This is a genomic window from Enterococcus sp. DIV0210g (genome assembly GCF_050559705.1).
Taxonomy (GTDB): Bacteria; Bacillota; Bacilli; order Lactobacillales; family Enterococcaceae; genus Enterococcus_B; species Enterococcus_B faecalis_A.
The window spans coordinates 173015-230685 of sequence record NZ_CP187903.1; the positions used below are offsets into that span (position 1 = coordinate 173015).

General features: G+C 39.5%; 52 protein-coding genes (2 of these 52 running past the window's edge). 42 read left to right on the forward strand and 10 right to left on the reverse strand.

Translation table 11 applies throughout. The annotated features are described in order from the left end of the window. From IGI64_RS00890 to IGI64_RS00900, 3 genes are all read left to right on the forward strand, one after another. Positions 1 to 579, forward strand: the 3' portion of a protein-coding gene (locus IGI64_RS00890; RefSeq protein ID WP_430596485.1) for a hemolysin family protein. It extends 723 nt beyond the left edge of the window; only the last 579 of its 1302 coding nucleotides appear in the window; its start codon lies beyond the left edge, outside the window; its stop codon occupies positions 577 to 579. A 123-nt stretch (positions 580 to 702) separates the two neighbouring features. Continuing rightward, the gene (locus IGI64_RS00895; RefSeq protein WP_016623734.1) at positions 703 to 1026 is read left to right on the forward strand and encodes a DUF960 domain-containing protein; all 324 of its coding nucleotides are present in this window, start codon (positions 703 to 705) and stop codon (positions 1024 to 1026) included. A gap of 126 nt (positions 1027 to 1152) precedes the next feature. After that, the gene (locus IGI64_RS00900; protein ID WP_034861695.1) at positions 1153 to 2514 is read left to right on the forward strand and encodes an MATE family efflux transporter; all 1362 of its coding nucleotides are present in this window, start codon (positions 1153 to 1155) and stop codon (positions 2512 to 2514) included. An 83-nt stretch (positions 2515 to 2597) separates the two neighbouring features. Here IGI64_RS00900 and IGI64_RS00905 read toward each other — a convergent pair whose 3' ends face one another. Next, positions 2598 to 3209 (reverse strand): 50S ribosomal protein L25/general stress protein Ctc, encoded by a 612-nt coding sequence (locus tag IGI64_RS00905; protein ID WP_429939177.1) that lies wholly within the window; start codon positions 3207 to 3209, stop codon positions 2598 to 2600. A 452-nt stretch (positions 3210 to 3661) separates the two neighbouring features. Here IGI64_RS00905 and IGI64_RS00910 point away from each other — a divergent pair, with 452 nt between their 5' ends. The 13 genes from IGI64_RS00910 to IGI64_RS00970 all read left to right on the forward strand — a co-directional run bounded on the left by IGI64_RS00910 (position 3662) and on the right by IGI64_RS00970 (position 16342). Continuing rightward, positions 3662 to 4378, forward strand: coding sequence for a 16S rRNA pseudouridine(516) synthase (locus IGI64_RS00910; protein ID WP_429940734.1), 717 nt, complete (start codon positions 3662 to 3664; stop codon positions 4376 to 4378). A gap of 16 nt (positions 4379 to 4394) precedes the next feature. Further along, the gene (locus IGI64_RS00915; RefSeq protein ID WP_429939178.1) at positions 4395 to 5078 is read left to right on the forward strand and encodes a YjjG family noncanonical pyrimidine nucleotidase; all 684 of its coding nucleotides are present in this window, start codon (positions 4395 to 4397) and stop codon (positions 5076 to 5078) included. A 212-nt stretch (positions 5079 to 5290) separates the two neighbouring features. Next, positions 5291 to 5920, forward strand: a complete 630-nt coding sequence (gene udk / locus IGI64_RS00920; protein ID WP_016623729.1) for a uridine kinase — start codon at positions 5291 to 5293, stop codon at positions 5918 to 5920. Between the two features lie 280 nt (positions 5921 to 6200). Further along, positions 6201 to 6800, forward strand: a complete 600-nt coding sequence (locus tag IGI64_RS00925; RefSeq protein WP_016623727.1) for a TVP38/TMEM64 family protein — start codon at positions 6201 to 6203, stop codon at positions 6798 to 6800. Between the two features lie 18 nt (positions 6801 to 6818). After that, positions 6819 to 7316 carry a GNAT family N-acetyltransferase gene (locus IGI64_RS00930; RefSeq protein ID WP_429939179.1) on the forward strand — a complete coding sequence of 166 codons (498 nt, stop codon included), beginning with the start codon at positions 6819 to 6821 and terminating at the stop codon, positions 7314 to 7316. A 327-nt stretch (positions 7317 to 7643) separates the two neighbouring features. Then, entirely contained in the window at positions 7644 to 9020 is a 1377-nt protein-coding gene (locus IGI64_RS00935) for a hypothetical protein (protein WP_429939180.1), read from the forward strand. Then, positions 9004 to 9459, forward strand: a complete 456-nt coding sequence (locus IGI64_RS00940; RefSeq protein ID WP_429939181.1) for a YaiI/YqxD family protein — start codon at positions 9004 to 9006, stop codon at positions 9457 to 9459. The genes IGI64_RS00935 and IGI64_RS00940 overlap by 17 nt, the downstream gene beginning before the upstream one ends. A 339-nt stretch (positions 9460 to 9798) precedes the next feature. Continuing rightward, positions 9799 to 10875 carry a D-alanine--D-alanine ligase gene (locus IGI64_RS00945; RefSeq protein ID WP_016623720.1) on the forward strand — a complete coding sequence of 359 codons (1077 nt, stop codon included), beginning with the start codon at positions 9799 to 9801 and terminating at the stop codon, positions 10873 to 10875. Positions 10876 to 11029: 154 nt separating this feature from the next. After that, positions 11030 to 12382 carry a UDP-N-acetylmuramoyl-tripeptide--D-alanyl-D-alanine ligase gene (locus IGI64_RS00950; RefSeq protein ID WP_429939182.1) on the forward strand — a complete coding sequence of 451 codons (1353 nt, stop codon included), beginning with the start codon at positions 11030 to 11032 and terminating at the stop codon, positions 12380 to 12382. Between the two features lie 432 nt (positions 12383 to 12814). Next, positions 12815 to 14326 (forward strand): degradosome RNA helicase CshA, encoded by a 1512-nt coding sequence (gene cshA / locus IGI64_RS00955; RefSeq protein WP_016623717.1) that lies wholly within the window; start codon positions 12815 to 12817, stop codon positions 14324 to 14326. Between the two features lie 161 nt (positions 14327 to 14487). After that, a complete protein-coding gene (acpS, locus tag IGI64_RS00960; protein ID WP_016623716.1) occupies positions 14488 to 14838 on the forward strand; it encodes a holo-ACP synthase in 351 nt (116 codons plus the stop codon). Between the two features lie 16 nt (positions 14839 to 14854). Next, positions 14855 to 15967, forward strand: a complete 1113-nt coding sequence (gene alr, locus IGI64_RS00965; RefSeq protein WP_429939183.1) for an alanine racemase — start codon at positions 14855 to 14857, stop codon at positions 15965 to 15967. A gap of 12 nt (positions 15968 to 15979) precedes the next feature. After that, positions 15980 to 16342, forward strand: coding sequence for a type II toxin-antitoxin system PemK/MazF family toxin (locus IGI64_RS00970; RefSeq protein ID WP_016623714.1), 363 nt, complete (start codon positions 15980 to 15982; stop codon positions 16340 to 16342). Between the two features lie 404 nt (positions 16343 to 16746). Here IGI64_RS00970 and rpsN read toward each other — a convergent pair whose 3' ends face one another. After that, on the reverse strand, positions 16747 to 17016 hold the full coding sequence (gene rpsN, locus IGI64_RS00975; protein ID WP_429939184.1) for a 30S ribosomal protein S14: 270 nt from the start codon (positions 17014 to 17016) through the stop codon (positions 16747 to 16749). Positions 17017 to 17207: 191 nt separating this feature from the next. Here rpsN and IGI64_RS00980 point away from each other — a divergent pair, with 191 nt between their 5' ends. The 3 genes from IGI64_RS00980 to IGI64_RS00990 all read left to right on the forward strand — a co-directional run bounded on the left by IGI64_RS00980 (position 17208) and on the right by IGI64_RS00990 (position 23571). Next, positions 17208 to 18152 (forward strand): NADP-dependent oxidoreductase, encoded by a 945-nt coding sequence (locus tag IGI64_RS00980; protein ID WP_429939185.1) that lies wholly within the window; start codon positions 17208 to 17210, stop codon positions 18150 to 18152. Positions 18153 to 18760: 608 nt separating this feature from the next. Continuing rightward, complete coding sequence (locus IGI64_RS00985) at positions 18761 to 21466, forward strand: YhgE/Pip family protein (protein WP_429939186.1); 2706 nt, start codon at positions 18761 to 18763, stop codon at positions 21464 to 21466. Between the two features lie 281 nt (positions 21467 to 21747). Beyond that, positions 21748 to 23571, forward strand: coding sequence for an APC family permease (locus IGI64_RS00990; RefSeq protein ID WP_016623709.1), 1824 nt, complete (start codon positions 21748 to 21750; stop codon positions 23569 to 23571). 74 nt (positions 23572 to 23645) lie between these two features. Here the strand turns inward: IGI64_RS00990 and IGI64_RS00995 are convergent, their stop codons facing one another. The 5 genes from IGI64_RS00995 to IGI64_RS01015 form a co-directional block, all read right to left on the reverse strand. Further along, on the reverse strand, positions 23646 to 24527 hold the full coding sequence (locus IGI64_RS00995; protein WP_429939187.1) for an SPFH domain-containing protein: 882 nt from the start codon (positions 24525 to 24527) through the stop codon (positions 23646 to 23648). A gap of 176 nt (positions 24528 to 24703) precedes the next feature. After that, on the reverse strand, positions 24704 to 25372 hold the full coding sequence (locus IGI64_RS01000; RefSeq protein WP_016623706.1) for an ABC transporter permease: 669 nt from the start codon (positions 25370 to 25372) through the stop codon (positions 24704 to 24706). Positions 25373 to 25376: 4 nt separating this feature from the next. Next, a complete protein-coding gene (locus tag IGI64_RS01005) occupies positions 25377 to 26294 on the reverse strand; it encodes an osmoprotectant ABC transporter substrate-binding protein (protein ID WP_429939188.1) in 918 nt (305 codons plus the stop codon). Beyond that, positions 26291 to 26932 (reverse strand): ABC transporter permease, encoded by a 642-nt coding sequence (locus IGI64_RS01010; RefSeq protein WP_429939189.1) that lies wholly within the window; start codon positions 26930 to 26932, stop codon positions 26291 to 26293. The genes IGI64_RS01005 and IGI64_RS01010 overlap by 4 nt, the downstream gene beginning before the upstream one ends. A gap of 3 nt (positions 26933 to 26935) precedes the next feature. Further along, positions 26936 to 28117, reverse strand: a complete 1182-nt coding sequence (locus tag IGI64_RS01015; RefSeq protein WP_429939190.1) for a betaine/proline/choline family ABC transporter ATP-binding protein — start codon at positions 28115 to 28117, stop codon at positions 26936 to 26938. Between the two features lie 232 nt (positions 28118 to 28349). Between IGI64_RS01015 and queA the strand changes: the two genes are divergently transcribed. Continuing rightward, positions 28350 to 29381, forward strand: coding sequence for a tRNA preQ1(34) S-adenosylmethionine ribosyltransferase-isomerase QueA (queA, locus tag IGI64_RS01020; RefSeq protein ID WP_016623702.1), 1032 nt, complete (start codon positions 28350 to 28352; stop codon positions 29379 to 29381). A 1134-nt stretch (positions 29382 to 30515) separates the two neighbouring features. After that, entirely contained in the window at positions 30516 to 30962 is a 447-nt protein-coding gene (locus IGI64_RS01025; RefSeq protein ID WP_430596461.1) for a GNAT family N-acetyltransferase, read from the forward strand. Between the two features lie 95 nt (positions 30963 to 31057). On the opposite strand, the gene IGI64_RS01030 is transcribed toward IGI64_RS01025, so the two are convergent. Further along, a complete protein-coding gene (locus IGI64_RS01030; RefSeq protein WP_016623698.1) occupies positions 31058 to 31759 on the reverse strand; it encodes a DUF975 family protein in 702 nt (233 codons plus the stop codon). 514 nt (positions 31760 to 32273) lie between these two features. Between IGI64_RS01030 and tgt the strand changes: the two genes are divergently transcribed. From tgt to IGI64_RS01080, 10 genes are all read left to right on the forward strand, one after another. Next, on the forward strand, positions 32274 to 33419 hold the full coding sequence (gene tgt, locus IGI64_RS01035; RefSeq protein ID WP_429939192.1) for a tRNA guanosine(34) transglycosylase Tgt: 1146 nt from the start codon (positions 32274 to 32276) through the stop codon (positions 33417 to 33419). An 81-nt stretch (positions 33420 to 33500) separates the two neighbouring features. After that, the gene (yajC, locus tag IGI64_RS01040; RefSeq protein WP_034861681.1) at positions 33501 to 33869 is read left to right on the forward strand and encodes a preprotein translocase subunit YajC; all 369 of its coding nucleotides are present in this window, start codon (positions 33501 to 33503) and stop codon (positions 33867 to 33869) included. A 397-nt stretch (positions 33870 to 34266) separates the two neighbouring features. Further along, positions 34267 to 36864: a bifunctional acetaldehyde-CoA/alcohol dehydrogenase gene (gene adhE, locus IGI64_RS01045; RefSeq protein WP_429939193.1), complete on the forward strand. Its 2598-nt coding sequence runs from the start codon at positions 34267 to 34269 to the stop codon at positions 36862 to 36864. A gap of 233 nt (positions 36865 to 37097) precedes the next feature. Continuing rightward, positions 37098 to 39821 (forward strand): leucine-rich repeat domain-containing protein, encoded by a 2724-nt coding sequence (locus tag IGI64_RS01050; RefSeq protein WP_429939194.1) that lies wholly within the window; start codon positions 37098 to 37100, stop codon positions 39819 to 39821. 222 nt (positions 39822 to 40043) lie between these two features. Continuing rightward, positions 40044 to 41150, forward strand: coding sequence for a glycoside hydrolase family 88/105 protein (locus IGI64_RS01055; protein ID WP_429939195.1), 1107 nt, complete (start codon positions 40044 to 40046; stop codon positions 41148 to 41150). A gap of 18 nt (positions 41151 to 41168) precedes the next feature. Further along, positions 41169 to 42224 (forward strand): TRAP transporter substrate-binding protein, encoded by a 1056-nt coding sequence (locus IGI64_RS01060; protein ID WP_429939196.1) that lies wholly within the window; start codon positions 41169 to 41171, stop codon positions 42222 to 42224. After that, positions 42205 to 42684: a TRAP transporter small permease gene (locus IGI64_RS01065; protein ID WP_016623689.1), complete on the forward strand. Its 480-nt coding sequence runs from the start codon at positions 42205 to 42207 to the stop codon at positions 42682 to 42684. Before IGI64_RS01060 ends, IGI64_RS01065 begins: the two co-directional genes overlap by 20 nt. A gap of 15 nt (positions 42685 to 42699) precedes the next feature. Then, entirely contained in the window at positions 42700 to 43995 is a 1296-nt protein-coding gene (locus IGI64_RS01070) for a TRAP transporter large permease (RefSeq protein WP_429940735.1), read from the forward strand. Positions 43996 to 44006: 11 nt separating this feature from the next. Then, complete coding sequence (locus tag IGI64_RS01075) at positions 44007 to 44831, forward strand: sugar phosphate isomerase/epimerase family protein (RefSeq protein WP_429939197.1); 825 nt, start codon at positions 44007 to 44009, stop codon at positions 44829 to 44831. Positions 44832 to 44965: 134 nt separating this feature from the next. Then, positions 44966 to 45886, forward strand: a complete 921-nt coding sequence (locus tag IGI64_RS01080) for an AraC family transcriptional regulator (protein ID WP_429939198.1) — start codon at positions 44966 to 44968, stop codon at positions 45884 to 45886. 63 nt (positions 45887 to 45949) lie between these two features. Here the strand turns inward: IGI64_RS01080 and IGI64_RS01085 are convergent, their stop codons facing one another. Continuing rightward, positions 45950 to 46816 carry an AraC family transcriptional regulator gene (locus tag IGI64_RS01085; protein ID WP_429939199.1) on the reverse strand — a complete coding sequence of 289 codons (867 nt, stop codon included), beginning with the start codon at positions 46814 to 46816 and terminating at the stop codon, positions 45950 to 45952. A gap of 154 nt (positions 46817 to 46970) precedes the next feature. Between IGI64_RS01085 and rhaB the strand changes: the two genes are divergently transcribed. The 10 genes from rhaB (at position 46971) to IGI64_RS01135 (ending at position 56607) form a co-directional block, all read left to right on the forward strand. Continuing rightward, on the forward strand, positions 46971 to 48431 hold the full coding sequence (gene rhaB / locus IGI64_RS01090) for a rhamnulokinase (RefSeq protein WP_429939200.1): 1461 nt from the start codon (positions 46971 to 46973) through the stop codon (positions 48429 to 48431). Further along, positions 48428 to 49684, forward strand: a complete 1257-nt coding sequence (gene rhaA / locus IGI64_RS01095) for an L-rhamnose isomerase (protein WP_429939201.1) — start codon at positions 48428 to 48430, stop codon at positions 49682 to 49684. Before rhaB ends, rhaA begins: the two co-directional genes overlap by 4 nt. A 15-nt stretch (positions 49685 to 49699) precedes the next feature. After that, a complete protein-coding gene (gene rhaD, locus IGI64_RS01100; RefSeq protein WP_429940736.1) occupies positions 49700 to 50539 on the forward strand; it encodes a rhamnulose-1-phosphate aldolase in 840 nt (279 codons plus the stop codon). Beyond that, positions 50536 to 50847 (forward strand): L-rhamnose mutarotase, encoded by a 312-nt coding sequence (gene rhaM / locus IGI64_RS01105; RefSeq protein ID WP_016623681.1) that lies wholly within the window; start codon positions 50536 to 50538, stop codon positions 50845 to 50847. The genes rhaD and rhaM overlap by 4 nt, the downstream gene beginning before the upstream one ends. Before the next feature lie 200 nt (positions 50848 to 51047). Next, positions 51048 to 52199, forward strand: coding sequence for a lactaldehyde reductase (gene fucO, locus IGI64_RS01110; protein WP_429939202.1), 1152 nt, complete (start codon positions 51048 to 51050; stop codon positions 52197 to 52199). A gap of 93 nt (positions 52200 to 52292) precedes the next feature. Beyond that, positions 52293 to 53045 (forward strand): IclR family transcriptional regulator, encoded by a 753-nt coding sequence (locus tag IGI64_RS01115; RefSeq protein WP_016623679.1) that lies wholly within the window; start codon positions 52293 to 52295, stop codon positions 53043 to 53045. A gap of 223 nt (positions 53046 to 53268) precedes the next feature. Beyond that, on the forward strand, positions 53269 to 53913 hold the full coding sequence (locus IGI64_RS01120; RefSeq protein WP_034861853.1) for a bifunctional 4-hydroxy-2-oxoglutarate aldolase/2-dehydro-3-deoxy-phosphogluconate aldolase: 645 nt from the start codon (positions 53269 to 53271) through the stop codon (positions 53911 to 53913). A 5-nt stretch (positions 53914 to 53918) separates the two neighbouring features. Then, complete coding sequence (locus IGI64_RS01125) at positions 53919 to 54926, forward strand: PfkB family carbohydrate kinase (RefSeq protein ID WP_429939203.1); 1008 nt, start codon at positions 53919 to 53921, stop codon at positions 54924 to 54926. Between the two features lie 13 nt (positions 54927 to 54939). After that, on the forward strand, positions 54940 to 55782 hold the full coding sequence (gene kduI / locus IGI64_RS01130) for a 5-dehydro-4-deoxy-D-glucuronate isomerase (protein ID WP_429939204.1): 843 nt from the start codon (positions 54940 to 54942) through the stop codon (positions 55780 to 55782). A 21-nt stretch (positions 55783 to 55803) separates the two neighbouring features. Next, positions 55804 to 56607, forward strand: coding sequence for a gluconate 5-dehydrogenase (locus IGI64_RS01135; protein ID WP_016623675.1), 804 nt, complete (start codon positions 55804 to 55806; stop codon positions 56605 to 56607). 180 nt (positions 56608 to 56787) lie between these two features. Here IGI64_RS01135 and IGI64_RS01140 read toward each other — a convergent pair whose 3' ends face one another. Beyond that, complete coding sequence (locus IGI64_RS01140) at positions 56788 to 57249, reverse strand: MerR family transcriptional regulator (RefSeq protein ID WP_034861658.1); 462 nt, start codon at positions 57247 to 57249, stop codon at positions 56788 to 56790. Positions 57250 to 57520: 271 nt separating this feature from the next. Here IGI64_RS01140 and IGI64_RS01145 point away from each other — a divergent pair, with 271 nt between their 5' ends. Beyond that, on the forward strand, positions 57521 to 57671 hold the start of the coding sequence (locus IGI64_RS01145) for a zinc-binding dehydrogenase (protein ID WP_429939205.1). Its footprint extends 896 nt past the window's final position; the window shows 151 of its 1047 coding nt (coding positions 1–151); its start codon is at positions 57521 to 57523; the stop codon falls past the right edge of the window.

Genomic DNA, 57671 nt, shown 5'->3' on the forward strand with positions numbered 1-57671 from the left:
TTGCAGCAGGGACACACAAGATATCCTGTGATTTTTGAGTCAAAAGATGTGATACTTGGTTATGTGACACTGCCAGATTTGATCAAGCAGTCTTTTAAAGATGACCAAGTAACAGTGGAAACACTGGTGGAACCGCCGATTTTTACTACAGAAAATATCCCGATCAAAAAGCTGTTGACTATCATGCGTAAAAAGGGCAATCATATCGCTATTTTGAAAGATGAATATGGCGGTACAAGCGGTCTTGTAACTATTGAGGATATTTTAGAAGAAATCGTTGGCGAGATCCGCGATGAGACAGATTTAGATGAAGCGTTGATCGCAAAACAAAATGACGGCAGTTTTATTTTGTCAGGAAAATTGACTTTGGACGATTTTCAGCGTTATTTCCATGTCACGATCGATGAATTTGAGCAATCTTCTTATGCAACTCTCGCTGGATTTATGACTGGTTACAAAAAGCCGATCGAGGTCGGCGCAGTAATCGAATTGGATGATTTCCGTTTTACGGTCCTGGTATATCAGCACGCGCACATCGATTATTTCAAAGTTGAAAAAATTGCAAAGAAATCAGAATAATTTTTGCTAGTTAGTTGCATTTTTGTTCATTCTCTATTAGAATAAACCCTCATCAAAGCAAGTTTTATAAACTGCTTATACTAGTTTAGTGAGAAACGAAGGCGAAAAAAGGAGGTTGGAAAAATGTTTGAAAGTTTTGATAGCGACCGCAGTCGATATGCTTCCGTAGGTGTTGTATCTAGTCTGCCAGGAGAATTGATCGATAGTATCTGGTTTATTATTGATCTGAATCTTAAAGGGGTGATTCCTTTAGATAATATCCTTGCATTTGATTTGTTCAATAATAACGGAAACGTAACAGTGCATTTTTCACAAGCAGGAAGCGAAGTCGAGATGGATATCGATTTGCCGTTTCGCTACTCCAGTCAATTTCCTGCGCAAGTTTATGCGTATGATGACGGAAAACGGGAAACGATTCTCTTACCTCATGAGATTCGCCAACGTTAGGATTGCACTTTGATTGATCAGAGAGTCTAATTTTAAGATTCTTTGATCTTTTCTATTTTTTAACTAGTATTTTTGATAAAAACCTCTATACTACTAATGAATAATACAGAAAAGAGGAGTTTTAACATGCGCGATTTAACAAAAGGGAGCCCAGCTAAACTGATTTTTCTGTTTACGATCCCTCTGCTGATCGGAAATATTTTTCAGCAGTTCTATAACATGGTGGATATGATCATTGTTGGACAAACGTTAGGTAAAAATGCGCTCGCTGCTGTCGGCTCAACTGGGAGTCTGACCTTTTTGATTATTGGTTTTGCTCAAGGTTTTACTTCAGGTCTTTCGATCATCACAGCCCAAAAGTTTGGGGCTCAGGATTTTCGCGGGATAAAAAGAAGTTTTGCACTCAGTATCTTGCTTAGTTTGATCGTAACGGTTGTTTTGACCGTTCTTAGTTTGATTTTTATTCGTCCGATGCTGATGTTGATGCAGACGCCAGCTGAGATCCTTGACCAAGCACAAACATTCATCTCAATCATTCTGATGGGTATTTTTGCGTCAATGGGCTTCAACTTGTTGTCAAATGTGATTCGAGCACTCGGTGACAGCCGAACACCTTTGTTCTTTTTGATTATCGCAGTTGTCATCAATGTCGTGCTGGACTTGGTCTTCATCCTTCAATTTGGAATGGGTGTAGAAGGAGCCGCTATTGCTACCGTTATCGCGCAAGTTGCCTCTAGTGTATTTTGTATCATCTATATCAAGAAAAAGATTCCTTTGCTCCAGCTTCGTAAAAAAGATTTTATCTGGGACAAAGAACATGTACGCGAACACTTGAATATTGCGCTTCCTATGGCATTCCAAGCTTCGATCATTGCGATCGGTGCGATTATTTTACAATCAGCATTGAACAGTTTAGGAACAGACGTTGTAGCAGCTCAAGCAGCAGCCGGCAGAATCGATCAGTTTGCAAATCAGCCGATGATGTCTTTTGGTATCACGATGGCTACTTTCACAGCTCAAAATTACGGGGCCAAAGAATACGGACGTATCCTGAAAGGGGTCAAACAATGTCTGCTGATGAGTGGTGCATTTAGTCTGGCTGCAGGAGCAATCGTTATTTTCTTTGGGAAAAATCTTATCCAATTGTTTGTTGATAAAGGCGAGACAGAGGTTTTTGATTTAGCACAGATCTATTTCAACATCAATGGTTCCCTTTACTGGGTCTTAGCAATCTTGTTTATTTTACGCTATACGCTTCAAGGACTAGGGCAAAGCAAGGTCCCAACGATTGCTGGGATCATGGAATTGATCATGCGTTCTTTTGCTGCGATCATTTTGACTGCCATGTGGGGCTATCCAGGTGCAGCAAGTGCTTCGCCATTGGCATGGGCTGGTTCAGTTGCCGTATTGCTTTACTCTTACTTCCGAGCAATCAAACATCTGCATGAGCTGGATGACGAACAGCGCTTGGAAGCGAGCAGAACGTAAATAAAAAAGGAAATAAGAACAGAAAAAACACCGCCAAATAACAATTTGGCGGTGTTTGCTTTTTGCATTCTTGGAACAGACGATTATTCTTTTGCTTCGCCGATCACTTCTGGTTCGCTTTCTTCTTGCGTGTCTGCTTCAGGTTCAGTTTGTGCTTCCACAACTGCAGCGATTTGTTCTTCGCCATCAGTAACGAATGTGTAATCGTCATTTTTTGGCAAATCAGCAACAGTGATCGAATCACCAAGATTCAAGTCTGTGACATCGACTTCAATACGTTCTGGTAATTTGTCCGGTGTTGCAGAAACAATAACTGTGTACAAGTTTTGTGCCAAAACACCACCTGCACGAACGCCTGCTGCATCACCAACAAGTGTGACTTCTGTTTCTACTTCAGCGTCTTCACGCATATTTACAGAAAGAAGTTCAACGTGTTCGAAGCGATTTGTAAATGTGTTTGTTTGGATTTTATGAACCAATGTGTTGACTTTTTTTCCATCGATGTCCATCGTGATAACAGCGTTTGCGCCATTGTCTCGCAACAATTTGCTGAATACTTTTTCACTGAAAAAAATCGGTGTACTTTCGATTTCATAACCGTAAACGATTGCTGGGACTTTACCTTCGTGACGCAATTTGTTTCTTAATGAACGTGGACGTACTTCTCTTTTGCTTACTTCTAATGATACTGACATAACCTGAATTCCTCCTTAAAAGTTGACTGTCTGTCCAGGAACAGATCAGTTTTATTTAAGTGAATTTTCCGGCTAATCTCCTGCACATTATAGGTAGGGACGAAAAACGCCAAAAAGACAGATGCATACACATCTATCCCCAGAAAGTCATGATTCAACTTTTCTCCACCAGGTCATTACGCTGTGTATGAGAAACCTTGTTTACTTGCTTATGCAAAATAAACATTCACTTAGTTTGCCGCTTCATCATTATGAAGGACATAATTCTATGGTAGACTCCTTCAAAAGATATTTCAAGTAATAGGCCTTATAAAATGAAATCGTTTTTTTGATTTTGCGAAAAAAGAGGCGAGATTTTGAGATGTTAGAAAGAAATCTGTCAGGTTATCCAGAAAATCTTTTTTTGCAAAACGCTTTTTTCCAGTTATAATACTTGGAGAAAGGATAAGATGATGCGAATAGATAAATTGATTGAGACCGAGTTGCAAACGACCAGAAAAGAAATGAAGCGGCTGTTTTTAGCCAAAAAAGTCAAAATCGATGGAAAAGTCGAACTGAACGGCAGTCGAAATGTCGATAGTCTTATTCATCGGATCGAAGTAGATGGAATGTATTTAAAAACAAATGAAAGTTACTTTTTGCTCCATAAACCAAAAGGCTCAGTCACCGCAGTAAAAGATCAGCATCGTGCAACAGTCATTGATCTTTTTGCTTCTGCTGACAAGCGACCAGATTTATACCCTGTAGGCAGATTGGACCGTGATACTTCTGGTCTGCTTTTGATTACTTCAAATGGGCAATTAGGCTATGAATTATTACATCCAGAGAAAAAAGTGGCGAAAACGTACCAAGTTACGGTAAACAGCGGCTTAAACCAAGAAGATGTCGCGGCATTTAAAAAAGGGATCACTTTTTTAGATGGTACGATCTGTCAGCCAGCTGAATTACAGATATTAGAAGCAAACCCAAATGAAAGTACCGCATTCGTAACGATCTGGGAAGGAAAATTCCATCAAGTGAAAAAGATGTTTTTGGCTCGCGGAGCAAAAGTCACTTCTTTAGAAAGAAAAACGATGGGGCCTCTGAAACTAGACTCGAAACTGATTCCTGGGCAGTATCGATCACTGACACTTGATGAATTAAAAAAACTCAAAGAATATTTTAAATAAGAAAAGAGGAACATACATGAGATACAAAACATTGTTATTTGATGTAGATGATACATTGCTTGATTTTCAAATGACTGAAGCCAAAGCACTAAATGCTCTTTTTGCTGAACAAGGAATCAATTTGACCCCTGAAGTAAAAACAAGTTATAAAGCATTGAACCACCATTTATGGCAAGAATACGAACAAGGAAGAATGAGCCGTGAAGAAGTGACTGGCAGCCGTTTTGGTCTATTATTCCAGCAATTCGGTAAGACTGTTGATGGACCAGAAATGGAAAAACGCTACCGTCATTATTTGAATCAAGGACACGATTTGATTGAGGGAAGCAAGGAATTGATTGAATCATTAGCAGACCAAGCGGATTTGTATATCGTGACAAATGGCGTTTCTGAAACACAATATCAACGTTTGACAGATTCGGGAATGCTTCCTTATTTCAAAAATATCTTCGTATCCGAAGACACAGGTTTCCAAAAACCAATGCCTGAATTCTTTGATTTTGTTTTTGAGCGGATTCCTGATTTGGAAAAAGAAAAAACAGTAATCATTGGTGATTCCTTGACTTCAGATATCAAGGGCGGCATCTTATCAGGGATCGATACGATTTGGTATAACAGAAACAAACTTCCTGAGATGGCAGATATCCAGCCAACTTACAGAATCGACAGTTTGGAAGAATTGCCCGCTCTTTTAAATTAAAACACTGTTTTGCGGGTCTTGGACAGCAGTTGAAATAAGTTCGTTTTTATTTTTGTTATTTATTGAAAAAGGGGAAAATCTTTCTGGAAGACCTCATCTTTGAAAAATGTAAGCATGTTCTCAGAACTATTTTCAGAAAAACGTAGCATTTTACCTATTTTTCGCTATAATAGATAAGAATGAAAAAAAGGATATGAAAGAGGTTTTAGTCAATGACGAAAAGCAAGCCAATTATCATTGGTGTGACGGGTGGTTCAGGAAGCGGGAAAACAAGTGTTAGCCGTGCGATTTTTAATAACTTTCCAGATCACTCCATCATGATGCTTGAACAAGATTCTTATTATAAAGATCAAAGCCACCTAAGCTTTGAAGAACGTTTGCATACAAATTACGATCATCCCTTTGCTTTTGATAATGAGCTGCTGATTGAGCATGTTGAAAAGCTCCTTACTTATGAAGCCATTGAAAAACCAGTCTATGACTATGTTGCGCATACAAGAAGCCAAGCAACTATCGTCCAAGAACCAAAAGAAGTAATTATTTTAGAAGGTATCTTGATTTTAGACGACCAAAAATTACGCGATTTGATGGATATCAAAGTCTATGTCGATACAGATGATGACATTCGTATTATCCGCCGTATCAAACGTGATATGGAAGAACGCGGACGTACACTAGACTCTGTGATCGAACAATATTTGACAGTCGTCAAACCAATGTACCATCAATTTATCGAGCCTACGAAACGTTACGCAGATATCATTGTTCCAGAAGGCGGCGAAAACCATGTTGCGATCGATCTTATCACAACAAAAGTGGCAAGTTTTTTGGATCATAAATAATAGTTATTGAATGAAATAGTTTACGCATTGTCTTTGCTCGTTCAGTGTAAGTCAGCTTTTGCTGCTTTACGCTGGACGAGCTTATTGCCGAGCGGAGATTTTTTCTATTCATCTTTGGCAAGCTGCTAGTTATCAAGCTTTAGTCTTGTTAAAGCTGGCGAATTGCTGCTTTTTCTTTTTGTAAGGGATTGCTGATATAGCGCGATGCGAGTCTAAAGGCTTGCGGAAGTTGGAAGTACCGTTATACTAAAAGAAATTATTTTGAAATTGGAGAACGATTATGGGAAAAAATTTGCCTGTGGCGCGAACACTTATACAGATTCTGCCGATCATCGGTTTGCTGCTGTTTTTCACGTTAGCTATTTATGCATATCATGTAGGTATTTTCAGCTCAACAGAATCTCTGCAAGCTTTTATTAAACAATTTGGCGAGTATGCTGTTGTTATTTTTATACTTTTACAAATCGTTCAGGTCATTGTTCCTATTTTGCCCGGCGGTATTTCTTCGGTCGTTGGTTTGATGATGTTCGGCGTTGGCTATGGCTTGCTGTACAGCTGTATCGGCTTGATTATCGGATCGGCTCTGGGCTTTTGCTTGGTCCGTTATTATGGTGTAGGGTTCGTACATATGATACTTTCACCGAAAAAGTTCCAGAAATTTGATCAGATATTGACTGAGCGTACGCAAAATATCAAAAAACTGCTTATCTGGACATTGCTGCTTCCTTTTGCTCCAGATGACATTGTTTGTTTGGTGGCCGGATTAACTAAATTATCATTTAAAGAATTCATGCAAGTTATTATTTTGCTCAAACCGTGGTCAGTGGGCGCATACAGCTTGCTGATGCTGTTTTTATTCAATAAAGTGCAAGGACTCTGAGTTTAAAGGAGAAGAAATATGTCATTAGAGATAAACTATGTGGATCGCCCAGAGATGTTCAAGGAACTGATGCCTGTGATCAAAGAAGTCTGGGAAGAAGCATTTACACCGATTATTGGAGCAGATCAAGTCAAATATATGCTGGAGACCTATCAGTCCGAAACGCAGATACGGGAAGAAGCGGAATCCGGAGTGAAGTATTTTTTACTAGCAGATAATGGGGAGATCGTTGGTTATACAGCTTATGAATTGTTGGAAGATGCTGTTTATTTGAGCAAGTTGTATTTACTGAAAAAAACACGTGGAAAAGGACATACTTCTGCAATTTTTTCCTGGTACGAAAATGTGGCAAAAAAAGCCGGAAAACCAGCTATCTGTCTTCGTGTGAATCAAAAAAACCAGCAAGCTATCGATGTTTACCAGCATAAAGGTTTTGTGATCGAAAAAGAGTTGATCTCTGATATTGGTCAAGGATATGTCATGGATGACTATTGGATGAAAAAAACTCTCGCATAATCTTGTCGAATGTGTTAAAGTTAACGACATGCGACGGGTCGAGAAGGCCTCTATTTGATAGAGCGCCTAATTGATTTTGGAGGCACAAAGATCATTGATCGCCTGCCGGATTGCAGGGTGTCGGGTAAAACTTTTGTGGAGAAGGGTTTATCTGCTTGATTTATCAAGTACCAACAGAAGAAGCGAGCAGGGATTTGTTTTTCAAATCTCTGCTCGCTTTTTTGTATTTTGCCTAGGACATTCCAGATTGGTTTCTTTTTCTTTTAATGATACACTTGTTTTAAAAGAATAAATAAAGAACAAAGACTCACTAAGGGGCTTTTTAATATGTTAGAAAAAATAAAAAGTTTTGGTCGCTGCTTTACCAAAACAACACCGTTTATTTTAAGTAATACGGTCATAATGATTCCTTATATCGTTTTTTTAGGGCTCAGTGATGGTTTTCAATGGGAACGAATCATGCCTTTTGTGTTATTTTATACTTTTCGGATGACAGGGATCTTCTTGATCCGAGGATTGAATGCAGGTTTAGATAGTTTTACGTTATTGATGATTTCCCTGCTGCTTGGCGGCGCAGGTTCTTTGATTGGTGTGTTCGGATTGGTCTACTTTCCTTTATACATTCTTTCAAGTATTTTGATGGGATTGAGTGCTTCATGGCTGACGCCAGCAAATATAACGGTCATTTATCATGAAAAGAAACAAAACTTTTCTGTCATGCGGCCGACATCTTATATTTATGCGTCTGTTTTACTGTTGTTTTTGCTATGGACGATCCGCGTGCCGGCACCGCTGCAATCAACAGCAGTTTTTGCTTTATACACCTTGTTTTATGTAATGGCTTATCATACCGTGAGCCATTATCCAAATTACGAACTAGATTTTAAAGATGTTAAAAAAAATCTGATTTCCGTGAAAGAATTACTGTGGTTTGGCAGTTTTTTCTTACTGTTGTTTTTATTGCGAAGCAGCCAGCTGCTTCTTGATAAGGAACGTTTTGATTTTGCAGTTTTGAGTTTTGCCGTGCTGCTCGTATTGGTTTTCAGTTTGCTGAAACGGATAAAGGAAAGCTGGCATCTTCCGCTGTGGATGAACTTGTTCAATTTTATGAATGGGATGTTCGGCAATTTCCTGATTTTATTCGGCACGTTATATGTAAGTGTTGTTCATGGAAAAGAGACTCTTGCTTGGCTGCTGTATTTCCCTTACATTGCTGGGATGGTCGCCGCGATGATCTTTGGCCCCGCTATTCTTGGGGAACGTTCAGAAAAACAATTATTGCCGTTTTTATTACTTAGTTTTTCTGGCGGATTACTGATTTCTGGTATGCCATATGGTTTCAGTATTGGTATTTTTATTTTGAGCTTCATTCGAGGGACAGCTTCAAGTTGGTTGAACCAAGTCTATTATGATGAAGAAGCGATACCTGCTGACCAGCGAATACTTGCAAAATTTGCGACACAAAATAAAGGAAGCTTGACCCATCAGTTTGGGTTGATGCTGATTTTAACTGCAGTGACCCTATTTTCGGGCAAACCGATTCAAGAACTGCTGCGTATCACAGGAAGACATTCCGTAACAGAAGCAGGCATCCAATTACTTGAGATGACTAAGTGGATCAATATAGGAATGTTATTGTTAGGATTGCTTGGCATTTATTATCTATGGAGAAAAACGGCGAAGAATGATGAAGATATTCATTGATGGAGATGGTTCTCCAGTAAAAGAAGATGCAATTTCGATTGCAAAGAAAAACCAGTTAGACGTAGTGATCGTGACAAGTGTGGATCACTATACTTCAAAAGAATACCCTGAAAATGTTTCTTTTGTATATGTAGATAAAGGGACAGACAGCGCAGATTATAAAATCGTAGCACTGATTCGAGCAGGCGATTTATTAGTGACTCAAGATTATGGTCTTGCTTCACTGGTGCTTCCAAAAGGGGTTCGGGTACTGCACCAAACAGGGAAAGAATTCAACGCTGAAAATATCGATGTATTGTTAGAGCAAAGATATCATAGCGGCAAACTAAGAAAAGCTGGAATCAGAAGCAAAGGACCGAAGCCGTTTACGAATAAGGAACATGAAGCATTTCAAGAAACACTTCAAAGAGTCATTTCGCAAGAAACAGCTTCGCAATGATTGTTTTCGCAGAATCCAAGACAAAATCAAAACATTTAATTCTTGATTTTGGAAAAACAGTTCCTCAAGACGAGCATTCTCAAGCTATACTGGAAGCAGGGGAAGCAAGAAAGCGCCACTACAAATAAATAAACAGGCAAGCAGCTGCCAGTACTTTCTGGAATGGTACTAGCGGCTGTTTTTCTGCAAGAGAAAAAACAAAAAAATATCAGCAGCTTCTTACAACATAAAATCAAGATCAGGAATTTTTTTAAAAGAAAGATGTTCGCAGGTTTTCATTTTATGCTAAAATATGGAAGTAAATCGTTGAAATGATTTAGAATACAGGAGGAGAATCTTTTGAAGATTACTTTACTATATGGCGGGCGCAGCGCGGAACACGATGTATCGATCTTGTCCACGTTTTCTGTTTTGAACGCCATCTATTACACATATTACCAAGTTCAGCTTGTATATATCAGCAGAAAAGGCCAATGGGTCAAAGGTCCATTGCTGACAGAGGCACCAGAAAGTGATGAAGTCCTTCGTTTGACATGGGATGAAAGCGGTCAAAGCACAGAAGGTTTTACCGGAAAATTGATCAATCCAGGAGAAATCAAAGAAGAAGGAACCATTGTCTTTCCAGTATTACATGGACCAAATGGTGAAGATGGAACGATCCAAGGGTTTTTAGAAACGTTGAATATGCCTTATGTAGGTGCGGGTGTTTTGACAAGTGCGTCTGCAATGGACAAAATCATGACAAAATATATCTTGCAAGCAGCAGGTGTACCGCAAGTTCCTTATGTGCCCGTATTGAAAAACCAATGGAAAGAAAATCCTAAAAAGATTTTTGACCAATGTGAAGGCTCTCTGCTTTATCCAATGTTCGTTAAACCAGCGAATATGGGCTCAAGTGTGGGGATTTCTAAAGCGGAAAATCGCGAAGAATTGCAAAATGCACTTGCAACAGCGTACAAATATGATTCAAGAGCAATTGTTGAACAAGGAATCGAAGCACGAGAAATCGAAGTTGCTGTTTTAGGAAATGAAGATGTACGTACGACATTGCCAGGAGAAGTAGTGAAAGACGTTGCGTTTTATGACTATGAAGCAAAATATATCGACAACAAGATCCAAATGCAGATCCCAGCAGAAGTGCCGGAAGAAGTCCATCAAAAAGCACAGGAGTATGCAAAATTAGCTTACACAATGCTTGGCGGCAGCGGATTAAGCCGTTGCGATTTCTTCTTAACAAACAAAAACGAATTATTCTTAAATGAATTGAACACGATGCCCGGTTTCACTGAGTTCAGCATGTATCCATTGCTATGGGAAAATATGGGCTTGAAATATGGCGATTTGATCGAAGAATTGATCCAATTAGGTATGAACCGTTTTGAAGAGCGTCAAGAATTTTTTGAGGCAAATGAATAAAACCGATTCAGCACGAATAGAAAAGTGAAAAGAAAGCTGTGATAAAGCAAATTTGCGACTATCGCAGCTTTTTCTTCACTTATGAAACCGGAAAAAATGTCTTTCTTTGATAGATGTGCTTTTTTCCGAAACTTTTCAGCAAGGAGTGAAGAAAATGAAACGAACAATCCAGCAAATCGCAGAAGCTGTTGGCCAGAAAAATGAAAGCAGCAAGCTAGTTACCCAAGTCGAATTTGACAGCCGAAAAATCACAGAGGGAAGCTTATTTATTCCTTTGGCTGGTGAAAGAGATGGCCATGAATTTATTCAGCAAGCGATTGATAACGGCGCTGTTGCTGCTTTTTGGAGTTGGGATATTGAAAAAGCACCAGAATCAATCGAGATCATCCCAGTCGAAAATACTTTAGAAGCGATGCAGCAATTGGCAAAAGCTTATCTAAAAGATGTAGGAGCTGATGTAGTCGGTGTAACGGGAAGTAACGGGAAAACAACGACAAAAGATTTAACTGCTTCTGTCCTTGCGCAAAAATTCCGTACGTATAAAACACAAGGGAACTACAACAATGATATCGGTATGCCTTATACGATCCTTCATATGCCGGAAGACACCGAAAAAATCGTGTTGGAAATGGGGATGGATCATGCCGGAGAAATCACTGTTCTTTCTTCTTTAGCTGAACCAAAAGCTGCAGCGATCACAATGATTGGCGAAGCTCATATTGAAAACCTTGGTTCGAGAGAAGGAATCGCAAAAGCAAAAATGGAGATCGCAGATGGTTTGTTAGAAGATGGACTGCTTCTTATTCCTGAAGAAGAACCGCTATTGCGTCCGTTGATTGCTCCGTTGAACCAAGAAATCAAAACGTTTGGTATCAAAACAGGAGATATTGCTGGAGAAATCCTTTCTGAAGAAAAAGAAGAAACAAGCTTTAACATTGAAGGCCAAACGTTTACGATTCCGATGCCAGGAAGTTACAATGTCACAAACGCACTGATTGCGTATGCGCTAGGGAAACATTTTGGCGTATCAGACGAAGAGATCCGTCATGGACTTGCTTCTGTTTCTATTACACAAAACCGTACACAATGGCTTTCAGCTGGAAATGGCGCATCGATTCTTAGTGATGTGTACAATGCGAATCCAACAGCTATGGGACTAGTATTAGATACATTCAAAAAATTACCAACAAATGGCAAGCGAATCGCTGTTTTAGCTGACATGCTGGAATTAGGACCAGATTCCTCTGAGATGCACGCGAAAATGAGTGAACATTTAGATGCTGAGCATTATCAAGCAGTCTTCTTGTATGGTCCGCAAATGGCTGCACTGGAAAAAGCAATTCAGAAACAGCATCCAGAGTTAGCTGTCCATTATTTTGAAGACAATAAAAACGCCTTGATCAATGAATTGAAAAATTATGTCCAGCCTGATGACAGTATTGTACTGAAAGGCAGCAATGGCATGGGATTGATCGAAGTAGTCGACGCTTTAGTGAACATGAAATAATCCAATATCAGAATTTGAACAATTAGCGAGACCTCTTCTAGTTAGCGAGCTGCAAGCTTTAGCAAGCAACAAAGAAGAGGCCGTTTTTGACGAAAGATTTTTTGCAATTTTTTATGAAACGAAAAGTGGAAACTTGCAGAAAGTTTTGAAATATGTTAGAATGACCTATTGCCGAAAGATGAAGAGAGATTGGACTATCTCTATTTGATTAGAAGATAGATGTCATATGATAATGAAGCTGAACGTGATCCGTTTGGCTTTTCTAATGCCTGACTTCGTAAAGTGATTTTTCGGTGGTGCCGCAGCGGCTAATGTGTCTACAACATGATCGGCCACTGTCAAAAATAAACTCACTTTAAACAAACGAGTCGACGGACAGGATAGCACGTAATAAGCTGCATCCTCAGTCAACAATTACTTAGGAGGATTCATTTGAAATTTAAAGAACTAGAATTATCACCAGATTTATTGAAATCGGTCGAACGTGCCGGATTCGAGGAAGCAACGCCAATTCAAGCAGAAACTATTCCTTTGGCTTTGTCAGGAAAAGACGTGATTGGACAAGCACAAACAGGAACAGGTAAAACTGCCGCTTTTGGGTTGCCAATGTTGGAAAAAATCGATCCGCAAAGACATGAACTTCAAGGTTTGGTCATCGCACCAACACGCGAACTAGCGATCCAAACACAAGAAGAACTTTATCGTCTTGGAAGAGACAAACGTGTTCGCGTGCAAGCAGTTTACGGCGGAGCAGATATTGGTCGCCAAATCAGAAGTTTGAAAGATCGTCCGCATATCGTGGTTGGAACACCAGGTCGTATGTTGGACCACATCAACCGCCACACATTGAAATTAGGTACTGTTGAAACATTAGTATTAGATGAAGCAGACGAAATGCTGAACATGGGATTCTTGGAAGATATTGAAAAAATCATCTCTCAAGTACCATCATCAAGACAAACATTGTTATTCTCAGCAACAATGCCTCCAGCAATCAAAAACATCGGCGTGAAATTCATGAAAGAACCAACACACGTGAAGATCAAAGCGAAAGAAATGACTGCTGACTTGATCGACCAATATTATGTTCGTGCAAAAGAGTACGAAAAATTTGATATCATGACACGTTTGCTTGACGTACAAACACCAGAATTGACGATTGTTTTCGGTCGTACAAAACGTCGTGTTGACGAATTAGCACGCGGACTTGAAGCACGCGGATACCGTGCAGAAGGAATCCATGGCGATTTGTCTCAACAAAAACGTATGAGCGTTCTTCGTTCATTTAAAAACGGACATTTAGATATTTTAGTAGCAACTGACGTGGCTGCTCGCGGATTAGATATCTCAGGTGTTACACATGTTTACAACTACGATATTCCTCAAGATCCAGAAAGCTATGTTCACCGTATCGGAAGAACAGGTCGTGCTGGAAAAGGCGGTATGTCAGTAACATTCGTGACACCAAACGAAATGAGCTACTTGCATGTCATCGAAAACTTAACGAAAAAACGTATGACTACATTACGTCCGCCAACCGAAAAAGAAGCGTTCAAAGGCCAATTAGGTGCTGCTGTTGAACAAATCGAAACAAAACTAGATGAAAATGGTTTAGACAAATACTTGCAAACAGCAGATCAATTGCTTGAAAATTATTCTGCGCAAGATCTAGTGGCATTATTACTGAAAACAACAGCGAAAGATCCATCTGATGCTGTTCCAGTTAAAATAACGCCAGAACGCCCATTGCCATCACAGAAAAAAGGCTTCAACAAAAACAACAAACGAAGCAACAACAACCGCAATCGCCGTGACGGAAGCAACTACCGCGGCGGAAAATCAAAAGGCGGCTATAACAAAAACAGCAATAACCGCAACGAAGGCGGAGGCAAACGCCAAAACGATAAAAAACGCGGATTCGTGATCCGTTCAAATAACGACTAATTAAATTATTCTTTATTTAAAAATAACAGTCGGGAGAGTACAACACATTGTACTTTCTCGGCTGTTTTTTTATTTTTTTTACACATATACTTTAAATGTGGTAAATTCATAATAATTTGGTAGAATGAGAGTGTTCAAAAATTGATGAAAAGAGAATCGAAATGATCAAAGGAATTGGAATAGATGTCGTTGAGCTGCCTCGAATGGCCAGACTCATTGATGAAAAACCACAATTTATCACGCGCGTACTGACACCAAATGAGTTCGAATTATTTGAAAAACTGCCGCGTCATCGGAAAATCGAATTTTTAGGCGGCCGCTTTGCATGTAAAGAAGCTTTTTCAAAGGCTTGGGGAACAGGAATCGGACAAGTGACCTTCCAAGAAATCGAGATTTTGAAAAACGATAAAGGCCAGCCAGTCGTTACCCAATCACCTCATACGGGAACTGTCTGGGTCAGCATCACGCATACGAATGAAGAAGCATTTGCTCAAATCATCCTAGAAGAATAGAAAGAAGGAAAACAAGATGGTCGTCGCTTATCATCGCCCAACAAAAGCAATTATACATAAAGAAGCTATTACTGCGAATGTCGCAAATGAATATGCCAAACTGCCGGAAGGAAAAGAACTGTTTGCTGTAGTGAAAGCAAATGGTTACGGACATGGCGCAGTTGAAACTGCAAAAGCTGCGGTAAAAGGCGGAGCAACTGGATTCTGTGTCGCTGTATTGGATGAGGGGATCGAATTGCGGGAAGCTGGATTCAAACAACCGATTTTAGTGTTGAACATGATCAATACAGCAGATCTTTCTTTAGCTGCTTCTTATGACCTCTCAGTGACGGCTGGAACGAAAGAATGGCTAGATAGAGCGGAACAGACGCTGACAGCAGAAACACCGTTAAAAATCCATTTAAAGGCAGATACGGGCATGGGGCGTATTGGTTTTTTGACACCTCAAGAAATCAAAGAAGCAGCTGAATTTTTACGCGCAAGCGATCGATTGATCTGGGAAGGGCTCTTCACTCATTTTTCTACAGCGGATCAAGAAGATGATACTTATTGGGAGATGCAAAAAGCCCGCTTTTTAGAAGTTATGGCTGTTTTGCCTGAAAAACCGCGTTATATTCATCTAAGCAACAGTGCAACAGCGCTTTGGCACGACGAAAACATCGGCAATATGATTCGGTTTGGTGTAGCGATGTACGGCTTGAATCCTTCAGGTGATGTATTAGAAGAAACCTATCCGTTGCAGCCAGCACTAGAACTTGTTTCAGAACTGATCCAAGTAAAAAGATTGACAGCTGGAGAAGGTATTGGGTATGGTGAAACATATGTGACACCAAAAGCGGAATGGATCGGGACAGTTCCCATCGGTTATGCAGATGGCTGGTTGCGGAAAATGCAAGGTTTTTCTGTTTTAGTAGAGGGAAACTACTGTGAAATCATTGGACGGGTCTGCATGGATCAGCTGATGATTCGATTGCCAAAAGAATTCCCAGCAGGAACCAAAGTAACGCTGATCGGCGAAAACCAAGGGAAAACCATCCGCATGCAAGATGTAGCAAATCAATTAGATACGATCCACTATGAAGTGGCATGTATTTTAACAGGACGTGTACCAAGAGAATATCAAGAATAAAGGGGGGATCATATGGTCAAAAGAGGAGATATCTATTTTGCTGATTTGTCTCCGGTGATTGGTTCAGAACAAGGCGGTACACGCCCTGTACTGGTCATCCAAAACAACTTAGGCAATCATTTCAGTCCAACGATCATTGTTGCGGCAATCACGGCAAAAATGGCAAAGCCGAAACTGCCCACACATATCGGGATCAAGGCGAATGGAACGGGAATAGAAAGAGATTCAGTTATCTTGCTGGAACAAATCCGGACAATCGATAAATCTCGTTTGAAAGAAAAAGTCTGCCATCTTGAAAAAGCGATCATGTGTGAAGTCGACCATGCTTTAAGAATAAGTGTGGGAATCGATGCCTTGACACCTGCTGCTAAGTAATCTTTACATAGAAGAAAAGATGAAGGAAAGAGGCTGTTTCCGAAAGAAGCGTTGATGAGGAAAAGAGTAAATAAGCGATAGCAGAGCAAATGGAAATAATACTAAGCTCTGATTATGCGGAAAATAAAGTCAAAAAACCCTGAAACGATTTGATCGTTTCAGGGTTTTTTAGGAAATGAAAATTGTTTGCTGTTTTTCAACGGAAAAACATGAGAAGCTGTTTCCCCGTTGAAAAGAGTCTTAACGCTCGGAGCAGGGCACTGAGAAAATGACCTCTCTATAAACGGTGTTCACAAATCTGACCTTCGGCATTAAGCTTATATCAGAAAAAAATGTGAAAAGCCATTTTTTCTGATATAAGAGTCTTAATGCTCAGGTCAAAACGATTTGTTCACAACCTCTTCTTACCAGCTTGCCTTCTTCACTCCTGGTATTTTACCTTGATGTGCCAATTCACGGAACTTCACACGTGACATGCCAAATTTACGCATATAGCCTCGAGGTCGTCCGTCGATCATATCACGGTTTTTTAAACGTTCAGGACGTGCGTCTAATGGAAGCTGCTTTAATCCTTCGTAATCTTTTGCCATTTTTAATTCATGACGAAGAGATGCGTAGCGTTCAATCATTTCTTGCTGTTTTTTTGCTTTTGCGATTTTTGATTTTTTAGCCATAAGTTCTCCTTTTGTTTTTATTGTTTTTTAGCCGGGTTATAAAACGTAATCATTACGCTTTGTACACATTATACTTAATTTAACACCTTTTTCTAAAAAAAACAAATGTTTTGGCTCCAGTATTTTTGCAAGTCTTTTTTTTTGAGATAAAGATGATTCCAACGTAAACTGTACAAAAAGGAGTGAAGAAAATGAAGCGATTTGCAATCAAAGATTATGGTCCCGCAGAAGCAGTTTTCGAAGAAATAGATGCCCAACAAAGAGAATTGACTGATAGTCGTATCCGTGTGGAAATCAAGGCATTTAGTGTCAATCCATACGATGTTTCACTTCGTTCTGGAGCGATGAAAGAGATGCGTACATTAAAATTTCCATATGTACCAGGAAATGATGGAGCAGGTATTGTCACAGAAATTGCGCCCGATGTGAAAGACTTTAAGGTAGGAGATCGAGTGGTCGTCCATGCTGTTGGCGGCACTTACGGGGAAGAAGTTGTTCTTCCAGCAAAAAAAGCAACGATTATCCCAGAAAAAATGTCTTGGTCTGAAGCAGCAGGAATGGTGACAACAGGAATAACTGCCTATAATCTTCTGAACCATTTGCTGACACTCAAACCTTCCGATGTGGTAATGGTGCAAGGCGCTTCTGGCGGGGTTGGGTCAATGCTGGTCCAATTATTGAATGAAAAAAATATCAAAGTATTAGCCAGCGCTTCAAAGAGAAACGAGGAAAAAGTCAAAGAACTTGGCGTTTCTGCTTTCGCTGCGTATGATGAAGTCGATCCTGGTGAGATTTTTGAAGATAAAGCGACAATCGTGATTGATGCAACGAAGGGCAGCCGTAAAGGAAAAGAAGGCATTCAAATCATGAAAGAAAACGGAAAATACATCGCATTAAATGATTTGCCAGATGAAGGATTACGGGCAGAAAAATCTGGTTATTATGCTTCCTTTACACCTAAAAAAGAATACGAAGACAAAGAAGCTTTTGAAGGATTGATCAAATCCTATGAGGCTGGAAAATTAAAAATAGCTATTGCAGAAATCTTGCCTTTTAAATTAGAGAGTGTAATCGAGGCGCATAAACAAATAGAAGGGCATCCGAGTGCTGGGAAAATCGTGATTGAGAGGTTGTGAAAAAGCTGTTCAGCCTCAAGCATTAAAGAAGAATCCGTTAAAATAGCTTTCCATATTTTAGCGGATTTTGAGTTAATGCCGTGGAGGCTAGCTTTTGAACACCGTGGATAGAGGTTGTGAATGAACCGCTTAGCTCCGAGCATTAAAGAAAAATGACGAAAAATAGCTTCTCATATTTTGCGGTATTTTGAATTAATGCCGAAGGAGTTGGTTCATGAACACCGTTTGTAAAGAGGTTATTTTCTCAGTGTTCTGATCCGAGCGTTAAGATTCTTTTCAAAGTGGAAATAGCTTTTCGTATTTCCACTTTGAAAAGCTTAATACCGAGGGGCTGCTTTTTGAACATATAAATTTCATAAACGACCGCAAAACAGCTGTTAAGTTTTGCGGATTTTTTGAGTTAACGGCTTCTCATGTGTACATATCTTTATTTCATGATAGAGTGTAGGTAAAAGAAACTTAACAAATTTTACCGTTGAAAGTGGTTACTTTTTGACACTACCATTGAATTGTCAAAATTAAAGATGTTTTTCAGTAAAGACATTTGAAATAACCTGAAAGTGCATGGTAAAGTAGTTCAGCTAAAGAAAAAGAAGAAGGGGATCAATATGCATTCAATCAAAAATACATTAAAGCTTTACATACTTGATTGGAAACGAATCTTTAAAAATCCGATAGCTACTCTATTGATCATCGCGATCATGGTTATCCCTTCCTTATATGCATGGTTCAATATCAAAGCATTATGGGATCCATATGGAAATACTGGAGATTTGCCGATAGCTGTTTATAGTGCAGACAAACCGGCTGAATTCCAAGATAAAAAAGTAGAGATTGGGAAAGAAGTCATCAAATCGCTCCATAAGAACGACCAATTAGGCTGGCAGTTTGTTGATTCTAAAAAAGAACTGGAAGACGGCGTTCGTTCGGGAAAATACTATGCGGGTATTTATCTGCCGGAAGATTTTTCAAAAGATCTGCTGAGTTTTACTTCGGGAGAGATAAAGAAACCGAAAATAGAATATACAGTAAATGAAAAAATCAATGCTATTGCTCCGAAAATAACAGACAAAGGAGCTAGCTCGATCCAATCGCAAATAACCAATGAATTTATTAAAACAGCGAGCTCGACTATGCTGAAAGTCTTCAATGAAATTGGTTACGATATCGATTCAAATCTGGTCAGCATCAATAAATTGAAAGATATGATCCTTTCAACCGATGAAAACCTAGATGAAATCGATGGTTACGCTGGGCAAGTTTTAGAACTGCAGCAGCAATTGCCAGATATCAAAGAAAAACTAGCTAAAGCCAATGAATTTAAGGACTATATCCCTAAAGTTGACGAAATGGGCAGCAAAGTTGTTGAATTGAACGGCAAGATGCCGTTATTAGAAGATCAAGCGAAAATCATTTTGGATCTGCAGACAAAAATTCCTGAAATCCAGAATGCTGGTCGCCAACTTGCGATGATCGATGAAGATTTTTCTTCCATCCAAGAGACGATGAACCAAGGAATCGATGAAGCAAAACAAGGATTGAGCATCATCCAGCAAGTACAAGATATCTTGCCTGATATTAAAAAATTAGGCAGCCAAGCAGATGATTTGGCTGCAAATACAAAAGAAGGTGCAGAGAAGCTTCAAGCGGCAGTCCCAAATATCGCAGACAGTGTGCAAGTGACATTGGAAGCAATCAGTCAAGTTGCCAAATCAACAAGTTCGCTTGTGGCAAATGTTGAAGCTGCGATTGAAGACAATCAGTTAACTGACCAAGAAAAATCAGATTTGCTTGCATTGATCAGCAACTTCAGCGGTCATATCGATACACAAAAAGAGATGATCACACAATTGATCGGCTTTTTAGAGAAGCTCCAAGATGCTGCCGGAAATAAAGATTTACAGACAGCAATCGATCATTTAACCAATGTGAACAATGTGCTGGACGGACTAAAAACACATCTAGCAAATCTATCTACACTTATCCAAAACAATGATATTAATGGAATAAAAAATGTGCTTAGCCAAATCAATGGAATCGCCGGTCAAATCGAAAATGCAGCCAACAGCGTGGATGTCAATCAAGTACGCGCAACAGTTGAAACGATTTTGAACAAATTGATCAGTACATTGACAACGGCTCAAGATACATTAGGAAAAGCACAGCAAATCGACTTCGATTCTTTATTGAGTTCCACAAAAGAAACAGTCACGAATGCAGTCGGTATTTTGGAAAAATACCAACAAGAAATGCCTGCAATCGGACAAGAAGTCCATGACGCAAACACCATGCTGAATGACAACATGGACACGATCGTCAATGGCATCAACAAAGGAGCAGACCTCTATAATAATGATCTGCCTGTTTTGAAAGAAAAACTGAATACGGCGGCCGTTTTCATCCAAAATGATTGGCCAGGTTTGAAAACAGAAATCACCGGCACTCTTGACACGGTCAATGCGAAAATGCCTGAAGTAGAAACAGCTGTCAATGCAGCAGCAGATTTGATCAACAATGATTGGCCATCCATCAAAGAAGGTATCAAGAAAGCTGCTTCTGCGATTCGTAAAGGAGAAAAAGAAGTCGATTTAGGGGAAGTCATCAAATTATTGAAATTAGATGCTACTAAAGAAAGTGATTTCTTCACTCAACCTGTTGAATTGCAGACGAACAAATTATATCCAATTGCAAATAACGGTTCAGCCAGCACGCCATTCTACACGGCACTTTGTATTTGGGTGGGAGCAGTCTTGTTCTCAAGTATTGCAACCACAGACTATTATTTAGACAAAAAAGACCGTACCCGTTATACAAAAAGAGAACAATTCTCTGCGCGTATGTTAACATTCTTGACTATGGGTGTAGCACAAGCTCTAATCGTTTCTCTAGGGAATATCTTCTTACTTGGTGTAGATGTCCATAATCCTGCTTACAGCATCTTATTCGCGCTGCTGATCGCATTAGCGTTCATGATGATCGTCTATGTACTCGTGGCGCTGTTTGGAAATGTCGGTAAAGGGTTAGCGATCATTATCTTGGTGCTTTCGATCTCTGGCGGAGGAGGGAACTACCCAATCCAAGTTTCCGGGAAGTTCTTCCAAATGATCAATCCATTCTTGCCATTTACACATGCAGTCAATCTTTTACGAGAATCAGCAGGCGGTATCTACTGGCCAAATGCAACGAAAGCTATTTGGATTCTGATTGGATTGTTTGTCGTCTTCGGCATCATTGGAGTCGTCGTTTATCCGTTGATCGAAGAAAAGATGAAAAAAATAGCGAAATATTCTCATGAAAGCCATATTTTCCACTAAGTATTTATCCTGGTTGAAAATAAGTTTTCACCTCGTTCCAAGAAACAGCCGGCAAATGGAAAATTTGCCGGCTGTTTTCTTTTATTATTTTCGTTGTAAAACAGAGAAAAATCACGCGTGGCAGCGGCTTTTCTGCTTTTTGGATCATTGTTCAAAATTGTTCAAACTTTTCTTGAAAATTTATTGACAATTACTTTCAAGGAGCGTACCATAACATCTTGTTTAACATAATTTTGAATACGAAAAATCTCAACAAATAAAGTGTAAAGGAGTTTAAAAAAGTGGACTACTTAAAAAGGCTGCTAGTAGGAAAACCCTTGAAATCCGGCGAAAACGATGATCAAAAATTAAGCCGATTTGCTGCTCTTGCATTATTGTCTTCCGATGCGTTGTCTTCTATTGCATACGGAACAGAGCAGATCGTGGTTGTTCTTGTGGCTTTATCAGCCGCAGCTATCTGGTATTCATTACCAATTGCAGCATTTGTTATTATTTTGTTAGTTTCCTTGACCTTGTCTTATCGCCAAGTGATCCACGCGTATCCTCACGGGGGTGGCGCTTATGTGGTTAGTAGTGAGAACCTAGGACAAAACGCTGGACTTTTTGCGGGAGGTTCGCTGCTGATCGATTATATGCTGACAGTAGCTGTTTCGGTCTCTGCTGGTGCAGAAGCAATCATTTCGGCCATTCCTGCATTATACGGACATCAAGTCGCTATCTCAGTGACGATCGTTGTTCTGCTGATGATGTTGAATCTTAGGGGATTAAGGGAGTCGGCTTCATTCTTGTTATTCCCTGTTTATATATTTATTGCAATTATTACGTTATTGATTGTCGTTGGTTTGTTCAAAATAGCTACTGGAGCAGCCCCATTGAATGCGACGGCCTTGCCAGGAGCAGCTGTTCCGGGTATCTCCATCGCTTTGATCCTGCGAGCTTTCTCTTCTGGTTCTTCTTCCCTAACTGGGGTAGAAGCAATCAGTAATGCTGTACCGTTCTTCAAAAAACCGCGTGCAAAAAATGCTGCGGGCACATTGACGATGATGGCAGCAATTTTAGGTTTCTTCTTTGTAGGGATCACGTTTATCAACTATTGGTATGGAATTGTTCCTGAAAAAGAAGTAACAGTGTTATCTCAAATTGGTCAAGCGGTTTTCGGTAAAGGTTTCTTGTATTACGCATTACAGTTTGCAACTGCATTGATCTTGGCAGTTGCAGCCAATACTGGTTTCTCAGCGTTTCCTGTACTAGCTTATAATTTGGCCAAAGATAAATTCATGCCTCACATGTATCAGGATAGAGGAGACCGCCTAGGCTATTCAAACGGTATTATTACGTTAGCTTTAGGTTCAATTGCCTTACTGATTATTTTCAAAGGTTCTACTGAGCGTTTGATTCCGTTGTATTCTATCGGTGTATTTATCCCGTTTGCACTTTCCCAAACAGGAATGGTTCTCCATTGGCGCAAAGAAACAGACAAATGGCTGCGCAAATCGATTGCAAATATTGTCGGAGCGTTCATTTCCTATGCGATCATCGTTATTCTTTTTGCTTATCGTCTAGGAGATATCTGGCCATTCTTTATCATTATGCCAATCGTGATGTTCGTGTTCTACCGCATCCATGACCATTATAAAAAAGTGGCCGAACAGCTTCGTCTGGAAAAAGATGCAAACTTGCATGAATTCGATGGCAATACGGTCTTGGTTCTTGTCGGAAATGTGACACGAGTAAACGTTGGCGCGTTGAATTATGCTCGTTCAATCGGCGATTATGTCGTTGCGATGCACGTGTCATTAGACGAAGATATCGAAAAAGAGAAGGAGATTGAAGCAGAATTCAAAAGACGTTTCCCTGAAGTTCGTTTTTCTGTCGTCCATTCTTCTTATCGTTCGATCGAAAATCCAATTATCCGTTATGTGGATCTTGTAAGTAAAAATGCAGCAAAACACAATTACACAACAACTGTGTTGATTCCCCAATTTGTACCAAATAAACGTTGGCAGAATATATTGCATAATCAAACAAGTTTAAGATTACGTTTACGGTTGTCATGGCGGGAAAATATTATCGTCAGCACGTACAGCTACCATCTTAAAAAATAAAAACAAAAAACAATCCGAAGAAGGGCGGACCTTCTCCGGATTGTTTTTTTTATATCTAAGTTTAAAAATAAAAATCAGCGCACAGAAACTTTTTCAGTCACGTCGCCAGTGTTGATTACAGGCTGCGTTCCTTTATCTGTAATGATCGACACAAGCAAATTATTGATCAGCTGTACTTTTCGATCATCCGTAAAATTGATTTCTTGTCCCTCTTCGATTTGTTCCAAAGCCATTTGGGTCATCGTCACAGCACCCTCAACAATCGTTTGGCGAGCAGAAAGAATAGCTTTAGCCTGCTGACGCTGCAACATCGCACTAGCAATCTCAGTCGCGTATGCAAGGTGGTTCAAACGTGTTTCGATCACTTCGACACCTGCGACGGATAAGCGTTCTTGCAGCTCTTTTTCAAGTTCGTCAGAAACAGCTGTCGTATTTCCTCGTAATGTAAGGTCATCATCGTTGAATGTATCATAAGGATATTGACTTGCGATGTGTCGAATAGCTGTTTCGCTTTGGATTTCCACAAAATCATGATAAAAAGCTACGTCGAACAAGGCTTTAGCAGTGTCTACCACTCGAAAAACGATGACAGCTGAGATCTCGATAGGATTCCCGTCTAAATCATTTACCTTTAAAACAGAACTGTTGAAGTTTCGAACTTTTAACGAAATATGGATTTTTTGGGCAAGAGGGACAGTCATGAAAAAACCGCTTTCTCGAATAGTGCCTAAATATTGACCAAAAAACAAAATCACTTTTGCTTGATTTGGAGCAATCACTGTTGCTGAACTCAACATCGAAAGGGAAGTTCCCCAAAAAATGATACATAAAACCAGCGCCCAGATTTTTATTCCTGACATTCCCAAATAAAAAAAGAACGCGCCAATTCCTGCAAATACCAGCAAAAGAACCAAACCAACATAACCATTGATGTAAAATGCCTTTTTCTCTTTCATTTAAACATCTCCTTCGTCTCTTCAAAACAACGCAGATTCTCAATCAAAAAGCAGCGCGTTTTGTTGCTTTTATTATAGCACTGCTGTAATCCTGTCGTTCTGTTTTTTTATAAATAAAAAAAGCTGCAGCACTCATCCGCCAAAAGATGTGAACTGCAGTTTTATTTTTATTCAAATCAATCACGTTTGCTTGTTTTGGTTGTTGGGTCTAACCGTCTTTCGATGATTCCTAATACCCAATCCGTAATAATCGCCATCAAAGCAGTCGGAAGTGCACCTGCTAAAATGATCGACGCACCATCTGTCGCATTGGTTCCGCGGATAATGATATCACCAAGCCCGCCAGCTCCGACAAAAGCGCCAATCGCAGTGATTCCGATCGCGACCACCAGCGCATTTCGAATTCCTGCCATGATAACTGAAACAGATAAGGGAAGTTCAATCATATATAACCGCTGTCCAGCAGTCATTCCCATGCCTTTACCAACGTCTAACGCATTGCGGTCGACTTGGATCATACCCGTATAGGTGTTTTTGATGATTGGTAAAAGGGAGTATAGAAATACCGTAACGATGACAACATTTACACCCAACCCTAATCCAATCATCAAAATCGAGATCATTGCTAACGAGGGCACTGTTTGGATAATGTTTGCCAGACGGATGATCCAGTTCGCTAATTTCCTATTTCTTGAAATAGCAATACCAATCGGGATCCCGACAATCGCAGCAAAAAGCACCCCATAGATCGAGATCAGGAAGTGACGGATAAATTGTGAAAATACGTAAGCACCGTTTTCCTGGAAATAATAAAGAAATTGTTGGAAAAGATTCATATTATCCATTTAGTCACTTCCCTTCAAAATAATGGTTTTCTTTTAAAAATCGCTCTGCGACAACAGATGGTTCCACTAAATCATTATCTGCTTCGTAATTGAGCTGCTGCATTTTTTTCGTGTCAATGGTCCCAGCCAACTTGCTCAATGCTTCTTCTAATCCTGGTGTATTTTTCAGCAATTGATTATCTACAACAGGAGCGGCATCGTAAGGAGGGAAGAAATGAAGATCATCTTCCAGCATAACAAGGTCATAACTAGCAATCCGTCCATCTGTGGAGTACCCTAAAACAATATCCATTTTTCCAGCTTGGACCGCATCGTAAACCAAGCCGATCTGCATTGGCAAAATCGATTGGAAAGAAAAGCCATATGTTTCCTGGAAGCCGTCATAGCCGTCGCCTGCACGTGTGATCCAAGCAGTATCAACGCCGGCTGATAGGCTGTCCGCTACATTTTTCAAATCACTGACCTTAGACAAATGATATTTTTCAGCGGTATCTTTTCTTACTAAGAAAACAAAGGTGTTATCAAATCCATAAGAAGGGAACCATGTTTGATCATATCGTTTTTCAAATTCTCGTTTTACGATATCAAAGGCTGTAGCAGGGTCTTTTTCGGGTTCTAAACCTAATGTCGTCGTTAAATCAGTCCCAGTATAACGGGCAGCTGAAATCGAAGCGTCACCATTCATCATTGCTTGGTGGTTGATCGTTGTTGTTGCCAGATTATTGATGACTGTTGCATTTTTATCGGTATAGTGTTCGACCATCCCAGCAACGATACTGCCTAAAATCTGTGCTTCAGAAGTGATTCCGCCTGTGATGGAAATCGTATCTTCATCATCATTGGAAGCAAGTCCAGGAAGAGAACAGCCAGCTAAAACAAGCAATACCCCTAAAAACGTCAAGTAGATTTTCCATTTTTTCATCGTTCATTCTCCTCCCTTAATGCAGCAGGAGTTAACCGGTTTTCTAATAATCCTAATAATAAATCAGCAGCTAAGGCTAAAATCGTTACAGGAATCGTCCCGGCAAAAATCAAATCAGGCTGATAATTGTTCAAACCGCTAAAAATCAAATCGCCCAATCCGCCAGCGCCGATGTAAGAAGCTAAAGTTGCCCAAGCAATAACGTATACAGCAGCCAAACGGATACCCGCCATGATCGTAGGCATTGCAATCGGCAGCTCTACACTGATGATCGACTGCATATCTGTCATACCCATCCCTTTAGCTACGTCCCGATAATTCCAATCCACATTTTTCATACCGATATATGTATTTCTTAAGATCGGTAATAGTGAATAGATAAATAAAGCAATGATAGCAGGCGTTTTTCCAACACCAAAGAAGGGGATCATCAACGCAAGCAACGCTAAAGAAGGAACAGTTTGCAACGCGCTTGTCGTTCCAATAACGATGTTAGCGATTTTTGGAAGACGCGTCAGCAAAACCCCTAAAGGAACAGCAACAAGGATGCCCAAAATCAAAGCAAAAAAGGAGATATAGATATGTTCGATACTTTTAGAAAGTATTTCCGAGCCATACTTATCAAAGAACTCTTGCATAAGTTACTCCCCCTTTTTCTCACTTGGATGTACGTGTACAGATTCGACAGCATTAGAGATGGATTGATCTTCTCCCCAAATAACGTCGTAAACGATATCTACTAAAGAAGCACGAGTGAGAATACCTACGACTTTTTTCTCATCGTCTACTACTGGAACGTATTTCAATCCGCGTTTCAAGATTCTTTGCAATGTGTCACGTAAATAAGCAGATTTTTTTACATAAAAAACATCTTTATTCAAAATATCACCAACGCTTGAAACTTTGCTGCGTTTTTCATTCAAGGTCTCAACATCGATAAACCCTTTTAAAATATTTGAATTATCAGTGACTAACAATGTATCGACACGTTTTTCGCGCATCAGTTTGATGGCTTCTTGCAGAGATTTCTCCGGTGTGATCGTAATGGCTGTATTCAACATAACTTCGCCAACGCGTGTGGTATCTGGTTTGGCTTGAAGCAAGCGGTCTTCGCCAATCAACTCTTCAACGAAATCAGTCGCAGGATTCCGCAAGATATTTTCTGGTGTATCGAATTGGATCACTTTTCCTTCACTCATGATTGCGATCCGATTCGCTAATTTCAACGCTTCATCCATGTCATGAGTAACAAAAACGATCGTCTTTCCTAAACGTTCTTGAAGATCTTTGACTAAGTCTTGTAAAGAATCGCGAGTAATTGGGTCTAACGCGCCAAAAGGTTCATCCATCAAGATGATGTCTTGGTTTGCGGCAAGAGCACGTACCACGCCGATTCGCTGCTGCTGTCCGCCAGATAGTTCATTTGGATAACGGTCCAGCATATCGCGAGGCAATTCTACTAAGTCGATCATTTTCTCTGCTGTTTTTTCTCGTTCTTCTTTGCTGACTTTCATCAGTTTTTGAACAAGGGTGATATTTTCACGAATCGTCATATGAGGCATCAATCCGATATTTTGAATAACATATCCGATTTTACGGCGCAGTTCAACAGGGTTGATTTCTTGGATATCCTTTCCGTCAATCAGGATTTTTCCTTTGGTAGGATCAGTCATTCGGTTGATCATACGCATCGTTGTCGTTTTTCCGCTTCCGCTGGTGCCGATAAAACAGATAAATTCACCTTTGTCAAAAGAAAGATTCACATCATCAACAGCGGCTTTCCCGCCTTTGAATATTTTTGAAACATGTTGGAATTCAATCAAATTGCTCACCTCAAAATTTCATTTTTCGTAACAGCTCCTACTTCTAGTATGCCTTAAAAGCTGAAAACACACAAACGCCACGGCGCGACAGGTTTCATTTTTTTTTAATTTTTGAAATAACAAAACAAACGTTACATTAGAGTGGCAAAATAACATCTATATCCGCTGTTCGCAATAACAGCGAAAAAATGATAAACTATTTAAATAAAATTGATTAGAAAGAGTGGATGATATGCTGACTACTGAGGATTTTGATTTTGATTTGCCGGAAGAGTTGATTGCACAGACCCCTTTGAAAGATAGAGACCAATCTCGTTTGTTGATTCTTGATCATAAGACTGGAGAAATAGAAGATAAACATTTTCATGATATAGTGAATGAATTAAATCCAGGCGATGCACTTGTTATGAACGATACAAGAGTTCTTCCTGCTCGTTTGCATGGAGAGAAGACTGAAACAGGCGCTCATTTAGAAGTCTTGCTGTTAACGAATACAGAAGGTGATACGTGGGAAACGTTGATCAAACCAGCAAAACGTGCGAAAGTCGGAACAGAGATCGTCTTTGGTGACGGACGCTTGAAAGCAGTGGTGAAGGAAGAGCTGGAACATGGCGGACGTATCATCACGTTTGAATATGAAGGGATCTTTTTAGAAAATTTAGAGGCGCTTGGAGAAATGCCGCTTCCGCCGTATATCAAAGAACGTTTAGAAGATCAAGAACGTTATCAGACTGTATATGCGAAAGAAAATGGTTCGGCAGCTGCGCCGACAGCGGGGTTGCATTTTACAACAGAATTGCTTGAAGAAATCAAAGCAAAAGGTGTTGAACTTGTTTATTTGACACTCCATGTTGGTTTAGGAACTTTCAGACCAGTAAGTGTGGATAAAATCGAGGAGCATCAAATGCACAGTGAATTTTATCGTTTGACAGAAGAAGCGGCAGAACGATTGAATCAAGTTCGTGCATCAGGCGGAAAAATCGTAGCAGTGGGAACAACATCTATTCGTACGTTGGAAACGATTGGGACGAAATTTGACGGCGAAATCAAAGCAGACAGCGGCTGGACAGACATTTTTATCACGCCAGGCTATGAATTCAAAGTCGTCCAAGCATTTTCAACGAATTTCCACTTGCCGAAATCTACCTTAGTGATGCTGGTTAGTGCATTTGCGGGAAGAGAGCAAACATTAGCGGCATACCATCATGCGGTGCAAGAGAGATATCGTTTCTTTAGTTTTGGGGATGCGATGTTTGTGAAATAGAGGTTGTGAACTCAGCGTTCTGCTTTGAGCAGTAAGGAGGATTTTTCGAAAGTCGCTTCTCAGACTTTTGCGAAAATTTGACTTAATGCCGAGAAGCAGCTGAGTGAGCACTGTTTAGATAGAGGTTGTGAAAGTGATGTTCTGCTTCAAGAATTAAGAATGAGAAATTAGAAATAGCTTTTCATATTTTTAATTTTTCAGACTTAATTCCGCAGAAGCAATCACTTGAGCACCGTTTGGATAGAGGTTGTGGATGAACCGTTCAGCTCCGAGCAGTAACGAAAAAACCAGTAAAATAGATTTCCATATTTTGCTGGTTTTTAAGTTAGTGCCGAAGGAGTTGGTTCATGAACACCGTTTAAAAAGAAGTTATAAAAAATCTGTACAGACGTGCAAAACTCAAAAAAAAAACGCAAAACAGGGAAGTCTGTTTTGCGTTTTTTTGATGTTAACCAATTTGATTTTAGGCAAAAAAAGAGCCAGGCTCTCGATAAGCCTGACTCCCTGTGTCTCGGAAGGATTCGAATAAGTTGAATGATTGGTTCTTTCTAGTATACATGCAAAGTACCTAGTTGAATTTCTTCTGTATAAACAAAAATTTTGTTTTCGTTACATCTTCAACACTTTGAAACATCTTTCTTTTGTTGTTCAATGTTCAGATATTTCTTGTTACGTATCTGTTTCTTGTTCGTTTGTTTTCACATTGGAACTCTTTTACGCATTCACTATTTGTAAAGTCATACCTCACACGTATAGCATTGGTGAAACTTGTACTTCTAACAACTTTGTTTGCCTATTTTACTTCATCGAGAAATTCTTCAACTTATTTGATGTTATCTCCCTTCCTTACATTCATAGAATAGCATATTTTGTCAGCGTTTGCAAAAGATACATCCAATGTTTAAGAAAGTTATAAGAAGCAAGGCTGATAAGTGGAAACCCTAACGAGGAGCGGGTATTCTAGAATCAGACAAGCACATCAAACGGAAATGTAACATCGATTATTTTAGAGATAGGGCAGGTGGAAATGTGCGTGTTAAGATAGTAACACAAGATTTACCAGAGTATGAGAGGGTCATCAAGACATATCAAACAGCTTTTCCAAAGAATGAAAAGCTTCCAGTGTGGTTTTTGATGGCGATGGCACGAAAAAAAGAAGTAGACTTCTATGCGTTTTTCGACCAGGAGGGATTTTGCGGCTTTGCTTATTTGATCCATCAAAACAAAACAACTTTTGTCTATTATTTGGCCATTGAAGAAAGCAAACAGTCAAAAGGATACGGCAAAAAGATTTTGGATTGGATCTGTAAGGAATTTCCTGAGAATACAGTGATGCTGAACATTGAGCAAGTAGCTGAACGCTTTGAGAATTATTCGCAAAGAGTACGGAGGCAGGAATTTTATTTCCGAAACGGATTCAAAGCAGCCGATTATATTTTTAATGAAGATGGCGATACGTATGATATTTTATATAAAGGGAACTACTTTTCAAAAGAAGATTATCTCAAAGTCATGAAGATGTTCTCTTTTGATACGCATTCGTCAAAGTTGGAAAGAACATATAAACAGAAAAGCAGTTAAGCAAATTTTTTGCATGTAAAAGAGCGGGACAATAGTCAGGGTTTCTGATTGCTGTCCCGCTCGTTTTTTATTAGGCTTCCGCAAGAAAAACTCTCTTAGATTGAGACGGTTTCTTTAGGCAGATCATTATAAAAAGCTGCTTTTGTTGCAGTGATATAAGGAAGAAGCCAAAGATAGCCGATACCTAGAGTCAACATAGACAAGAGATGCCAACCGATAAAGGAAAGGTCTAACCAGAACAATTTTCCTTTATAGCCTTTCATCAATCTGCGGCTTGCTGTGATCGTATCCAGTACGCGTGGTTTTTCGCCAGTTGCTTGGATCGTATCATAATAGATAAAAGTACTTTGTGAATAAGAATAACCTTTGATAATACCAGGAATCACTAATAGTAAAGACCATAAGAAAGTAAAAATCGTTGTCAATACGGCAATACCGAAGACGCCACCGAAATATGGACTTTTGAATCCACGAAACGCATCTTGGAATGGTGTGATGTTTGTTTTAGTTCCACGCAATAAATCAAGATATGTCCAAGAAATACCGCTTAAGAATAACGCATTAAGGATAGTAGACACTAAACTGCTGCCAGAACCAGAACCATTTCCAGCTCCATCTGTTGTTGTGCTGTCCATTGAAACCCCATTTCTGTATAAGAACAAGAAAAGTGGAACCATGACGATCAACGCAATCAAGATACCTATCAAAGTTGGTACTAGATTCAACAAAACAGCTTGACCCCAACGACCTTTCAGTTCTGCGCGTGCTTCTGCTTTCAATTCGCTTGAAGTTTTCATTTTTTCACCCCTTTTGTATTTTTTCAAATTTTAGTATAACAAAAGAAGCTCTATCTTGTCGAAGCATTAGGGCTGATTTGGAGAGTTGAAGTAAAGATAGCGTGTTTTTTTATCTTTCTATTTTATTTTTAGCGTATGCTTCCCGGAGACTGGGTTTATTTTTCGAATGCTTCATTTGTTCGATTCTTTTTTTTTCTATTTGTTTTAACTTGTCAGCAAGAGATAGGGATGTCGAAGAATATATTTCTGAATAGTCGAGTCGTTGGAAGGAATAAATTTGCTCCATTAATCATCATCTCCTTAAGTTTGGTTACTTAACTATAGAATACTTGAAATCGTGGTGTTTGGGCGCAACAGATTTTTCTAACTTTAGAAAAAAGAACCGCTAGTCCGTTTTTTAAAAAAAGCAGGTTAAATAAAAAATAGAAGCCTTTGAACTATTGCAAATTTATAGCGAAACGATTATGATGGGGAGAGTTGTCAACGCTATTTATTAAAGAAAGTAGGGAATTGAATGTCACAACCTGCCATTTATTATCGATTGATCAAAAAAGAAAAACATACAGGCGCGCGTTTGGGCGAATTGGTCACTCCTCATGGCACTTTTCCAACACCTATGTTCATGCCAGTAGGAACACTAGCTACTGTTAAAACGATTTCGCCAGAAGAACTAAAAGAAATGGGTGCGGGCGTTATCCTAAGCAATACATATCATCTGTGGCTTCGACCAGGAGAAGATCTTGTCGAAGAAGCTGGCGGATTGCACAAATTTATGAATTGGGATCAGCCGATCTTAACAGATTCTGGCGGTTTCCAAGTCTTTTCATTGAGTGATATGCGTAATATCGAAGAAGCCGGCGTACATTTCAAAAACCATTTGAATGGTTCGAAAATGTTTTTATCTCCTGAAAAAGCGATTGATATCCAAAACAAACTAGGTTCAGATATCATGATGAGCTTTGACGAGTGTCCGCCATTTGACGAAAGTTATGATTATGTCAAAAAATCTGTCGAACGTACCTCTCGTTGGGCTGAAAGAGGCCTGAAAGCTCATGCAAATCCAGATCGTCAAGGATTGTTTGGGATCATCCAAGGTGCCGGTTTTGAAGATCTTCGCCGCCAAAGCGCAAAAGATCTTATCAGCATGGATTTCCCAGGGTATTCAATCGGAGGGTTATCTGTTGGTGAATCAAAACAAGAAATGAATCGCGTATTGGACTTCACAACACCATTGATCCCAGAAAACAAACCTCGTTATCTAATGGGCGTGGGTGCTGCAGATTCATTGATCGATGGCGTTATCCGAGGAATCGACATGTTTGACTGTGTATTGCCGACACGTATCGCGCGAAATGGTACTTGCATGACTTCTCAAGGACGTTTGGTTGTCAAAAATGCGCAATATGCTAGAGACTTCCGTCCAATTGATGAAAAATGTGACTGTTATGTATGTAAAAACTACACACGTGCATATATCCGTCATTTGATCAAATGTGATGAGACATTTGGTATTCGTTTGACTTCTTATCATAACTTATACTTCTTGTTGAACGTTATGAAACAAGTTCGTCAAGCAATCATGGACGATAATCTGTTAGAATTCAGACAAGCGTTTTTTGAAGAGTATGGTTTTAATAAAGAAAATGCGAAAAGTTTCTAATTATTTTAGGTAAAAAGCTAGTGTCAATACTGTTTTTCTGCTAAAGTATTTGTTGTAGATACATGTTAGCGAGGTGAAAAAATGAATTCATTACCAATGATTTTGATCTTTGTTGCAATGCTTGCGATGTGGTATTTCATGTCACGCGCACAGAAAAAACAACAACAAGAACGTCAAAGCTTGCTTGAAGGTATGAAACCGGGAGACAAAGTAGTAACAATCGGCGGATTACACGGCGTACTTTCTGAGATCGATAACGAAAAACGTACTGTTATCATTGATTGCGAAGGGATCTTTTTAGAATTTGATCGCTCTGCCATCAAAACTGTTAAACCTGGAACTGTAGTCAAAAATGATACAGCAGAAACAACGATTGAAGAAACAGCTAAACCTGAAGAAACAATCGAAGAAGTACCAACTTCAACCGACGAAACAAAAGAAGAAAAATAATCACGGAAAAAGCATTGCTTGTCAGCAGTGCTTTTTTTCTTGTGCTTAAAATATAACTAGTTTAAAGGTCGAAAAGTACTATAGAAAGCGCTTTTTAAAACTGTTTTATAACAGATTTAATTCAAGTGATAGAAAAAAGGAGTTGTATGTTTTTGTGATTGAAAGTGAAAAATTGAACTAGTTTTCAATCGAAAAAGAAAAGGTTTTACTACTTTTGTATTTTTGTAACAATGAGCGTTATTTTCTGAAAAAACATTGATTTAACAACTTTTTAATAACTGTGAAAAAAATCACAAAAAAGTATTTACAATCCAAAAATACTGTTGTATGATTTATATGTGAAATATTTAACAAATAAACCGCTAATAAATTCGTGCATACCATCAGGAGGAAAATCATGACTAAAACAGTAGTAAAAGAAAAGACTCAAACGATTGATGTACAAAAAATGATTGACGAACTTGCAGACAAAGCAAATGTCGCATTAAAACAAATGGAGAACTTTGACCAAGAACAAGTGGATCATATCGTTCATGAAATGGCAATGGCTGCTTTAGACAAACATATGCCTTTAGCAAAAATGGCAGTTGAAGAAACAGGCCGCGGAATCTATGAAGACAAAGCAATCAAAAACATGTACGCTTCTGAGTACATTTGGAACAGTATCAAACATGATAAAACAGTTGGCGTGATCAATGAAGATCCACAAAAAGGCTTGATTGAAATCGCTGAACCAGTCGGCGTTATCTGCGGTGTTACACCAACGACGAACCCAACTTCAACAACGATTTTCAAATCAATGATTGCATTGAAAACAAGAAATCCAATTATTTTTGCTTTCCATCCAAGTGCGCAAAAATCTTCTGCTGAAGCAGCAAGAATCGTCCGTGATGCAGCAATCGCAGCAGGCGCACCAGAAAACTGTGTCCAATGGATCGAATATCCATCCATCGACGCAACATCGATGCTGATGAACCACCCAGGCGTTGCTATCGTTTTGGCGACAGGTGGAGCAGGCATGGTCAAATCTGCTTATTCTACTGGTAAACCAGCGTTAGGTGTTGGACCAGGAAACGTACCAGCATATATTGAAAAAACAGCGAAAATCAAACGTGCCGTAAATGACTTGATCGTTTCGAAAACATTTGATAACGGAATGATCTGTGCTTCAGAACAAGCAGTGATTGTTGATAAAGAAGTTTATGCAGCAGTCAAAGCAGAATTCCAAGCACATCAAGTTTACTTCGTTAAACCAAATGAATTATCTAAATTAGAAGATGCAGTGATGAACGAAGGGAAATATGCTGTTAATCCGGCAATCGTTGGACATTCAGCAATGGATATCGCAAAATTAGCAGGTATCGAAGTTCCTGAAGGCACAAAAATGCTGATTGCTGAATTAGAAGGTGTTGGCACAGAATACCCGCTTTCTAGAGAAAAACTTTCTCCAGTCTTGGCAATGGTCAAAGCAAAATCAACAGATCACGCATTTGAATTATGTGAAGGAATGTTGAATCTTGGCGGATTAGGCCATACAGCAGTTATCCACTCTGAAAATGAAGATCTGCATGTGAAATTCGGTTTGAGAATGAAAGCTTGCCGTATCTTAGTCAACACACCATCAGCAGAAGGCGGTATCGGTAACATCTACAACGAAATGATCCCTTCATTGACATTAGGCTGTGGTTCATATGGTAAAAATTCAGTTTCTCGTAATGTATCTGCTGTCAATTTGATCAATGTAAAAACTGTAGCGAAACGGAGAAATAATATGCAATGGTTCAAATTACCGCCAAAAATCTTCTTTGAAAAGAACTCTTTGCTTTACTTAGAAAAAATGGAAAATGTTGAACGTGTAATGATCGTCTGCGACCCAGGAATGGTTCAATTCGGATACTGCGACACTGTTCGTGAAGTATTGGCTCGCCGTAAAAACGATGTGAAGATCGAAATCTTCTCAGATGTGGAACCAAACCCTTCAACAAACACAGTATATGCAGGAACAAAAATGATGGTTGATTTCCAACCAGACACAGTGATTGCACTAGGCGGCGGTTCAGCGATGGATGCTGCAAAAGGCATGTGGATGTTCTATGAGCACCCAGATACTTCATTCTTTGGCGCAAAACAAAAATTCTTGGATATCCGTAAACGTACGTACAAAATTGCTAAACCAGAAAAAACACAATTTGTGTGTATTCCAACAACATCAGGTACAGGTTCAGAGGTAACACCTTTTGCAGTTATCACAGATAGCGACACACACGTGAAATACCCATTAGCAGACTACGCTTTGACACCAGATGTAGCAATCGTTGATCCTCAATTTGTTATGTCAGTACCAGCATCAGTTACTGCTGACACAGGGATGGATGTATTGACTCACGCGATTGAATCTTATGTATCTGTCATGGCTTCTGACTACACACGCGGATTGAGCTTACAAGCAATCAAACTGACTTTCGATTACTTGGAAAAATCAGTAAAAACGCCTGATATGGAGTCACGTGAAAAAATGCACAACGCTTCAACAATGGCAGGTATGGCGTTTGCTAACGCATTCCTAGGTATTTGCCACTCAGTTGCACATAAAATCGGTGGAGAATATGGTATTCCACATGGCCGTACAAATGCAATCTTGTTACCGCATATTATCCGCTACAATGCGAAAGATCCGCAAAAACATGCAATGTTCCCTAAATATGACTACTTCCGTGCAGACACAGATTATGCAGATATCGCGAAATTCTTAGGTCTAAAAGGTGAAACAACAGAAGAACTTGTCGAAGCTTTAGCGAAAGCAGTGCATGAATTGGGACAAAAAGTTGGTATCGATATGAGCTTGAAAGCACAAGGTGTTACACAAGAAGTATTAGATACAACTGTTGACCGTATGGCTGAATTAGCTTATGAAGATCAATGTACAACAGCAAATCCAAAAGAGCCATTGATCAGCGAATTAAAGCAAATCATTATTGATGCTTACAAAGGATAATAACTACTTTAAATGTCATGAGATTTTCTCCTTTTAACTAGAAAGACAGACTCAGCAAATGCTGAGTCTGTCTTTTTTCTTGCTGTAAAAGATGGATTATTTTCTAAACAAATCAAAATTTCTTTCACTTGATTAAGTTTTGATGATAAACATTCTTGATTTGATTTATTCATGGTAGAAATCAAAGACAATAGAATTATATGAATAATCAAAATGGATAGAGGTGTGGAAAAATGAAAAAAGGACTTCATATGATTCTCAGTCTACTTTTAATCTTGCCTATTTTTGTCAACAGCATCAGAATCGTCGAAGCAGAAGAACAAAGCATGGCAGAGCAGCAAATCGAGGCAGAAGAGACAAAAGAAGTGGAAGAAACGGATACAGGGATGGAAGAAGCAAGTGAGGAGACATTTCCAGAAGAAACCTTAGATTCTTCAGAGGAACAGTCTGTAGGTACAGAGGAAGAGTCAGCAATTGCGGAAGAACCAGCGCTAGAGTCTCCAGTAGAGGAACAACCTGCTGCTGAAGAAAAAGCAGAGACAGATTCAAATTTACATACAGAAGAATCCGAAGAACAAATAAATGAACAAGAAACGGCCCCAGCTGATTTACCTGTAAGAGTTTCTATTCCAGATCCAGTTTTGGAGCGCCTAGTCAGAGAGGCAGCTGGAATTTCTGATATACAGGTGATATTCGTGGAGCATTTAGGTAAAGTAGAAAAACTGTCTTTTTCGGGAACAGCACAAGAAAAAATCACTGATTTGACGGGATTAGAATATGCAAGCAATCTGCACACGTTGGAGCTGCCTAATAATGATATCAGCGATTTATCTAATCTAAGTGCAAGAAACCTTCAAAACATCAATCTAGACAATAATCGCATTAGTGATTTCCGACCCTTAAGCAATGCAACCGCCGCTATTGATGGTTCCGGCAGTTTTTCGGCTTTAAATCAAAGAGTTGATCCATTTGGAAAACAAAAAGAAAAGGGCGAGCTCTTAATGCCAAATGGCGATGGACTCCTTGTTGGTAACCATTTAGAAACATACACAGACACATGGGGGCCTTTTGAAACAACGCCGCTGTACGATCATTTAGGAAATAAACTAGGTTATCTTGCTACCAGTAATGAACAGAATCCTAATGTGTTTTCATATTTTTACCACGATAGAGAAAATGATACATTGAAAATAGGAATCAACTATACCGCATATGATTATTATCAAATCGGAAGGATAGCTGCATCTGGGGCAGGAGGCCGAATTACTGTTAGATACGAAAAAGAAAAAGAAGAGTTGAAAAATGATCTCCCCTTTCAGCAAAAAATAGATATCCAAGGAACATTAGTGGAAATGGATCGGGAAACAGGCGAAGTCAAAACAATAGATTTCGGAGTCGTTGAAACATGGTATCGTCAAATCAATACCTCAGAATCATTTTTTTTGACGGATTTAGGCGAATCTCGTCCGGTTACTCCAACAGTTAATTTGACTTGGGGACCAGGAGCAAAAACAACAAGGTTCCATTATCGTGACCGTGCGCTGGACGATGGGTTTGGAATGGTTGTTTTTACTCATAAAAGCATGAGCGGTGAATCATTGAAGGAAGATGACATATTTATACGGGCGTCAGGAAGTATAATGACATTGCCGGTTTTTGATGAGATAGAAGGGTATCAGTTAGTAACAGATGTTCCAGGGAATATTGTTTTCCCGGAAAATAACGGAACGATTTACAATGATCTGTTTTATGAAAAAACGATTGAGATACCCGACCCTGTATTAAATCGCGAGGTACGAAAAAACCTCGCGCTCTCAGAGGAAGAGCCGCTTACAGACCGCCTTGTTCGAACCTTAACTGAAATCTCCTATACAGGAAGTGATGCAGAAGGAAAAATCAAAGACTTGGCCGGTTTAGAAGAAGCGGTCAATTTACAAAAATTATCTGTACCAGAAAATGAGATCAAAAGTTTAGCTCCGCTTCAAGAATTGACTTCGTTAGAATCGTTGAATTTAAATGGGGATCAGCCAATCGAAAACATCCATAAATTGCCTTGGCTTGTGAAAGAATTGCAACTAAGCAGATCACGATTTTCAGATTATGGCTTTATCAATAACTTGCTTTATTTGGAGCGAATCGATCTTTCAGAAAATCAGCTGACAAATGAGCAGTTGGAACAAATTGCTGCTAGTTACGTATTTAGAAATGACTATATCCAATATGCAGATATGAGTAAAAATCAGCTTTCGGACTTATCGATCCTTCAACAGTTTTCTTTAAGCTACGATGAAGGTATTTCAGGGACGTTTGAAGAGAAACAAGGCTGGAACTTAGCAGAACAATCGGTGACTGCTGAAAAAAGGATCACAGCTGGTGAAGTGATTTCTATGGAAAATCCTGTTATTGGACAAGATGGACAACCGCTGATTCCAAATGCGGGCGACTTTACTGCTGTGAACGGAAAACTTGAATGGGCTCTTTTACTGGATGAAGAAGGGAAGTTAGCGGAGACAGAAAAAGAGTTCCAATATAGTGATTATCCAGGGATGAATTATAGTGCAGAACTTGTTGTCTCTTTAGCTTATGAACCATTAAAAATAGAAATTCCTCTGCAAACAAGTTTTGTACAGCAAGGTGTCGACAAAATCCAAAGCGATACGTATCAAATCGTCAATCATTCTGCTTTTCCTATCACAATCAGTTTAAACGAAGTACGGGAAGAAAAAGAAAATAAATTGAACTTGGTTAATCAAGAAGTGATGGCTGGAGAAATCAATCTGGCAATGCTGACAGATCAAGAAGAGACTATTCACTTTTTAGAAAAAGAGCGGGAATTGAAGAATATCCTTTCCAATGAAAAGCTTGAATTTGCATTTACAGGAACTTTTGAAACAGGAGAAGAAAAAGACTATTCATTAGATTATGTCCTTCACTTTACCTTTTCAGAAAGCCAATAAAAAGACTGAAGACGATCAACAATCGTCTTCAGTCTTTTTTGATATAAGTAAGAAAGAGACCACGAACTTAGTTGTATTTCAGATAACAACGTTATAGTACAACTGTATCAATTAGGTCAATTTTAGATAGTTTTTGTTCAATATGTGCTATTTATAGTGGAATTATTTCTTGCTATAGTAAAAACATAAAAATGAAAGCGATTTAAAAAAGGTGGGAGAATAATGATTATAAAAGAAGAGATTTTTGTACCAAAAGAAACTGTAGAAGAAAAAATCAAATTATTAACGGAAAATTTGACAACGATCAAAGACGATTCAGGTGAATTTTTGTTGGATTTTGATGGACTGAAAGTTGATGATAAAAGCTGGACTGTTTGGAATTGGCCGCAAGGAGTCGGGCTGTATGGTATTTATAAAAACTATCAATTAACCAAAAATCCTAAAGCATATGCAGTCGTGAATGAATGGTTCGAAGACCGGATGCAAGAAGGCGCTCCGCCGAAAAATGTAAACACGATGGCACCGTTATTGACCATGGCTTATCTTTACGAAGATACTAAAGACTCACGTTATTTGCCTTATTTAGAACAATGGGCCGAATGGGTTATGAATGATATGCCAAGAACGAATGAAAATGGTTTGCAGCATGCAACGTATGGACCAGAGAATAAAAATCAGCTATGGGATGATACGCTGATGATGACAGTCTTGCCGTTAGCAAAAATAGGTAAGTTATTGAATCGTCCAGAATACTTGGAAGAAGCCCGTTATCAGTTCATGATCCACATCAAATATCTGATGGATAAACACACAGGCCTTTGGTATCATGGCTGGACTTTTGAAGGAAATCACAATTATGCAGAAGCATTTTGGGCACGAGGAAACTGCTGGTTGACGATTGCTATTCCGGAAATCATTGAGATTCTTGAATTGTCGAAAGAAGATGCACTGCGGAAATTATTGATCGAAACATTAGAAGCGCAAGTTCGTTCGTTAGCTTATTATCAATCAGAAAGCGGATTGTGGCACACGTTGCTTGATGATCCGGATTCGTATGTGGAATCTTCTGCAACAGCAGGTTTTGCTTACGGGATATTGAAAGCGGTACACAAACGTTATTTGCCGCAAGAATACAAAGAAATTGCTTACCGAGCGATCCGCGGTTTGTTAGAGCAAATCGATGAGACCGGCGAAGTGCAAAATGTATCGATCGGAACTGGGATGGGAGATGATTTGGACTTTTACCGAAACATTGGGATCACAGCTATGCCTTATGGTCAGTCATTGACAGTTCTTTGCTTGACTGAATTGCTCGTTGCGTATTGTTAACAGAAAGGAAATCTCCAGATGAAAAAAAGAGCTTTGCTGTTTACTGTTGGGATACTTGGTTTGATGATACTAGTGTTAAGCGGCTGTGCAGCTGGGAGTTCGACGATCGTTGCAGACGCAGAGACAGAAGAAGCAACGACTCTGCGCTTTGCTTATGCCAGCAACAGTCAGCCAGTCGTAGATGCAATGAAGGAATTTGGCAGATTAGTAGAAGAAAAAACAAATGGCACCGTAAAAATCCAATATTTTCCAGATGGACAGCTTGGCGGTGAAAGAGAACTGATCGAATTGACACAATCCGGCGCAGTAGACTTTACAAAAGTCAGCGCTTCAGCATTAGAAAGTTTTTCAAAAGTCTACTCTATTTTTTCTGTTCCTTATTTATTTGAAGATGAAGCACACTTTTTCAATGTGATGAACGATGCGGAAATCATGGAGCCAATCTACCAATCAACAGAAGGCATGGGTTTTACAGGACTTACCTATTATGATTCTGGTCAACGCAGTTTTTACATGGTGGACGGGCCAATCCATACGCCAGAAGATTTAAGAGGAAAGAAAATCCGTGTCATGCAAAGCGAAACAGCTATCCGTATGGTCGAACTGCTTGGCGGATCAGCAGTACCGATGGGGAGCGACGAAGTCTATACTTCTTTACAGTCTAATTTGATCAACGGTGCGGAAAATAATGAATTTGTTTTGTATACAGCGGGTCATGGAGGTGTAGCAAAATATTATTCTTACGATGAACATACACGTGTGCCAGACGTGATCATCATGAATGATGCAATCAAAGAGCAGCTCACCGCAGAACAACAGCAAGCAATCAAAGAAGCGGCAGAAGAATCCACGATTTATCAAATCGATGTCTTCGCAGAAGCTATCAAAGAAGAAAAGCGGTTGGCGCAAGAAGTTCATGGTGTCGAATTCAATGACGTCGATAATCAGCCGTTTCGTGAAGCTGTAGCGCCGCTTCATGAAGAATTCCAAAACGATCCAGAATTCAGCGGATTATATAATCAGATCCAGGCAAAAGCAGAAGGGGGAAACGGAAATGAAACACTTTCTGAATAAAACGTTAGAACTCTTAGCTGCAGCGCTGCTGGTGATCATGGTTCTAGTGGTCTTATGGCAAGTTTTCACTCGGACAGTCTTGGGCAATCCAAATACGATCACAGAAGAATTTGTGCGTTTTTCTCTGATTTGGTTCGCTATGCTTTCATCGGCTTATGTTGTAGGTCAAAAAGCGCATCTGGCAGTGACGATTTTAAGCGAAAAGCTTTCAGGCAAAAAAAATCAATTATTAGAAATCGTGATCCAGCTTTTGTTTTTGGTATTTTCAATCATCATCATGGTTTATGGTGGCTGGAAAGCTGTAGGAATCACGATGGATCAAATTTCTCCTTCTCTAGGAATCTCGATGGGTTATGTTTACTTGGCAATCCCGGTCTCCGGTATATTGATCATTATTTATAGTTTGATCAATCTTGTTGATACGATAAAAGGAAACACGATCATAAAAGAGAAATTATAGGGAGGAAGAATGAATATGGCTTTAGAAGCTGGTTTGATTTTGTTTTTCGCGTTTGTCTTTTTACTTGTAGTTGGAATGCCGATCGCGATAAGTATTGCTTTTTCATCAATGCTGACGCTGCTTCTGGTGATTCCTTTTGATGTAGCAGCATTTAGCTCTGCGCAGAAAATGGTAGGAAGTATCAATAGTTTTTCGTTGATTGCCATTCCGTTTTTTGTCCTGTCCGGCATTATTATGAACAATGGCGGGATCGCGAAGAAACTTGTTGATTTCTCAATGTTATTTGTAGGTCGTGTACCTGGAGCTTTGGCACACACGAATGTTTTAGGGAATGCGTTGTTTGGTTCAATCTCCAGTTCAGCAATCGCCGCATCAACAGCAATTGGCGGAGTGCTGATCCCGCAGCAAGTTGAAGAAGGCTATGATCGGAAATTCGCTACAGCAGTCAATATTGCTTCAGCACCAACCGGTATGGTGATCCCGCCGAGTACAGCTTTTATCATGTATTCGCTTGTAGCTGGCGGTGCGTCGATTTCTGCATTATTTATGGGCGGCTATCTGGTTGGGATTTTGTGGGCAGCTGGTATCATGCTCATAGCATTTATCATTGCCAAAAAAGAAAAGTACACAACTACTAAAAAAAGCGATTTAAAAGAAGCAGGTAAAGTATTAAAAGAAGCGATACCTAGTCTATTATTGATTTTCATCATTATTGGCGGGATCTTAAGCGGCTTTTTTACCGCAGTTGAAGCCTCAGCCATTGCCGTTATTTATTCTTTGTTGATTGCGATGTTTTATTACAAAACAGTCAAGCTTAGAGATTTACCGGAAATGTTGTTCCAATCGGTAGCAATGTCAGGCACGATCATGTTTTTGCTGGCGACTTCTTCGTTAATGTCTTTTGCAATGGCCTTTACCGGAATTCCTCAAGCAATCAGTGAATTGATCATGGGTGTGACAGATAATAAATTGATTATTTTGCTCTTAGTTAATCTTGTACTTTTGCTCGTAGGAATGTTTATGGATGTTGCACCAGCTATTTTGATTTTCACACCCATTTTTTTACCGATAGTTACAAGTGTAGGTGTTGATCCAGTCCATTATGGTTTGTTCTCGATCATGAACCTTTGTGTGGGATCGATTACGCCGCCAGTAGGAACGGGACTTTATGTTGGCGCAAGCGTAGGTGGAGTCAAAGCTGAATCGATGCTGAAACCGCTGCTCCCATTTTACGGAATAATCTTAGTGATTTTGTTCCTGATCACTTACTTCCCGCAGCTCGTGATGTGGCTGCCAAATATATTAGGTTAGGAGTAATTCATATGTTGAATCTTGCTATTCGCGGACATGATTTGACGGATGCGAAAACAATCCAAAGTTTAGCTGAAAAAACAAAAGAACAAGGGATCAAGACCTTGCAGTTAGCTTTAGGATTATCATTTCCTGATATGGCTTCCGGCAGAAAAGAAATCAATCCGGGCATGGGAAATTACATCAAACAAGTCTTAGACGAACAAGGAATCAGTGTTGGGATTTTAAGTTGTTACATCAATATGATCCATCCTGATTTATCCGTCCGAGAAGAATCATTACTGAAATTTGAACGTTATCTTCAATTCGCCAATTCTTTTGGTGCTTCGATGGTTGCTTCTGAAACAGGCTGTGTTTTGCCAGAAATACAATACACAGAAAAGAATTTTACCGATGAAGCATTTGAGGAAGCTGTCACATCGATCCGCAGACTAGTCAAAGCAGGAGAAAAACACAGAATGATGGTCGGCATTGAGCCTGGATTGAATCATCCAGTATACTCTTTGTCGCGTGTAAAAGAATTGATCCAAGCAATCGATTCTGATTACTTAGGGATCATCCTTGATCCAACAAACCTGATCACAACAGAAAACTACCAAGAGCAGCCTGCACTTGTGGAAGAGGCATTTGCCGCTTTTGGAGAAAAAATCGTTGCGGTCCACTTGAAAGATTATCAGATCCAAGAAAAGAAAATCGTTCCGACTGATTTAGGAAAAGGTCTGATCGAAGTTGAAAAAATCGTCCAAATCATTGAAAAATACCGGCCATATTCTTACGTTGTTTTAGAAGAAACAAAAGATCAAGCTATTGGCCAAGCAGTAAAAAGATTTAGTTAATCAGCAGTATAAAAATTTTTATAAATAAAGAAAATCTCGAAAAAATCGTATGTCTATTTTTCGAGATTTTTTGCTGTTTTTATAAAAAAGTGCGGTATAATCAGTCTATCTATAAAACAAGGGCGGTGCAGAAGATGAATACACCGAAACAAGGTGCGCAAGTCAACACGATGGTCTCAGATCATTATGAGATTTATCGAGTAAAAGATGTGGTAAGCCAGCAAAAAACGATTTATCATTCCCATGACTTTTATGAGATTCACGCAACGTTGAAAGGAGAGGCGACTTTTTATTTAGATGGTAAGCAGTTTACGATCAAAGCGGGTACAGTTTTATTGATCCATTACAATGATTTGCATCGAATCGTCAAACAAAGTACGGAGGTTTTTGAAAGGGTATACATATTTTTGGCACCGTCTTTTTTAGCTAGCCGTTCAACTTCTTTTTCCAATCTAGAAGAATGTTTTCGGCCTTTTGGTGATCGGAGAAGTCGTATTTTACAAGTTGATCCGGAACTTCTGCAGCAGCAATTAGCCTTTAGTGACCAGAGTCCAGATAAAGAAATATATGGTGCAGATATCTTGCATGAACAGAAGCTCGTCGATTATCTGATTTTTTTGAATCGTCTCGTGCAGAATATGGAAAACGAAGATCAGCCATCTGCACTAGTCCAAAATGAAAGAATTGAACAAATGATCCAGTATATTGCCCGTAATCTTTCAAATCCGCTGACTTTAGAAGAAATGGAAAAACAATTTTTTGTCAGCAGATATTACATCACCCGTGAATTCAAAAAGCATACAGGTACGACTTTCCATCAGTACGTAATGAAAAAGAAATTGATCTATGCAAAACAGCTTTTGCGGGAATATCGAAGTTCCAGCGCAGTATACAGCAAATGCGGATTTGTTTCTTATCCGCATTTTTTGAAAGTCTTCAAAAAAGAATTTGGCTTGACGCCCAAAGAATTTTTAAAAAGAGATGCTAAAAAGGAGCTCATCCATTATCATCACTTTGAAGAAGAAGTAATGAATCCTGAAATATTCCAGACTTGATTTGTTTTCCTAATAAAAAACTTGCTCGAAATCTATCTGTATATAGATTTTGAGCAAGTTTTTTTAATTGAAATTTCGAAATTCACGTGGAGATAATCCTGTTTTTGTTTTGAAAAGTCTGCTGAAATAGGCAAAATTATCGATGCCTATTTCGGAGGAAATATCTTGTACAGAAAATTCAGTATAACGAAGCAGATCTTTCGCATAAGAGATTTTTTTACTGATTAAATAATCGATTGGCGGGGTTCCGATAAATTTTGAGAATTCTTTGCTCAATTGATATTTATTAAGGTGAAATCGATCTTCCAAATCAGCTAACGTAATCGTTTCGCGAAAGTGTTCGTCTAAAAAGTGCTGTAAATCATGGATATAGACGGGAATATCTTCCTCGCTGAAATCAAGATGGTATTTTTGCAAAATCAATTCATTCAAAAGTTCATGGATCAAGACAGATGTCTGGAAATCTGTGCGGGCGTTTGATTGATCTTGTAAATGGATCAATTCGGTAATCAGCTGATGGATCTTATTTTCGGCAGGACGTTTTGTATGAAAAATCGGCGAGCCGTCTTTCATAAATTCTGCATAAAAAAATTGTGCCATTTGACCATTTAAATGAATCCAATCCATTTCCCAAGGTGTCTGGCTAACAGTTTGATACCGTTGATACTTTTGACAATCAATGAAAAAAAGATCGCCGGCTTTGAGGGTGTAGTTTTCTCCTTCATAAGTCAAGAACCCTTCACCAGCCAGAGTAAATTTTATCAGGTACGAGGGCAAATTTTCTCGTTCAGTAAAATAAGGAATATGTGCTTTGAAATGACCAATTTCCTGGATGTAAAAAAATAGATTTCTGATGCGCTGAGACGGGGTCAAAATCACTCTGCTGGAGTCTTCTGACCACGAATGATTTGCTTTTTCCCAATAATTCATACGGACCTCCTGTTGTTTATCAAGATAGTGCAATAAATTGCCAAAATAGTGCGCTTTAATTCGTTCAAATATGTATTATCATAAGGTTGTTAAGAAAATGATAACGCTTTATATCAAAATAATCAATAAGCAAAAAAGTAAAAGAGGTGGGAAAATGAAGCCGACATTTTTAGCAATCGATATTGGCGCTTCAAGCGGCCGGATCATCCAAAGTACACAAGAAAAAAATGGACAGCTGAATCTTCAGGAGATCCATCGTTTCAAAAATAGTTTCCGAAAAAAAGACGGTCATGACCGTTGGCGGATCGATTATTTGATCCGAGAGATTCTTTCTGGATTAGAAAAAGCGAAACAATCGGGCATCACACAATGTTATGTCGGGATCGATACGTGGGCTGTAGATTACTGTTTGGTTGATGCCGATGGACAAAGATTAGGGGATCCGATTTCTTATCGTGATGAGCGGACAAAAAATGCACCTGCTGAATTTGCAGAAACGTTTTCGCTGGCTAAACTTTATGAAAAAACAGGCATCCAGATCCAGCCTTTTAATACATTATTCCAATTAATGAACGAAGAAAAAGAAATACTGGCACAAGCTGATAAATTACTGCTGATCCCTGATTATCTGGGGTACGTATTTACTGGGAAGATGGTCACTGAAAAAACGAACGCTTCTACAATGCAGCTGTTGAATGCCAACACGAAAACATGGGATCAGGAATTGTTGACTTTTTTAGGGATCTCAGAGAATTTATTTGCTCCTTTGGTTGATCCAGGGACGATCCTTGGTGAATTAAGACAAGAACACTTTACTGAATATGATCTGCCAGAGACGACGTTTATCAATGTGGCAAGCCACGACACAGCTTCGGCAGTTTTAGGCACACCGGGAGAAGGATCGAATTGGAGCTACATCAGCAGCGGGACATGGTCGCTGTTGGGGATCGAAACAACTGTTGCTTCAGTCTCTCCGCAAGCATTTGATGAAAATTATACGAATGAATGGGGCGCGCATAATACGATCCGTTTTTTGAAAAATATCATGGGCATGTGGCTGATCCAAGAAACTGCGCGAATGCAAGACTACTGTTATACCTACAGCGAACTCGCAGAAGCTGCGGCCAAAGAACCAGCATTACAGCAGTATATCGATATCAATGATCCGCGATTCTTGAACCCAGAAAATATGATCCAAGAAATCCAAGAATATTGTGAGGAAACCACCCAAAAAGCACCAAAAACCACGGGGGAAATTGCGCGCTGTGTCTACGATAATCTTGCTTTATGTTATGCACAAGAATTGGCAAAACTCAATTATCTGACTGGAAATAGGATCGATAAATTACACATTGTAGGCGGCGGTTCAAATAACCGATTACTGAATCAGCTGACAGCAGACTATGCAGGTATCGTTGTAGAAGCAGGGCCGTCAGAAGCGACAGCAATCGGAAATGTTTTGATGCAGATGTTATGTACGAATCAATTTTCATCAATCGAAGAAGCAAGAAAAGCAGTGAAAAAATCTTTTGAATTTGAACAATTTTACCCTGACAAAAATAAACAAGAAACTATCCAAATTTATCTAAGACAGATGGAGGGAACAGGGATATGAACGAGATCCAAAAAAGATATGAAGAAGCAAAAGTAAGATATGCGTCACTAGGCGTTGATACAGATAAAGCACTTGAAGAACTTCAGAAAGTCAAGATTTCTATGCATTGCTGGCAAGGGGATGATGTTGCAGGTTTCTTGAATCCAGAAGGCGAATTGACTGGCGGGATCATGTCGACTGGAAATCATCCCGGAGCCGCACGTAATCCAGAAGAACTGCGTCAAGATTTGGAAAAAGCGTATGCGCTGATCCCAGGAAAACACAAATTGAATCTCCATGCTATCTATCTGGATACAGAGGAAGCTGTTGATTTGAATGAACTTTCACCAAAACACTTCGAAAAATGGGTTTCATGGGCAAAAGAACAAGGATTAGGTTTGGACTTCAATCCGACTTTTTTCTCCCACCCGATGATGAAAGATGGCTTCACATTAGCCCATCCTGATGAAAAAGTGCGAGAATACTGGATCGAGCACGGTAAAAAAAGCAGAAAAATCGCAGAATATTTCGGCAAGGAACTTGGACAAGTCTGCATCAACAATTTTTGGGTACCGGACGGCATGAAAGACAATCCAATCGATCGTTTTTCTCCTCGCAAACGTTTGATGGAATCGCTAGACACGATTTTCAGCGAGCCAGTAAATGAGGAATACACACAGGATGCAGTAGAAAGTAAACTTTTTGGCCTTGGTGCAGAAGCTTATACAGTAGGTTCTCATGAGTTTTACATGGGTTACGGTTTGACTCGCGATAAGCTGATTTGTTTAGATGCTGGACATTTTCATCCAACAGAAGTCATTTCGAATAAACTTTCTTCCTTGGCTCTTTTCAGTAAAGGAATCATGCTTCATGTCAGCCGTCCAGTACGTTGGGATAGTGACCACGTAGTATTGATGGATGATGAATTGCAGGAAATCGCAAAAGAACTTGTCCGTAATGAGTTACTTCCTAAAACAAATATCGGCTTAGACTTTTTTGACGGAACGATCAACCGCATTGCTGCTTGGGTCATCGGTACAAGAAATACACAAAAAGCGCTGCTTAAAGCAATGTTGGAGCCGACTGAACAATTGAAAAAAATGGAACTGGACTTTGATTTTACTTCGCGTATGGCTTATACCGAAGAATTGAAAGATTTCCCATATGCAGATGTATGGAATTATTTCTGTTATAAAAACGATGTTCCTGTTGGGTTGGATTGGTTACGAAGTGTAGAAGAATACCAAGAACAAGTATTGAAGGACCGGGATTGAGAAAGGATGAGTATTTTGAAAAAGATCGACATACTGCAAGCACCATACGTTAAAGAGATGATTGAAACAACAACAAATCTGTATCGTTTAGGATGGGATGAAAGAAACGGAGGCAATATTTCATATCTTTTGAGGGAAGAAGAAATCCGTCCTTTTTTGGATCCTAATCATGTGATACGTGAGATTCCAATGATTTTTGATGCAAGCCAGCTAGCAGGTTGTTTTTTCCTTGTAACTGGTTCTGGGAAATATTTTAAAAACGTAGCAAGTGCGCCATCTGAAAACCTGGGGATCGTTCGTGTAGGAGAAGATGGATGTACATTGGAACTTCTTTGGGGGTTGGACGATTTTGCATTACCGACTAGCGAGCTGCCAAGTCATTTCATGAGTCATATTGCACGTTTGGAAACTGATCCAGAAAATCGCATCATCATGCATAACCATGCCAGTCATTTGTTGGCGATGAGTTTTACACATGAATTAGAAGAAAGAAGTTTTACACGAACACTTTGGCAAATGTGTACAGAATGTCTGGTTGTTTTTCCAGAAGGGATCTCAATTATTCCTTGGATGGTTCCAGGAACGAATGAGATCGGGGAAGCGACCGCAGAAAAAATGAAAGAAACACGTTTGGTCTTGTGGCCGCATCATGGGATTTACGGCGCTGGAAAAACGATGGATGAAGTTTTTGGGTTGATTGAGACTGCGGAAAAAGCAGCGCAAGTCTACACCTATGTTTGCGCACAAGGACCAGTCCGACAAACAATTACTGACGAAAATCTTTGGGCATTAGCTGAAGCCTTCAATGTGAAACCAAGAGAAGGATTTTTAGAAAAAATCGAGGAAACAGTATGATCAAAAAAGCATTTTGTATGAAAGTTTATCCAGATAAACAAGAAGAATATCAAAAAAGACATGAAGAACTATGGCCGGAGATGCGTGAGATGCTGGCTGAACATGGCGCAATCAGCTATTCGATCTTTCTTGAACCAACGACTAGTACATTATTTGCTTATTTGGAAATCGCTGATGAAGAACGCTGGTCAAAAGTACCAGAAACAGCCATTAACCAAAAATGGTGGCATCATATGGCAGATATCATGGAAACCAATAGCGATGATTCACCAATAACGACCGAATTGAACCAAGTTTTTGAGCTGTAAAAAATCAAAGAGGAGAGCAAGTCGGACTTGCTCTCCTTTGGCTGGTTTTTGAAAATAGGAAGAATATTTTTTGATCAGAAGAAAAAATTATTTTGCAAAAAAGCATATCTATAGATGAGAGGTATTTTTGAAAGCAAGCCTGCTGTCAATAAGCTCGTGATTTTTTGTGAAATATATTACAAACATAAGGAGGAAACAGCATGAGTAATCGTATGATTTTGAATGAAACGTCGTATTTCGGAAAAGGGGCTATCCAGCAAATCGTTCCAGAGATCCAAAAAAGAAATTTTAAAAAGATAGTTGTCATCACAGATAAGGGATTGATCGAACACGGTTTAGCAGCAAGAATCTTTGAGCAATTGGATACAGGAAATATTACCTATGAAGTTTATGACGGTATCGTGCCGAATCCAACAATCAATAATGTTAAAGATGGGGTCGCTTTTGTTCAAAAGATCGAAGCAGATTGTATCCTTGCGCTTGGCGGCGGTTCGCCAATCGATACAGCTAAAGCGATTGGCATCATCATTACTAACCCTGAATTTAACGATGTCATAAGTTTAGAAGGTGTATCGGAGACGAAACAACCTTCTTTACCGATTTTGGCAGTGCCTACGACTTCAGGAACCGCTGCGGAAGTGACGATCAATTATGTGATTACAGACGAAGAAAATCATCGTAAATTTGTTTGTGTCGATCCCCATGATATCCCAATCGTTTCATTTGTCGACAGCGATATGATGATGGGCATGCCTCGTGCACTTGCGGCTTCTACAGGAATGGATGCGATGACACATGCCATCGAAGGGCTGATTACGAAAGGTGCTTGGGAAATGACTGATATGCTGCATATTAAAGCAATCGAGATCATTGGCCGGTCTTTGCGGGCATCAGTTGACGGGGACGCAGAAGCGAGAGAGGAAATGGCATTAGGGCAATATATTGCTGGCATGGGTTTTTCTAATGTTGGCCTTGGTTTGGTCCATGGTATGGCGCATCCGCTAAGCGCTTGGTACAATATCCCGCATGGAGTTGCTTGTGCTGCACTGCTGCCAACGGTGATGAAATACAACAAGGACCACACGGGAGAGAAATACCGGGAAATTGCTAAGGCACTAAATATTCCGAATGCTGAAACTTGTTCATTAGAAGAAGCCAGAGCAGCTGCTTGCGCTGCCATTGATCAATTGAGCAAAGATGTAGGTATCCCAGCAACGATTTCAGAACTGGGTGTGAAAGAAAAAGACCTAGCTGCTATTGCTGAAGATGCCTTCAAAGATGTCTGCACACCAGGAAATCCAAGAACAACGACTGTTGATGAAATCATTGATTTGTATCAAAGCTTGATGTGATTTTTACAAAAAAGTCCTTGAAATAGACTCTATGCTTTTAAAAAGAAATATTTTCCGTTATAATTTTCTTATAAAGAAATAGGAGAATCTTATATGGAAAAACAAAAACCTTATGGAACAGTATTGATCAAAGCTTCTTATATTTTGGATTACTTAGCAGAAGCGCCAGATTCCTCTTTACAGGAAATTGCAAAAGGAACGCAAATGACTGCTTCTACGACATTGAAGATTTTGGATACTTTGACGATGATCGGTTATGTCAATAAAAACACTGAAAAGAACTATCGCTTAGGGGCAAAGCTCGTCCGTTACGCAAATGAGCATATCGAACAGCTGGATCTGGCGGAAGCGACATTGCCGATGTTGGAGAAATTGCAGGAAACCATTGATGAAACGATACATTTGGGAATTTTAGATAACGATGAGATTCTTTACGTGAATAAATTAGAACCGAAACATCAGACGATCCGCATGTCTTCAAAGGTGGGTATTACTCGTCCGTTATATAGCTCTGCGATGGGGAAAGCAGTTCTAGCAGAATATGATAAAGAAAAATACCAAAATTATTTAGAGAACCACCCTTTAGTACCTTATACCGAATATACGATCACTAATCCGCTGCGCTTGGAAAAAGAGATCGAGACTGTCCGCAGCCAGAAAATCGCATTTGACGATGAGGAAATCGAAAGAGATATCTTTTGTATCGGCGCATCCATCACAAAAAATGACCAAATCATTGGTGCATTCAGCGTCAGCATGCCGAAATATCGGCTGGATGATGAGACAAGAGGGAAAATCATCCATGCAATCAAAGAAACGAAAAAACAAATAGAAGAGAATCTGTAAAAAGCTGATTTTTAAAGGAATGAGTCCGAAATAATCAAAATCATGAAAGTGTTTTTGTATTATTCGGGCTTTTTTGCAAAACCAGTTGACTCTCTCTAAATGATCTTTAAAAACAACAAAAAAATCCAAAAAAACGTTTGCATTTTTTAGAACGTATCGTATAATAAAAATATAGATTTCCTAATTGTAAAACATAATTTCTAAATAAGAAATGAGTGGTATGATGAAAAAAGTTGATATTTTGTCACGTTTGGAAAAAACCGGAGTTGTCGCTGTTGTCAGAGGAAAGACAAAAGAGGAAGCACTGCAAGCAAGCCATGCCATCGTAAAGGGTGGTTTGAAGGGGCTGGAACTTACGTTTACCGTTCCTAATGCAGAAGAAGTCATCCAAGAATTGGCTGCTGCGTACCAAGACCGACCAGAAATCGTGGTCGGTGCAGGAACTGTTTTAGATGCAGTAACCGCACGCTTAGCAATCATGGCTGGGGCAGAATATATCGTAAGCCCAAGCTTTGATCAAGAAACAGCAGAAATCTGCAACCTTTACCAAATCCCATATTTACCAGGATGCATGACGATCACAGAAATGAAGACAGCACTGAAAAGCGGCGCAGATATTGTTAAACTGTTTCCTGGAAGCGCTTATGGTCCAAGTATCGTTTCTGCATTCAAAGCGCCCTTACCGCATTTGAATATTATGCCAACTGGCGGCGTTAGTCTTGAAAATATGGCAGATTGGTTCCGTGCAGGAGTCGTTACAGTCGGTGTGGGTGGAAATCTGCTTGCTCCAGCAGCTTCTGGTGATTTTGAAGGTGTAACGAAAGCAGCTCGAGAATACGCCGATAAATTGAAAGAAATCAAGGGGTGACCGCGATGGGGAAAGTTGTCACACTGGGAGAAATCATGTTGAGGCTCTCCACTGATGAAGGCTGTCGTATCCCGCAAAGCAATCACTTTGAGGCGCATTATGGCGGAGGAGAAGCAAATGTCGCTATTTCTCTTGCAAATTATGGTCACGAAGCAGTATTTGCCAGCAAGGTTCCTGAAAACGCTTTAGGAAATTCGGTAAAAAAACATCTTCAAAGTTACGGCGTAGGAACAGAACATCTATTAGCTGGCGGACCGCGATTAGGGACCTATTATATGGAAGCTGGTGTGGGCATCCGCAGTGCGTCTGTTATTTATGATCGTGCTAATTCAAGTTTTGCTGTCATGGATCATATCGAGTGGGAATTGCCTAGTCTATTTCATGAAACGGATATTTTTCATATTTCCGGCATTACACCAGCATTATCACAGACATGGCAAGAAATGACGATCGAGTTAGTCAAAGCTGCGAAAAAAGCCGGTTGTTTGGTTAGTTTCGATGTCAACTATCGCGGGAAGCTTTGGACGCAAAAAGAAGCTGGTGAAGTGATTCAAAAGATTTTGCCTTATGTAGATATCTGCTCGGCAGGAGAATTAGATGCACGTTATTTGCTAGCAATCGAACCAGCTTCAGATACGGAAAAAAATCCGCTTGAATATTATTATCGAAAAATCCAAGAAAAATATCCGAACATCCAAGTATTGTATTCAACGAAGCGAGAAGTCCTTTCAGCAAGTGCTAATGAGTTGAAAGGAACATTGTGGATGAAGGAAAGTTATACAGAATCACAAACACATAAAATTGAACCGATCGTTGACCGAGTGGGCGGAGGAGATGCTTTTTCTGGTGGTGTTCTGCACGGGTTGCTGACAAAAATGCCGCCGCAAGAAATCATTGATTTTGCTACCGCAGCTTCAGCGCTCAAACATACGATACATGGCGATTGCAACCAGTTCAGCCAGAAAGAAGTTGCAGATTTCTTAGCCAATGGTTCTGGCAAAATTATTCGTTAAAGGAGAAACTATTATGCAAGAAATGGAAACACGTTATACACACAGCCCAGAAGATATCCGTCATTATTCGACGGAACAACTGCGTAAAGAATTTTTAGTAGAAAAAGTATTTGTTCCAGGAGAAATCAGTCTAACTTATACACATAATGACCGCATGATTTTTGGCGGCGTGACACCGACAGATCAAACTTTAGAGATCAAATTAGACAAAGAGTTAGGTGTGGAATACTTTTTAGAGCGCAGAGAAATGGGTGTTATCAACATTGGCGGTCCTGGATTTATTGAAATCGACGGCGAAAAAGAACCAATGAAAAAACAAGACGGATACTATATCGGAAAAGAAACAAAACATGTTGTCTTCTCATCAGAAGACCCAGCAAACCCTGCGAAATTTTACATTAGTTCTGTACCTGCTCATCACAAATATCCAAATGTCAAAATTAGCATTGATCAAGTAAAACCAATGGAAACAGGCGAAGGTCTGACATTGAATGAACGCAAGATCTATCAATATATCCATCCGAATGTCTGCGAAAGCTGTCAGCTGCAGATGGGTTACACGATGCTTGAGCCAGGCAGTGCTTGGAACACGATGCCGTGTCATACACATGAACGTCGCATGGAAGCGTATGTTTACTTTGATTATGCAAGTCCTGATACACGCGTTTTCCACATGATGGGCAAACCAGATGAGACAAAACACTTAGTTGTGGATAACGAGCAGGCAATCATTTCACCAAGCTGGTCGATCCATTCTGGTGTAGGTACAAGCAATTATTCATTTATTTGGGCGATGTGCGGCGAAAATATCACTTATACAGATATGGATATGGTCGCAATGGATCAATTGAAATAACAATAGAAGAGGAGAGTCGAGATGGATTTCAATATGGAAATGTTCCGCTTAGACGGAAAAGTTGCGTTAGTTACAGGTGCAGTTTATGGAATCGGTTTTGAAATTGCAAAATCATTAGCAGCTGCGGGAGCAAAAATCGTTTTTAACAATTTGACACAAGAATCTGTGGACGAAGGTATCGCTCACTATAAAGAAGCAGGAATCGAAGCAAACGGCTATGTCTGTGACGTAACAGACGAACCAGCTGTTCAAGCAATGATCAAGCAAATCAAAGAAGAAGTCGGTTCTGTGGATATTTTAGTCAATAACGCTGGTATCATCAAGCGTACACCAATGATCGAGATGGAAGCAGCTGATTTTAGACAAGTAATCGACGTTGATTTGAATGCACCATTCATTGTATCAAAAGCAGTGATTCCTGATATGATCGAAAAAGGCGGCGGAAAAATCATCAACATCTGTTCAATGATGAGTGAACTAGGTCGCGAAACAGTTAGTGCTTACGCTGCAGCAAAAGGCGGATTGAAGATGTTGACGAAAAATATCGCTTCTGAATATGGCCAATACAATATCCAATGTAACGGCATCGGGCCTGGTTATATCGCAACACCGCAAACAGCGCCTTTGAGAGAAACGCAAGAAAACGGTGAACGTCATCCATTTGACCAATTCATCGTAGGCCGTACACCAGCTGCGCGTTGGGGCGAACCAATCGACCTTGCAGGACCATCTGTATTTTTAGCTTCAAGTGCTTCTGATTTTGTCAATGGACACGTTTTATATGTGGATGGCGGAATCTTAGCATATATTGGTAAACAACCTTAATGCACCTTGATTTTGAAAATCTCTCCATTTTTGTCTGCTTATCAAATAGTCTAGTTCCTTTAGACTTTCGTTCCCCCCACCTTACGACAAGTCTGCACGGCTCAACTAGCTAATCATTATTTAAAACAAGAGGGATCAAAACTTAAAAAGTTTCGGTCCCTCTTGTTTTGTATCATCGTTTTAAACATTATGAAGTTCTTCCAGTTTGTTTTTCACCTGTAACATATCTTCCGGCATTTTTTCTGTATTGATTGCATCATGCACAGAACAAGAGCCGGCTTCTTTTGCCGTTTCGTAATACCATGATTTGTATTTGACGACTTTTAAGACTTCTTGCAATTCAGCAATCTGTTTTTCTAATTCTGCCTGTCTTTCTTTAAACATGTTCAATCTTTCTTCGATTGTCGAGTCGCCTTCCATGGTCCAATCTACAAAGGTTTTTATATCTTTGATCGATAATCCAGCACTTTTTAAGCATTGGATCACATGGATGAATTCCAAATCTGATTTTTTGAATAATCTTGTGCCCACGCTATTTGAACTGCGCTCTACAAAATCAAACAATCCTTCTTTCGCATAATATCTTAGTGTATAAGGTGTCAAACCCGTTATTTTCGAGACATCATTGATTGTTAAGTACATTTTTTCTCCTTATCAAAAAAAGTTCTTGACTGATAGTCGACTATCAACTTTAAACTCAATATAAAGCTAACAACAAGATGTGTCAATAGACAAACCAGTTAGCATTTGAGTTTCATCACCTGCTAGGAAGATTCTCCGAGGACAAATGCTTTTGTTTGAAGTGGAAGTAAAAGAATGTTATTACAAATATATATAAACTAATTTGGAAAGGAAATGAACACCGAAATATCTAGCAGGTATCTTATTTTTGGTTGTTCTGGGTAATATAATTATGAAAGCTGCGATTTTTGAAAAAGCTGGTCTAGTTACTGTTCAAGAAGTAGAAAAACCAAAACTGCAAGCTGCTGATGATGTAATCATCAAAGTTGTACGCGCGTGTGTCTGCGGTTCGGATCTCTGGTCTTATGCACATGGTGATAACA

Coding starts and splice junctions, on each gene's coding strand:
- IGI64_RS00910 (WP_429940734.1), top strand. CDS start 3,662: ATGCGAATAGATAAATTGATTGAGACCGAGTTGCAAACGACCAGAAAA.
- IGI64_RS01085 (WP_429939199.1), bottom strand. CDS start 46,816: ATGAATTATTGGGAAAAAGCAAATCATTCGTGGTCAGAAGACTCCAGC.
- IGI64_RS01140 (WP_034861658.1), bottom strand. CDS start 57,249: ATGTACTTAACAATCAATGATGTCTCGAAAATAACGGGTTTGACACCT.
- rhaM (WP_016623681.1), top strand. CDS start 50,536: ATGATCAAAAAAGCATTTTGTATGAAAGTTTATCCAGATAAACAAGAA.
- IGI64_RS00930 (WP_429939179.1), top strand. CDS start 6,819: ATGTCATTAGAGATAAACTATGTGGATCGCCCAGAGATGTTCAAGGAA.
- IGI64_RS01000 (WP_016623706.1), bottom strand. CDS start 25,372: ATGGATAATATGAATCTTTTCCAACAATTTCTTTATTATTTCCAGGAA.
- IGI64_RS00900 (WP_034861695.1), top strand. CDS start 1,153: ATGCGCGATTTAACAAAAGGGAGCCCAGCTAAACTGATTTTTCTGTTT.
- IGI64_RS01080 (WP_429939198.1), top strand. CDS start 44,966: ATGAATACACCGAAACAAGGTGCGCAAGTCAACACGATGGTCTCAGAT.
- udk (WP_016623729.1), top strand. CDS start 5,291: ATGACGAAAAGCAAGCCAATTATCATTGGTGTGACGGGTGGTTCAGGA.
- IGI64_RS00980 (WP_429939185.1), top strand. CDS start 17,208: ATGAAGCGATTTGCAATCAAAGATTATGGTCCCGCAGAAGCAGTTTTC.
- IGI64_RS01060 (WP_429939196.1), top strand. CDS start 41,169: ATGAAAAAAAGAGCTTTGCTGTTTACTGTTGGGATACTTGGTTTGATG.
- IGI64_RS01025 (WP_430596461.1), top strand. CDS start 30,516: ATGGCGATGGCACGAAAAAAAGAAGTAGACTTCTATGCGTTTTTCGAC.
- IGI64_RS01120 (WP_034861853.1), top strand. CDS start 53,269: ATGAAAAAAGTTGATATTTTGTCACGTTTGGAAAAAACCGGAGTTGTC.
- yajC (WP_034861681.1), top strand. CDS start 33,501: ATGAATTCATTACCAATGATTTTGATCTTTGTTGCAATGCTTGCGATG.
- IGI64_RS00995 (WP_429939187.1), bottom strand. CDS start 24,527: ATGAAAGAGAAAAAGGCATTTTACATCAATGGTTATGTTGGTTTGGTT.
- alr (WP_429939183.1), top strand. CDS start 14,855: ATGGTCGTCGCTTATCATCGCCCAACAAAAGCAATTATACATAAAGAA.
- IGI64_RS01010 (WP_429939189.1), bottom strand. CDS start 26,932: ATGCAAGAGTTCTTTGATAAGTATGGCTCGGAAATACTTTCTAAAAGT.
- IGI64_RS01050 (WP_429939194.1), top strand. CDS start 37,098: ATGAAAAAAGGACTTCATATGATTCTCAGTCTACTTTTAATCTTGCCT.
- IGI64_RS01055 (WP_429939195.1), top strand. CDS start 40,044: ATGATTATAAAAGAAGAGATTTTTGTACCAAAAGAAACTGTAGAAGAA.
- IGI64_RS00935 (WP_429939180.1), top strand. CDS start 7,644: ATGTTAGAAAAAATAAAAAGTTTTGGTCGCTGCTTTACCAAAACAACA.
- IGI64_RS00915 (WP_429939178.1), top strand. CDS start 4,395: ATGAGATACAAAACATTGTTATTTGATGTAGATGATACATTGCTTGAT.
- rpsN (WP_429939184.1), bottom strand. CDS start 17,016: ATGGCTAAAAAATCAAAAATCGCAAAAGCAAAAAAACAGCAAGAAATG.
- IGI64_RS00905 (WP_429939177.1), bottom strand. CDS start 3,209: ATGTCAGTATCATTAGAAGTAAGCAAAAGAGAAGTACGTCCACGTTCA.
- IGI64_RS01135 (WP_016623675.1), top strand. CDS start 55,804: ATGGATTTCAATATGGAAATGTTCCGCTTAGACGGAAAAGTTGCGTTA.
- IGI64_RS01125 (WP_429939203.1), top strand. CDS start 53,919: ATGGGGAAAGTTGTCACACTGGGAGAAATCATGTTGAGGCTCTCCACT.
- adhE (WP_429939193.1), top strand. CDS start 34,267: ATGACTAAAACAGTAGTAAAAGAAAAGACTCAAACGATTGATGTACAA.
- IGI64_RS00970 (WP_016623714.1), top strand. CDS start 15,980: ATGGTCAAAAGAGGAGATATCTATTTTGCTGATTTGTCTCCGGTGATT.
- queA (WP_016623702.1), top strand. CDS start 28,350: ATGCTGACTACTGAGGATTTTGATTTTGATTTGCCGGAAGAGTTGATT.
- rhaA (WP_429939201.1), top strand. CDS start 48,428: ATGAACGAGATCCAAAAAAGATATGAAGAAGCAAAAGTAAGATATGCG.
- IGI64_RS01005 (WP_429939188.1), bottom strand. CDS start 26,294: ATGAAAAAATGGAAAATCTACTTGACGTTTTTAGGGGTATTGCTTGTT.
- IGI64_RS01030 (WP_016623698.1), bottom strand. CDS start 31,759: ATGAAAACTTCAAGCGAATTGAAAGCAGAAGCACGCGCAGAACTGAAA.
- tgt (WP_429939192.1), top strand. CDS start 32,274: ATGTCACAACCTGCCATTTATTATCGATTGATCAAAAAAGAAAAACAT.
- IGI64_RS00950 (WP_429939182.1), top strand. CDS start 11,030: ATGAAACGAACAATCCAGCAAATCGCAGAAGCTGTTGGCCAGAAAAAT.
- acpS (WP_016623716.1), top strand. CDS start 14,488: ATGATCAAAGGAATTGGAATAGATGTCGTTGAGCTGCCTCGAATGGCC.
- IGI64_RS00925 (WP_016623727.1), top strand. CDS start 6,201: ATGGGAAAAAATTTGCCTGTGGCGCGAACACTTATACAGATTCTGCCG.
- fucO (WP_429939202.1), top strand. CDS start 51,048: ATGAGTAATCGTATGATTTTGAATGAAACGTCGTATTTCGGAAAAGGG.
- IGI64_RS00985 (WP_429939186.1), top strand. CDS start 18,761: ATGCATTCAATCAAAAATACATTAAAGCTTTACATACTTGATTGGAAA.
- IGI64_RS01070 (WP_429940735.1), top strand. CDS start 42,700: ATGGCTTTAGAAGCTGGTTTGATTTTGTTTTTCGCGTTTGTCTTTTTA.
- kduI (WP_429939204.1), top strand. CDS start 54,940: ATGCAAGAAATGGAAACACGTTATACACACAGCCCAGAAGATATCCGT.
- IGI64_RS00895 (WP_016623734.1), top strand. CDS start 703: ATGTTTGAAAGTTTTGATAGCGACCGCAGTCGATATGCTTCCGTAGGT.
- IGI64_RS00940 (WP_429939181.1), top strand. CDS start 9,004: ATGAAGATATTCATTGATGGAGATGGTTCTCCAGTAAAAGAAGATGCA.
- rhaB (WP_429939200.1), top strand. CDS start 46,971: ATGAAGCCGACATTTTTAGCAATCGATATTGGCGCTTCAAGCGGCCGG.
- IGI64_RS01075 (WP_429939197.1), top strand. CDS start 44,007: ATGTTGAATCTTGCTATTCGCGGACATGATTTGACGGATGCGAAAACA.
- IGI64_RS01115 (WP_016623679.1), top strand. CDS start 52,293: ATGGAAAAACAAAAACCTTATGGAACAGTATTGATCAAAGCTTCTTAT.
- IGI64_RS01065 (WP_016623689.1), top strand. CDS start 42,205: ATGAAACACTTTCTGAATAAAACGTTAGAACTCTTAGCTGCAGCGCTG.